This is a genomic window from Sphingopyxis sp. FD7 (assembly GCF_003609835.1).
Taxonomy (GTDB): domain Bacteria; phylum Pseudomonadota; class Alphaproteobacteria; order Sphingomonadales; family Sphingomonadaceae; genus Sphingopyxis.
On sequence record NZ_AP017898.1, the window covers coordinates 2,318,393 to 2,372,666 of the forward strand.

Annotated in this window: 55 protein-coding genes and 1 tRNA gene (2 of these 56 cut by a window edge); 28 read left to right on the forward strand and 28 right to left on the reverse strand. The window is 66.3% G+C overall.

The window, feature by feature from the left end; genetic code table 11:
* The 3 genes from ahpF to SPYCA_RS11005 form a co-directional block, all read right to left on the reverse strand.
* Positions 1-774, reverse strand: the 5' end (the start) of a protein-coding gene (gene ahpF, locus SPYCA_RS10995) for an alkyl hydroperoxide reductase subunit F (RefSeq protein ID WP_172595155.1). The gene continues 783 nt to the left of window position 1, outside the view; 774 of the gene's 1,557 nt are visible here — the first part of the coding sequence; it begins with the start codon at positions 772-774; its stop codon lies beyond the left edge, outside the window.
* A gap of 129 nt (positions 775-903) precedes the next feature.
* Positions 904-1,467 (reverse strand): alkyl hydroperoxide reductase subunit C, encoded by a 564-nt coding sequence (gene ahpC, locus SPYCA_RS11000; protein WP_120220384.1) that lies wholly within the window; start codon positions 1,465-1,467, stop codon positions 904-906.
* A 212-nt stretch (positions 1,468-1,679) separates the two neighbouring features.
* Positions 1,680-1,973 (reverse strand): hypothetical protein, encoded by a 294-nt coding sequence (locus SPYCA_RS11005; protein ID WP_146625128.1) that lies wholly within the window; start codon positions 1,971-1,973, stop codon positions 1,680-1,682.
* 145 nt (positions 1,974-2,118) lie between these two features.
* On the opposite strand from SPYCA_RS11005, the gene purT reads away from it, so the two are divergent.
* The 5 genes from purT (at position 2,119) to SPYCA_RS11030 (ending at position 7,909) form a co-directional block, all read left to right on the forward strand.
* Complete coding sequence (gene purT, locus SPYCA_RS11010; RefSeq protein ID WP_120220388.1) at positions 2,119-3,297, forward strand: formate-dependent phosphoribosylglycinamide formyltransferase; 1,179 nt, start codon at positions 2,119-2,121, stop codon at positions 3,295-3,297.
* Positions 3,294-3,758: an AAC(3)-I family aminoglycoside N-acetyltransferase gene (locus SPYCA_RS11015; protein ID WP_120220390.1), complete on the forward strand. Its 465-nt coding sequence runs from the start codon at positions 3,294-3,296 to the stop codon at positions 3,756-3,758. The genes purT and SPYCA_RS11015 overlap by 4 nt, the downstream gene beginning before the upstream one ends.
* A 58-nt stretch (positions 3,759-3,816) precedes the next feature.
* Positions 3,817-6,627, forward strand: coding sequence for a DNA polymerase I (polA, locus tag SPYCA_RS11020; RefSeq protein ID WP_120220392.1), 2,811 nt, complete (start codon positions 3,817-3,819; stop codon positions 6,625-6,627).
* Positions 6,624-7,115, forward strand: a complete 492-nt coding sequence (locus tag SPYCA_RS11025) for a hypothetical protein (protein ID WP_120220394.1) — start codon at positions 6,624-6,626, stop codon at positions 7,113-7,115. Before polA ends, SPYCA_RS11025 begins: the two co-directional genes overlap by 4 nt.
* 119 nt (positions 7,116-7,234) lie before the next feature.
* On the forward strand, positions 7,235-7,909 hold the full coding sequence (locus SPYCA_RS11030) for a CDP-alcohol phosphatidyltransferase family protein (protein WP_120220396.1): 675 nt from the start codon (positions 7,235-7,237) through the stop codon (positions 7,907-7,909).
* Between the two features lie 5 nt (positions 7,910-7,914).
* Here the strand turns inward: SPYCA_RS11030 and SPYCA_RS11035 are convergent, their stop codons facing one another.
* Positions 7,915-8,808, reverse strand: coding sequence for a prephenate dehydratase (locus SPYCA_RS11035; protein ID WP_120222285.1), 894 nt, complete (start codon positions 8,806-8,808; stop codon positions 7,915-7,917).
* 181 nt (positions 8,809-8,989) lie between these two features.
* Between SPYCA_RS11035 and SPYCA_RS11040 the strand changes: the two genes are divergently transcribed.
* Positions 8,990-9,625 (forward strand): c-type cytochrome, encoded by a 636-nt coding sequence (locus SPYCA_RS11040; protein WP_120220398.1) that lies wholly within the window; start codon positions 8,990-8,992, stop codon positions 9,623-9,625.
* Complete coding sequence (locus SPYCA_RS11045) at positions 9,625-10,056, forward strand: c-type cytochrome (RefSeq protein WP_120220400.1); 432 nt, start codon at positions 9,625-9,627, stop codon at positions 10,054-10,056. The genes SPYCA_RS11040 and SPYCA_RS11045 overlap by 1 nt, the downstream gene beginning before the upstream one ends.
* Before the next feature lie 47 nt (positions 10,057-10,103).
* Here the strand turns inward: SPYCA_RS11045 and SPYCA_RS11050 are convergent, their stop codons facing one another.
* The 4 genes from SPYCA_RS11050 to SPYCA_RS11065 form a co-directional block, all read right to left on the reverse strand.
* Positions 10,104-10,979, reverse strand: a complete 876-nt coding sequence (locus tag SPYCA_RS11050; RefSeq protein WP_120220402.1) for an LOG family protein — start codon at positions 10,977-10,979, stop codon at positions 10,104-10,106.
* 99 nt (positions 10,980-11,078) lie between these two features.
* On the reverse strand, positions 11,079-11,561 hold the full coding sequence (locus SPYCA_RS11055; RefSeq protein ID WP_120222286.1) for an asparaginase domain-containing protein: 483 nt from the start codon (positions 11,559-11,561) through the stop codon (positions 11,079-11,081).
* On the reverse strand, positions 11,558-12,043 hold the full coding sequence (locus SPYCA_RS11060) for a DUF3291 domain-containing protein (protein ID WP_120220404.1): 486 nt from the start codon (positions 12,041-12,043) through the stop codon (positions 11,558-11,560). The genes SPYCA_RS11055 and SPYCA_RS11060 overlap by 4 nt, the downstream gene beginning before the upstream one ends.
* Positions 12,044-12,053: 10 nt before the next feature.
* Entirely contained in the window at positions 12,054-13,655 is a 1,602-nt protein-coding gene (locus tag SPYCA_RS11065; RefSeq protein WP_120222287.1) for a lysine--tRNA ligase, read from the reverse strand.
* Between the two features lie 107 nt (positions 13,656-13,762).
* On the opposite strand from SPYCA_RS11065, the gene SPYCA_RS11070 reads away from it, so the two are divergent.
* Positions 13,763-14,131 carry a PilZ domain-containing protein gene (locus SPYCA_RS11070; RefSeq protein ID WP_120220406.1) on the forward strand — a complete coding sequence of 123 codons (369 nt, stop codon included), beginning with the start codon at positions 13,763-13,765 and terminating at the stop codon, positions 14,129-14,131.
* A gap of 135 nt (positions 14,132-14,266) precedes the next feature.
* Here SPYCA_RS11070 and SPYCA_RS11075 read toward each other — a convergent pair whose 3' ends face one another.
* Positions 14,267-15,739: an ATP-binding protein gene (locus tag SPYCA_RS11075; RefSeq protein WP_120220408.1), complete on the reverse strand. Its 1,473-nt coding sequence runs from the start codon at positions 15,737-15,739 to the stop codon at positions 14,267-14,269.
* A 110-nt stretch (positions 15,740-15,849) separates the two neighbouring features.
* Between SPYCA_RS11075 and SPYCA_RS11080 the strand changes: the two genes are divergently transcribed.
* Positions 15,850-16,110 carry a hypothetical protein gene (locus tag SPYCA_RS11080; protein WP_120222288.1) on the forward strand — a complete coding sequence of 87 codons (261 nt, stop codon included), beginning with the start codon at positions 15,850-15,852 and terminating at the stop codon, positions 16,108-16,110.
* Positions 16,111-16,119: 9 nt separating this feature from the next.
* Here the strand turns inward: SPYCA_RS11080 and SPYCA_RS11085 are convergent, their stop codons facing one another.
* Together SPYCA_RS11085 and SPYCA_RS11090 are read right to left on the reverse strand one after the other, a co-directional pair.
* The gene (locus tag SPYCA_RS11085; protein WP_120220410.1) at positions 16,120-16,941 is read right to left on the reverse strand and encodes a hypothetical protein; all 822 of its coding nucleotides are present in this window, start codon (positions 16,939-16,941) and stop codon (positions 16,120-16,122) included.
* Between the two features lie 133 nt (positions 16,942-17,074).
* Positions 17,075-17,557, reverse strand: coding sequence for an SRPBCC family protein (locus tag SPYCA_RS11090; RefSeq protein ID WP_120220412.1), 483 nt, complete (start codon positions 17,555-17,557; stop codon positions 17,075-17,077).
* Positions 17,558-17,606: 49 nt separating this feature from the next.
* Here SPYCA_RS11090 and SPYCA_RS11095 point away from each other — a divergent pair, with 49 nt between their 5' ends.
* Positions 17,607-17,942 carry an ArsR/SmtB family transcription factor gene (locus SPYCA_RS11095; RefSeq protein WP_120222289.1) on the forward strand — a complete coding sequence of 112 codons (336 nt, stop codon included), beginning with the start codon at positions 17,607-17,609 and terminating at the stop codon, positions 17,940-17,942.
* Between the two features lie 189 nt (positions 17,943-18,131).
* Here the strand turns inward: SPYCA_RS11095 and SPYCA_RS11100 are convergent, their stop codons facing one another.
* From SPYCA_RS11100 to SPYCA_RS11115, 3 genes are all read right to left on the reverse strand, one after another.
* Complete coding sequence (locus SPYCA_RS11100; protein ID WP_120220414.1) at positions 18,132-19,970, reverse strand: M2 family metallopeptidase; 1,839 nt, start codon at positions 19,968-19,970, stop codon at positions 18,132-18,134.
* A gap of 232 nt (positions 19,971-20,202) precedes the next feature.
* A complete protein-coding gene (locus SPYCA_RS11105) occupies positions 20,203-20,967 on the reverse strand; it encodes an alpha/beta fold hydrolase (RefSeq protein ID WP_120220416.1) in 765 nt (254 codons plus the stop codon).
* 712 nt (positions 20,968-21,679) lie between these two features.
* The gene (locus SPYCA_RS11115) at positions 21,680-22,327 is read right to left on the reverse strand and encodes a 2-hydroxychromene-2-carboxylate isomerase (RefSeq protein WP_120222290.1); all 648 of its coding nucleotides are present in this window, start codon (positions 22,325-22,327) and stop codon (positions 21,680-21,682) included.
* A 126-nt stretch (positions 22,328-22,453) separates the two neighbouring features.
* Here SPYCA_RS11115 and SPYCA_RS11120 point away from each other — a divergent pair, with 126 nt between their 5' ends.
* From SPYCA_RS11120 to SPYCA_RS11130, 3 genes are all read left to right on the forward strand, one after another.
* Positions 22,454-22,900: a MarR family winged helix-turn-helix transcriptional regulator gene (locus SPYCA_RS11120; RefSeq protein ID WP_120220420.1), complete on the forward strand. Its 447-nt coding sequence runs from the start codon at positions 22,454-22,456 to the stop codon at positions 22,898-22,900.
* Positions 22,900-23,982: an HlyD family secretion protein gene (locus SPYCA_RS11125; protein WP_120220422.1), complete on the forward strand. Its 1,083-nt coding sequence runs from the start codon at positions 22,900-22,902 to the stop codon at positions 23,980-23,982. Before SPYCA_RS11120 ends, SPYCA_RS11125 begins: the two co-directional genes overlap by 1 nt.
* Before the next feature lie 136 nt (positions 23,983-24,118).
* Complete coding sequence (locus SPYCA_RS11130) at positions 24,119-25,708, forward strand: MDR family MFS transporter (protein ID WP_120220424.1); 1,590 nt, start codon at positions 24,119-24,121, stop codon at positions 25,706-25,708.
* 157 nt (positions 25,709-25,865) lie between these two features.
* Here the strand turns inward: SPYCA_RS11130 and SPYCA_RS11135 are convergent, their stop codons facing one another.
* On the reverse strand, positions 25,866-26,756 hold the full coding sequence (locus SPYCA_RS11135) for a metal-dependent hydrolase (protein WP_120220426.1): 891 nt from the start codon (positions 26,754-26,756) through the stop codon (positions 25,866-25,868).
* 59 nt (positions 26,757-26,815) lie between these two features.
* Between SPYCA_RS11135 and SPYCA_RS11140 the strand changes: the two genes are divergently transcribed.
* Positions 26,816-27,424 (forward strand): TetR/AcrR family transcriptional regulator, encoded by a 609-nt coding sequence (locus SPYCA_RS11140; RefSeq protein WP_120220432.1) that lies wholly within the window; start codon positions 26,816-26,818, stop codon positions 27,422-27,424.
* A gap of 294 nt (positions 27,425-27,718) precedes the next feature.
* On the opposite strand, the gene SPYCA_RS11150 is transcribed toward SPYCA_RS11140, so the two are convergent.
* Complete coding sequence (locus tag SPYCA_RS11150; protein WP_120220434.1) at positions 27,719-28,369, reverse strand: glutathione S-transferase family protein; 651 nt, start codon at positions 28,367-28,369, stop codon at positions 27,719-27,721.
* Positions 28,370-28,537: 168 nt separating this feature from the next.
* On the opposite strand from SPYCA_RS11150, the gene SPYCA_RS11155 reads away from it, so the two are divergent.
* From SPYCA_RS11155 to SPYCA_RS11165, 3 genes are all read left to right on the forward strand, one after another.
* Entirely contained in the window at positions 28,538-30,199 is a 1,662-nt protein-coding gene (locus SPYCA_RS11155) for a CHASE domain-containing protein (RefSeq protein WP_120222291.1), read from the forward strand.
* 51 nt (positions 30,200-30,250) lie between these two features.
* Positions 30,251-31,267: a LacI family DNA-binding transcriptional regulator gene (locus SPYCA_RS11160; protein ID WP_120220436.1), complete on the forward strand. Its 1,017-nt coding sequence runs from the start codon at positions 30,251-30,253 to the stop codon at positions 31,265-31,267.
* A gap of 253 nt (positions 31,268-31,520) precedes the next feature.
* The gene (locus SPYCA_RS11165) at positions 31,521-33,611 is read left to right on the forward strand and encodes a TonB-dependent receptor (RefSeq protein ID WP_232003276.1); all 2,091 of its coding nucleotides are present in this window, start codon (positions 31,521-31,523) and stop codon (positions 33,609-33,611) included.
* Between the two features lie 150 nt (positions 33,612-33,761).
* Here the strand turns inward: SPYCA_RS11165 and SPYCA_RS11170 are convergent, their stop codons facing one another.
* Positions 33,762-34,082, reverse strand: a complete 321-nt coding sequence (locus tag SPYCA_RS11170; RefSeq protein ID WP_120220438.1) for a winged helix-turn-helix transcriptional regulator — start codon at positions 34,080-34,082, stop codon at positions 33,762-33,764.
* 98 nt (positions 34,083-34,180) lie between these two features.
* Here SPYCA_RS11170 and SPYCA_RS11175 point away from each other — a divergent pair, with 98 nt between their 5' ends.
* The 3 genes from SPYCA_RS11175 (at position 34,181) to SPYCA_RS11185 (ending at position 38,447) form a co-directional block, all read left to right on the forward strand.
* Complete coding sequence (locus SPYCA_RS11175; protein WP_120220440.1) at positions 34,181-35,032, forward strand: NAD(P)-dependent oxidoreductase; 852 nt, start codon at positions 34,181-34,183, stop codon at positions 35,030-35,032.
* A 396-nt stretch (positions 35,033-35,428) separates the two neighbouring features.
* Positions 35,429-38,104, forward strand: coding sequence for an aconitate hydratase AcnA (acnA, locus tag SPYCA_RS11180; RefSeq protein ID WP_120220442.1), 2,676 nt, complete (start codon positions 35,429-35,431; stop codon positions 38,102-38,104).
* Positions 38,105-38,177: 73 nt separating this feature from the next.
* Positions 38,178-38,447 (forward strand): CBU_0592 family membrane protein, encoded by a 270-nt coding sequence (locus tag SPYCA_RS11185; protein ID WP_120222293.1) that lies wholly within the window; start codon positions 38,178-38,180, stop codon positions 38,445-38,447.
* On the opposite strand, the gene SPYCA_RS11190 is transcribed toward SPYCA_RS11185, so the two are convergent.
* Positions 38,439-39,431: a pyridoxal-phosphate dependent enzyme gene (locus tag SPYCA_RS11190; RefSeq protein WP_197715343.1), complete on the reverse strand. Its 993-nt coding sequence runs from the start codon at positions 39,429-39,431 to the stop codon at positions 38,439-38,441. The two genes, SPYCA_RS11185 and SPYCA_RS11190, sit on opposite strands and share 9 nt — an antisense overlap.
* 80 nt (positions 39,432-39,511) lie before the next feature.
* Complete coding sequence (locus SPYCA_RS11195; protein WP_120222294.1) at positions 39,512-39,985, reverse strand: Lrp/AsnC family transcriptional regulator; 474 nt, start codon at positions 39,983-39,985, stop codon at positions 39,512-39,514.
* 112 nt (positions 39,986-40,097) lie between these two features.
* Here SPYCA_RS11195 and SPYCA_RS11200 point away from each other — a divergent pair, with 112 nt between their 5' ends.
* Together SPYCA_RS11200 and SPYCA_RS11205 are read left to right on the forward strand one after the other, a co-directional pair.
* Positions 40,098-41,522: a M20/M25/M40 family metallo-hydrolase gene (locus SPYCA_RS11200; protein ID WP_120220445.1), complete on the forward strand. Its 1,425-nt coding sequence runs from the start codon at positions 40,098-40,100 to the stop codon at positions 41,520-41,522.
* 45 nt (positions 41,523-41,567) lie between these two features.
* The gene (locus SPYCA_RS11205; RefSeq protein WP_120220447.1) at positions 41,568-42,191 is read left to right on the forward strand and encodes a glutathione S-transferase family protein; all 624 of its coding nucleotides are present in this window, start codon (positions 41,568-41,570) and stop codon (positions 42,189-42,191) included.
* 33 nt (positions 42,192-42,224) lie between these two features.
* Here the strand turns inward: SPYCA_RS11205 and SPYCA_RS11210 are convergent.
* The 3 genes from SPYCA_RS11210 to SPYCA_RS11220 form a co-directional block, all read right to left on the reverse strand.
* A tRNA-Val gene (locus tag SPYCA_RS11210) sits at positions 42,225-42,300 on the reverse strand.
* Positions 42,301-42,360: 60 nt separating this feature from the next.
* The gene (locus tag SPYCA_RS11215) at positions 42,361-43,332 is read right to left on the reverse strand and encodes a magnesium and cobalt transport protein CorA (RefSeq protein WP_120220449.1); all 972 of its coding nucleotides are present in this window, start codon (positions 43,330-43,332) and stop codon (positions 42,361-42,363) included.
* A gap of 78 nt (positions 43,333-43,410) precedes the next feature.
* The gene (locus tag SPYCA_RS11220) at positions 43,411-44,448 is read right to left on the reverse strand and encodes a winged helix DNA-binding protein (protein ID WP_120220450.1); all 1,038 of its coding nucleotides are present in this window, start codon (positions 44,446-44,448) and stop codon (positions 43,411-43,413) included.
* Between the two features lie 229 nt (positions 44,449-44,677).
* Here SPYCA_RS11220 and SPYCA_RS11225 point away from each other — a divergent pair, with 229 nt between their 5' ends.
* Genes SPYCA_RS11225 through SPYCA_RS11245 form a run of 5 tightly spaced genes read left to right on the forward strand, consistent with a single transcriptional unit; the run spans position 44,678 to position 47,863 of the window.
* Positions 44,678-45,259 carry a thermonuclease family protein gene (locus tag SPYCA_RS11225; RefSeq protein WP_197715344.1) on the forward strand — a complete coding sequence of 194 codons (582 nt, stop codon included), beginning with the start codon at positions 44,678-44,680 and terminating at the stop codon, positions 45,257-45,259.
* A gap of 58 nt (positions 45,260-45,317) precedes the next feature.
* A complete protein-coding gene (crcB, locus tag SPYCA_RS11230; RefSeq protein ID WP_120220452.1) occupies positions 45,318-45,698 on the forward strand; it encodes a fluoride efflux transporter CrcB in 381 nt (126 codons plus the stop codon).
* Positions 45,695-46,909 carry an RluA family pseudouridine synthase gene (locus SPYCA_RS11235; protein WP_120220454.1) on the forward strand — a complete coding sequence of 405 codons (1,215 nt, stop codon included), beginning with the start codon at positions 45,695-45,697 and terminating at the stop codon, positions 46,907-46,909. The genes crcB and SPYCA_RS11235 overlap by 4 nt, the downstream gene beginning before the upstream one ends.
* A gap of 31 nt (positions 46,910-46,940) precedes the next feature.
* Positions 46,941-47,177 carry a hypothetical protein gene (locus SPYCA_RS11240; protein WP_120220456.1) on the forward strand — a complete coding sequence of 79 codons (237 nt, stop codon included), beginning with the start codon at positions 46,941-46,943 and terminating at the stop codon, positions 47,175-47,177.
* Complete coding sequence (locus SPYCA_RS11245; protein WP_120220458.1) at positions 47,174-47,863, forward strand: ATP12 family chaperone protein; 690 nt, start codon at positions 47,174-47,176, stop codon at positions 47,861-47,863. The genes SPYCA_RS11240 and SPYCA_RS11245 overlap by 4 nt, the downstream gene beginning before the upstream one ends.
* A gap of 194 nt (positions 47,864-48,057) precedes the next feature.
* On the opposite strand, the gene SPYCA_RS11250 is transcribed toward SPYCA_RS11245, so the two are convergent.
* From SPYCA_RS11250 to SPYCA_RS11260, 3 genes are read right to left on the reverse strand one after another with little or no spacing between them, the layout of a single operon-like run.
* Positions 48,058-48,861: a crotonase/enoyl-CoA hydratase family protein gene (locus SPYCA_RS11250; protein WP_120220459.1), complete on the reverse strand. Its 804-nt coding sequence runs from the start codon at positions 48,859-48,861 to the stop codon at positions 48,058-48,060.
* A 13-nt stretch (positions 48,862-48,874) separates the two neighbouring features.
* A complete protein-coding gene (locus SPYCA_RS11255; protein ID WP_120220461.1) occupies positions 48,875-49,486 on the reverse strand; it encodes a 2-hydroxychromene-2-carboxylate isomerase in 612 nt (203 codons plus the stop codon).
* A gap of 4 nt (positions 49,487-49,490) precedes the next feature.
* Positions 49,491-51,029: an acyl-CoA synthetase gene (locus SPYCA_RS11260; RefSeq protein WP_120220463.1), complete on the reverse strand. Its 1,539-nt coding sequence runs from the start codon at positions 51,027-51,029 to the stop codon at positions 49,491-49,493.
* Positions 51,030-51,234: 205 nt separating this feature from the next.
* On the opposite strand from SPYCA_RS11260, the gene SPYCA_RS11265 reads away from it, so the two are divergent.
* A complete protein-coding gene (locus tag SPYCA_RS11265; protein ID WP_120220465.1) occupies positions 51,235-52,767 on the forward strand; it encodes a class I adenylate-forming enzyme family protein in 1,533 nt (510 codons plus the stop codon).
* A gap of 146 nt (positions 52,768-52,913) precedes the next feature.
* On the opposite strand, the gene SPYCA_RS11270 is transcribed toward SPYCA_RS11265, so the two are convergent.
* From SPYCA_RS11270 to SPYCA_RS11280, 3 genes are all read right to left on the reverse strand, one after another.
* Positions 52,914-53,156, reverse strand: a complete 243-nt coding sequence (locus SPYCA_RS11270; protein ID WP_120222296.1) for a hypothetical protein — start codon at positions 53,154-53,156, stop codon at positions 52,914-52,916.
* Between the two features lie 37 nt (positions 53,157-53,193).
* Positions 53,194-53,403 (reverse strand): toxin-antitoxin system HicB family antitoxin, encoded by a 210-nt coding sequence (locus tag SPYCA_RS11275; RefSeq protein WP_120220466.1) that lies wholly within the window; start codon positions 53,401-53,403, stop codon positions 53,194-53,196.
* Positions 53,404-53,512: 109 nt separating this feature from the next.
* Positions 53,513-54,274: the 3' portion of an SPFH domain-containing protein gene (locus tag SPYCA_RS11280; protein ID WP_120220468.1), read on the reverse strand. The gene runs 141 nt beyond the window's last position; the window shows 762 of its 903 coding nt (coding positions 142-903); its start codon lies off the right edge, out of view; the stop codon is at positions 53,513-53,515.

Sequence of the window (54,274 nt, forward strand, 5' to 3'; positions counted from 1 at the left end):
GACGAAGTTTTCGATGCCCAGCGTGTCGAGCAGCTGCCCGCCGAAGCGTTCGGCGACGATGCCGGTGCGGATGCCCTTGCGCGCCGCGTAAATCGCCGCCGCGGCGCCGCCGGGGCCGCCGCCGACGACGAGCACGTCGAACGGCTCTTTCGCCGCGATCTTCTCGGCCGCGCGCTGCGTCGCGCCGGTGTCGAGCTTCGCGACGATCTGCGCCAGGTCCATGCGGCCCTGTCCGAAGGGTTCGCCGTTCAGGAACACGGCGGGCACCGCCATTACCTGACGGCGTTCGACCTCGTCCTGAAACAGCGCACCGTCGATCGCGGTGTGGCGGATGTTTGGATTGAGCGCCGCCATGATGTTGAGCGCCTGCACGACATCGGGGCAATTCTGGCACGAGAGCGAAAAGAAGGTTTCAAAGGTGAAATCGCCTTCCAGGGCGCGCACCGCATCGAGCAGTTCGGCGTCTTCCCTGGGCGGGTGGCCGCCGACGTGGAGCAAGGCGAGGATCAGCGAGGTGAACTCATGCCCCATTGGCAGGCCCGCGAACACGGCCTCGGCCTTCCCGTCATCGCCGCGGATCGCGAAGGAGGGGCGGCGTGCATCGTCGCCGTCGAAACGCGCGGTCACGAGGTCCGACTGCGCCGCAACCTCTTCGACAAGGCTGCGCATCTCGGCCGACTTGGGCGAGGCGTCGAGGCTTGCGATCAGCTCGATCGGACGGCGGAGGTTGCCGAGATAGGATTTGAGCTGGGCGGCCGTGTTGGCGTCGAGCATCGGCATGGGGAGAGGCTTTCGGACAGGAGCAAGGGTTCGCCGCGCGGGGGACACGACGAGCGTTATTGGTTTTCTGAGGGTGCAAGGACCGGGCGAGCGCCGCCCGCCCGGTCCTGCCAATCGGTCGGCTTAGATCTTGCCGACGAGTTCGATCGAGGGGGCGAGCGTTTCGGCGCCTTCTTCCCACTTCGCCGGGCAGACCTGGCCGGGGTTGGCGCGGACATGGACCGCGGCCTTGATCTTGCGGACCAGTTCCTCGGCGTTGCGGCCGACGCCTTCGCAGGTGATTTCCATCACCTGGATCACGCCGTCGGGATCGACGACGAAGGTTGCGCGGTCGGCAAGGCCCGAATCTTCGCGCAGCACGCCGAAATTGTTGGCGAGGACGTGGTTCTGGTCGCCCAGCATGTGATAGCTGATCTTGCCGATCGCCGGCGAGCTGTCGTGCCACGCCTTGTGGCTGAAATGCGTGTCGGTCGACACGGCATAGACTTCGACGCCAAGGGCCTTCAGCGTTTCATACTGGTCGGCGAGGTCTTCGAGCTCGGTGGGGCAGACGAAGGTGAAATCGGCCGGATAGAAGAAGAAAACCGCCCATTTGCCCTTCACATCGGCGTCGGTCACGGGGACGAACTTGCCCTGGTGATAGGAGGTGGCGTTGAACGGCTTGATCGAGCTTCCGATGATACCCATGGGAGAGTGTTTCCTTTATTGCTGCTGATTGCTGCACTGCAAAAATACTTGCAGGGGCCAGCTATGCCGAGCGGCCGCCGCACTCAACCCCAATTTTCCGGGCACACTTATCGAAGCAATCGATTAGCGCGATGAATCTTTGATGCATCCATGATTAAAACGTCATCCCGGCGAAGGCCGGGATGACGAGGAGGGGTATGCGGCGTTTCGCCCTAGCGTGGGGCACCCTGCACAGCGGTCATCAGGTCGATCACCTCGGCATCGAAACGGTCGGGCGCGCCGGGGGTGATCTTGCGGAACCGCCGCGCGCAATAGGCAGCGCGTGGACCGAGTTCGCGGACGCCGCGAAAGTTGAGCGCGGTCCCCGCCGCGCCGCCGGCGAGGTCGGGCATATCAGTCATCACCGCGCGCACCGTGAAGACCGCGCCGGGTCGAACCTCGGGCGGATAGCGCGCGTGCCGACTGATGCACAGCGCCAGGTCATCCACTCGCCAATCATCCGTCATTATCGACCCTCCCGCAGCGTTCACCAGGGTGGTTGCGCCCAAGCTATCACAAGTTGGCGCGCGGCGCGACGCCATTTGGCCGCTGGCAAAGTCACGGCACGCCGATTAGGAGCGGACGGTGTTCGGACGGGCAACGGAGCGCAGCATGACCCCCACCGCAAAAATCCTCCTCTTGGGCTCGGGCGAGCTGGGGCGCGAGTTCGTGATTTCGGCGAAGCGGCTCGGCTGCCATGTCGTCGCGTGCGACAGCTATGCGGGCGCGCCCGCGATGCAGGTCGCCGACGAAAATGAGGTGTTCTCGATGCTCGACGGCGACGCGCTGCGCGCCGCGATCGAAAGGCACCGCCCGGACCATATCGTGCCCGAGGTTGAGGCGATCCGCACCGAAATCCTTGCCGAAGTCGAGGCCGAGGGCTTTCATGTCGTCCCCTCGGCGCGCGCGGCGCAACTGACGATGAACCGCGACGCGATCCGCGACCTCGCCGCGCGCGAGCTGGGCCTCAGGACATCGACCTTCGAATATGCCGAGACGCGCGAGGAACTCGCCGCCGCGGCGGCGCGCATCGGCTTTCCGCTGGTCGTCAAGCCCGTCATGTCGTCGTCGGGCAAGGGACAGAGCACGGTCAGGGATGCAGACGGCATCGGCGCCGCATGGGATTATGCCGCCGCCGGGATGCGCGGCGATCGCCTCCGCGTCATCGCCGAGGCGTTCGTCGATTTCGATTATGAGATCACCTTGCTCACCGTGCGGCACAAGGGCGGCGTGACCTTCTGCCCGCCGATCGGGCACCGGCAGGAACGCGGCGACTATCGCGAAAGCTGGCAGCCCGCGGCAATGTCGGGCGCCGCGCTGGCGGCGGCCGAGGATATGGCCACCAGGGTCGTCGATGCGCTCGGCGGTTACGGCATTTTCGGCGTCGAGTTTTTCGTGAAGGGCGACGAGGTCATCTTCTCCGAACTCAGCCCGCGCCCGCACGACACGGGCATGGTGACGCTGATCTCGCAGGATTTGTCGGAGTTCGATCTCCATGCGCGCGCTATCCTCGGCCTGCCGGTCCCCGCGATCGCGGTTCCGCACGCGAGCGCGAGCGCGGTGCTGCTCGCCGACCGCGACGCGCGCGACTTCGCGATCACCGGTCTCGCCGATGCGCTGACGCCGCCCGATGCCGAAACCTCGGTCGACGCGCGCATCTTTGGCAAGCCCGTCACGCGGCCCTGGCGCCGCATGGGCGTGGCGCTGGCGAAGGTCGCGGGCGGGACGACCGACGACGCACGGACGGCGGCCGTGGCGGCGGCGGGGAAGCTGGGGATCGATTACCGATGACCGTCGCGATCCGCCGTCTCGGCTCCGGCGACGTGGCCGCAATGCGCGCCCTCAACGCGCTGTATGCCGACGCCTTCGACGATCCGGCAACCTATCGCCGCGATCGTCCCGACGACGCATGGCTGGCGCGCCAGCTTGCCAAGGATGCGGTCATCCTGCTTGTCGCCGAGATGGACGGCAACATCGTCGGCGGCCTCACCGCCTATGAGCTGCCCAAGCTGGAGGCGGCGCGCAGCGAAATCTATCTTTACGATCTCGCGGTCGATGCCGCGCACCGCCGCCGCGGCATCGCCACCGCGCTGATCGCGGAGCTTCAGCATATCGCCGCCGATACCGGCGCCTGGGCGGTGTTCGTGCAGGCCGACTATGCCGACCCGCCCGCAATCGCCCTCTACACCAAGCTCGGCGTGCGCGAGGAAGTTCTGCATTTCGACCTGCCCCCGCGGCCGCGCGGCGGATAGGAAGAAAGCGGGAACATCGCGCTAGGCCGCTCGCATCGCCGCTGCTACACCCCGCGCCATGTCCGAGAAGAATCATCTCTATCTGGTCGATGGCTCCAGCTACATCTTCCGCGCCTATCACCGCCTACCGCCGCTCACGAACCCAAAGGGCGTGCCCGTCGGCGCGGTCTATGGCTATACGACGATGCTGTGGAAGCTGGCGAAGGATCTGCACGACGCCGACGGGCCGACGCACCTTGCCGTCATCCTCGACCATTCGAGCCAGTCGTTCCGCAACGAAATCTACGATCAGTACAAGGCGAACCGGCCCGAGCCGCCCGAAGATCTGGTCCCGCAATTCCCGCTGATCCGCGACGCGACCCGCGCCTTTTCGCTGCCGTGCATCGAGATGGAAGGGTATGAGGCCGACGACCTGATCGCTTCCTATGCCGAGGCCGCGGTGCGCGAAGGGTGGGACGTCACCATCGTGTCGTCGGACAAGGATCTGATGCAATTGATCCGCGAACCCGCCGATGGCCCGCACGTCGACATGCTCGACACGATGAAGAATGTGCGGATGGGGATCGACGCGGTGAACGAGAAGTTCGGCGTCACCCCCGATCTGGTCGGCGACGTCCTTGCGCTGATGGGCGACAGCGTCGACAATGTCCCCGGCGTGCGCGGCGTCGGGCCAAAGACCGCGACCAAGCTGATCCAGGAATATGGCAATCTGACCGCCGCGCTCGACGGCGCCGAAACGATGAAGCCCGGCAAGCTGCGCGAAAATCTGATCGAACATCGGGCCATGGCCGAATTGTCGCGCATCCTGGTCGATCTGAAGCGCGACTGCCCGCTGCCCGATCCGCTCGACGCGCTGAAGCTTGGCGCAATCCCGCCCGAACCGCTCAAGCGTTTCCTCGACGAGCATGGCTTCCGCTCGCTGTCGGCAAAGCTCGACCTTGGCACGGCGCCCTCCGGCCCGCCGACCCTGCCGCGCGCGGGCGCGGCGCCTGTCGCGCCCGACGCTGCGCCATCGACGCCCACCCTGCCGCCGATGCCGTCGATCGACCGCGCGCTTTATGAAACGGTGACGACGATCGAGGCGCTCGACCGCTGGATCGCCGACGCGCGCGCCGCGCATGTCGTCGCGGTCGATACCGAGACCGCGAGCCTCGACAGCGTCACCGGACGGCTCGTCGGGGTCAGCCTGTCGACCGGGGCGGGCAAGGCCTGTTACATCCCGCTCGGCCACGGCGGCACCGACATGTTCGCCGAAAAGCCCGAACAGATCGCGACGAGTGACGCGCTGGCGCGCCTCGGCGCGCTCTTTGCCGACGATGCGGTGCTGAAGGTCGGGCACAACCTCAAATATGACATCGGCGTGCTGGCGCAGCACGGGATCGCCATCGCGCCCTATGACGACACGCTGCTGATGAGCTTCGCGCTCGACGCGGGCAAGCACCAGCACGGGCTGGACGAGCTGGCGAAGCTGCACCTCGATCATGTCTGCCTGTCGTTCAAGGAGGTGTGCGGCACCGGCAAGTCGCAGATCAGCTTCGCCGAAGTGCCGCTCGATCGCGCGACGCAATATGCCGCCGAGGATGCGGAGGTCGCGTGGCGGCTCTGGAAGCTGCTCAAGCTCCGCCTGCCGATCGAGGGTGGGACGCGCGTTTACGAGATGGTCGACCGCCCCCTGGCCGCCGTCGTCGAGGGCATGGAACGCGCGGGCATCATGGTCGACCGCGACTATCTGGCCAAGCTGTCGGGCGAGTTTGCGAACGAGATGCTGCGCATCGAGGGCGAAATCCACGCCCTCGCGGGCCAGCCCTTCGCGATCGGCAGCCCGAAGCAGCTTGGCGAAATCCTGTTCGACAAGCTGGGTCTCAAGGGCGGGCGCAAGGGCAAGTCGGGCGACTGGTCGACCGACCAGAATGAGCTCGAACGGCTCGAACGCGACGGGGTGCCGATTGCGCGCAAGATTCTGGAATGGCGCCAGCTTTCCAAGCTGAAATCGACCTATACCGACGCCTTGCAGGAACAGATCAACGCCACGACCGGGCGCGTCCACACGAGCTACAGCCTCGTCGGCGCGCAGACGGGGCGGCTGTCGTCGACCGACCCGAACCTTCAGAACATCCCGATCCGCACCGAGGTCGGCCGCCAGATCCGCGACGCCTTCATCGCCGCGCCCGGCCATGTGCTGATCGCCGCCGACTATAGCCAGATCGAGCTGCGGCTCGCGGCGCATATGGCCGATGTGCCCGAACTGAAAGAGGCCTTCGCCCGCGGCGACGACATTCACGCGGCGACCGCGATCGAGCTGTTCGGCGAGGTCAATCGCGACACGCGCGGCAAGGCCAAGACGGTCAATTTCTCGATCCTCTATGGCATTTCGCGCTGGGGCCTTGCCGGCCGCCTCGAAATCACCCCCGACGAGGCGCAGGCGCTCATCAGCCGCTATTTCGAGCGTTTCCCCGGCATTTCGGACTATATCACCGACACGCTCGAAACGGCGCGCGCGCGCGGCTATACCGAGACCTTGTTCGGCCGCAAAACCTGGTTTCCGCGCATCAAGGCGGCGAACCAGAATGAACGCGCGGGCAGCGAGCGCGCCGCGATCAACGCGCCGATCCAGGGCACGAGCGCCGACCTCATAAAACGCGCGATGGCGCGGATGCCGCGCGCGCTGGCCGATGCGGGCCTCGCCGATGTGAAGATGCTGCTCCAGGTCCACGACGAACTGGTGTTCGAGGCGCCCGCGGACAAGGCCGCGGCCGCTGGCGAGATCATCCGCGCGGTGATGATGGGTGCCGCCGAGCCCGCGCTCAAATTGTCGGTCCCGCTGGAAGTCGAGATCGGGACGGGCAAGAGCTGGGGCGACGCACATTGATCGCTGCCCTGCTGTTCATCGCGGCGCTGTCCGCCGATCCCGCTGCGGCGCCAGCGGCGGATCCAACCGCGCGTCCCGCACCGATCGCCGACACCGACCTGCGCGAGTTCGCCGCAATCGCCGGGCGCAAGGTTGCCGGGCGGCCGGTCGGCGGGCCTTATCCGACCGCCGACAAGGTGCTGCTGATCGCGCGCGACGACAAGGGGTATCCGGTGGTCGCCGCCAGCCTGGGCTTTCCCGTGCGCCAGTCGCTCCCCGCCCCGCCCGACGGGACGCTCGCGGTGGTGCGGCTGCACCAGCGATCCGAAACGATCGTCCCCGGCCCGACCGCCGACGATCTGGCGTTCGTTGCGGCCAACAAGCTCCCGCTGTTCGTGATCGGCGAATGGGCCCGGCCCGCGCCGATGTGGGAGGTCGCGTGGGTCGACGGCGCGGTGCGGTTCCGCACCATCGGCGAGGTCGGCGAAATCGGCCCCTGGCGCGACTGACCGCTGCGTGCATGCGGCGCGGCGCAGACGCCGCCCTTTCGCAAGCCCGACTTTCGCTCTATGACGGCTCGATGACATCCGGCTGGCGCTTTTGTGACAGACGGCAGCAAAGGGTCCGCATGAGCAAGTTCGAACCCGTCGCCAAGGCGCCGGTCCGCATCCAGCAGAATATCCTCGCGCGCGGCGAACGCCGCCTGCTCAACTGGCTGTGCGCGCGGTTGCCCGCGTGGGTCACGCCCGACCAGCTCACCGCGCTGGGCTTTGCGGGCGCGGTGCTTGTCGCCGCGGGCTATCTGCTCAGCTGGATCGACAGCGAATGGCTGGGGCTTTCGCTTCTCGGCTATATCGTCAACTGGTTCGGCGATTCGCTCGATGGCAGCCTCGCGCGCTGGCGCGGGATCGAGCGGCCGAACTATGGTTATTTCGTCGACCACAGCGTCGATGCGCTCGCGACATTGCTGATGATCAGCGCGATCGGGATGAGCCCCTATATGCGGCTCGACGTCGCGCTGATGGGGGTGATCGGCTATTTCCTGCTGTCGATTCACACCTTTATTTCGGCCAAGATCCTGGGTGAGTTTCGCCTGTCCTATATGGCGGGCGGGCCGACCGAGCTGCGCCTGATGCTGATGGCGATGACCGCGCTGATGCCGGTGATCGGCGGCGGCGACATCGGCGGCACCAATTTTTCGGCGTTCGACCTGTTCGCGCTGGTCGTGTCAAGCATCCTCGTCACGCTGTTCATTGTCCAGACCTCGACCACTGCGCGGATGCTGCGCCGCCGGGGCGGCTAGCGGGTTCAGGGCCGCGGGCGCGCCTGCGCGTAGGTGCCGAGCAGGCGCAGCGACTTGGTCTGGAAATCGAGCTCCTCGAGCGCGCGGTCGACGCGCTCGTCGCCCGGCGCGCCGACGATGTCGGCGTAAAATTTGGTCGCGGCGAAGCTGCCGCCCGTCTGATAGCTTTCCAGCTTGGTCATGTTGACGCCGTTGGTCGCAAAGCCGCCGAGCGCCTTGTAAAGCGCCGCGGGGATATTCTTCACCTCGAACATGAAGGTCGTCATCACCGGCCCTTCGATCGCCGAAAAATCGCGCAAGGGTTCGCGCGCGAGGACGACAAAGCGCGTCATATTGTGATCGGCGTCCTCCATTCCCGTGCCGTGCAGCGTCAGCCCATACAAGTCTGCCGCATGCGGCGGCGCCAGCGCGGCCAGACCGACCTCGTCGCTGTCGGCGACCCAGGCGGCGGCGCCCGCGGTGTCGCTGTGCGCGACGGGCGCGATATTGTTCGCGCGCAGCCATTTGCGGCACTGGCCGAGCGCCTGTTCGTGGCTCATCGCGCGCGTCACCGGGCCGAGATTGCGGCTCATCAGCCCATAGCGGATGGGCAGGAAATGCTCGCCGACGATCGACAGGCCGGATTCGGGCAGCAGGAAATGAATGTCGGCGACGCGCCCGTGCAGGCTGTTCTCGATCGGGATGATCGCGCGGTCGACCAGGCCTTCGCGCACAGCGTCGATCGCGTCCTCGAACGCATAGCAGGGGAGCGGCAGCGAATTGGGGTCATATTCGCGCGCCGCAAGATCGCTGTTCGCTCCAGGCGCGCCCTGAAACGCCAGCCCGCGCGCAGGGTCGGCAAGCGCCAATGCGCGCATTTTATCGACCAGATGCTGCGCCGAAGCCGAATAACTGCCCATGACTGCCTTCCCACGCTGGAACCGCGGCGCATAGCGGCACCGCCTCAACCGCGCAACCGGCGGCCGCGGCGGCGCGTCGGCCGATTTCATCCCCTTGCGCCGCCGCCGCCGCGCCAGTAAGGGAGCGTCCAAATCACAAAGGCGTCCACCTATGGCCGCCAGCTAACGGGGCTGTTAGAGCATGGACAATCGCAACAATACCATTGCCGGCTGGGTGCTGTTCGCCGGCATTTGCGCGCTGGGCCTGACCATCGGGTCGAGCATGTTGTTCGCGACCCATGCTCCGGAAAAACCCGGATATCCGATCGAAGACGCCGAAGCCGGTGGAGAAGGCGGCGAATCGGCGGTGCCGCTTGCCAACCTGCTTGCGGCCGCCGATCCGGCGAAGGGCGAAGCGGTGTTCGCGAAATGCGCGGCGTGCCACACGATCAACGCGGGCGGCGCCAACGGCATCGGTCCCAATCTTTACGGCGCGCTGGGCAAGGCGCACGGCCATGTGCCCGGCTTTGCCTATTCGGAGGCACTGAAGGGCATTCCCGGCAACTGGGATTTCGCCAGCATGGACGAATGGCTGAAAAGCCCGCGCAAATATGCGCCGGGAACCAAAATGTCGTTCGCGGGCCTCAGCAGCGCCGAAGATCGCGCGAACCTGATCGTTTACATGAACGCGCAGGGATCGAACCTCCCGCTGCCGCCCGTCGAAGAGGTCGCGACCGCTGACGCCGCCGCAGGCGCCACTCCGGCAGCCGAAGGCGCCGCCGCCCCGACGGACGCGGCGGCCGAACCCGCCGCTGCACCGACCGAAGCGGCGAAATAATGCGCGCCGCGCCCGTCCTGCTGGCGGGCGCGCTGCTGCTCGTCGGCTGCGGCAGGAACGACGCCCCTCCCCCCGCCGACGAGGCGACAACAGGCGAACCCGCGACCGAAGCGCCGACAGTCGAACCGACGGCGGCGATGGGCGAACAGATTTTCCGGCGCTGCGTCGCCTGTCACACGGTCGACAAGGGCGGCCGTCACGGCATCGGCCCGAACCTCCACGCCATCGTCGGCGCCCCCGTCGCGGCAAAGCCCGACTTTTCCTATTCGGCCGCGATGAAGGCGAAGGGCGGCGTCTGGGACGAAGCCGCGCTCGACGCCTATCTGGAAGCGCCGATGAAGGACGTCCCCGGTACGCGCATGGCCTTTGCCGGGGTGCCCGACACCGCGGATCGCAAGGCACTGATCCTGTATCTGGAAGCGCAGAAATAGAGAAATAAGCCGTCGCCCCCGCGCAGGCGGGGGCGACGACGTTGTTCTCAACGCTGCTGTTCGATATTCGCGTAGAAGTCGGTGATGATCTTCCACGCTTCGCCCGCGGTCTCGACAAACTGGAAGAGATCGAGGTCGCGCGCGCTGACGACACCCTCCTCGACCAGCGCCTCGAAATTGACGACGCGGTGCCAGAACTCCTTGCCGAACAGGACGATCGGGATCGGCTTGATCTTGCCCGTCTGGATCAGCGTGAGCAGCTCGAACATTTCGTCGAACGTCCCGAATCCGCCCGGAAAGACGCACACGGCACGCGCACGGAGCAGGAAATGCATCTTGCGCAGCGCGAAATAGTGGAACTGGAAACTCAGCGACGGGGTGACATAGCGGTTCGGCGCCTGTTCGTGCGGGAGCACGATGTTGAGCCCGATCGATTCGCGCCCCTCGTCGGCGGCGCCGCGGTTCGCCGCTTCCATGATGGATGGCCCGCCGCCCGAGCAGACGACGAAATGGCGGCAGCCCTTGTCGTCGCACGGATACTGGCTTGCGAGCCGCGCAAGCGCGCGCGCTTCGTCATAATATCTGGCCTTGGCCTTAAGACGCCGGGCGATGTTTCGTGTGACATCGTCGGTCGCCGCGGCTTCGAGCGCATCGGCTTCACCGGGTTCGGGAATACGCGCCGAGCCATAGACCACGAGCGTCGATTCGATCCCGGCTTCGTCAAGCAGCAGTTCGGGTTTCAGCAATTCGAGCTGGAAACGGACGGGACGCAGATCCTCGCGCAGCAGAAAATCATTATCCTGAAAAGCCAGCCGGTAGGCGGGATGCGCCGTTTGCGGCGTGGTGGTCGCCTGCCGGGCGAATTGCGCGTCGTCCTTGGCCTTGTGGAAACGCGAACGATGGGGTTGTTTATCTTCTGCCATTAGCGAGCGGCTATACGCTTCGCATGACTTTGCCAAGTCAGCCACTGCCATACCCGCACCGTCATTCCGGCGAAGGCCGGGATAATGATCAATATATTGTCAGTCCTCCGCCACGAACCGCGCGCCCGCGCGGTCCTTCACCGTCCGCTGAGGATCGAAGATCATCCCGTTCATCGCGACATAGACGCCGGGCGGCAGCGTCTGGACCGCCGCCAGCGCAAAGCCGACGTTGAACTCGGCATCGCTCGCGCGCACCGACGCGGGCTGCATCGCGCCCGTCAGCACGATCGTCTTGCCTTCGATTCCCGCCAGAACGCGCCCGGTGACGACCATCGTGTCGGTGCCGTGCGTCACGAGGATGCGGTCGGCATCGCTCGCGGCGACCGCGGCGCGGATCGTCTCGCGGTCGGCATCGTCGAGTTCAAGGCTGTCCTTGCGCATCAACTGCGTCACGCGGTGCGGCACATGGACATTATTCTCGCGCAGCATGTCGGGGATCGCCGCGGGGCCGATCTGAAACTCGCTCAGCGCGTCGAAATAGACCTTGTCGATCGTCCCGCCGGTGGTGAAGATGTCGATCACGCGCATTCGTCCTGCACCGGCAGCGCCGGCGTGCCGTCGGGCGCCGCGAACGGTTGCTTGAAGGTAAAGGCATCCGCCGTCGGCCCCTTGGCCTCCAGTATCGCGATCCGCGCCATGCCCTCGGCGACGGTCGGACGGTGCCCCGCCGGTACCCACCACAACACCTGATACACGCCGATATGGTCGAACCACTCCTTGCGCCGTTTCATGATCGCAAGATGGTCCGGCTGGCGATAGACAAAGGCGGCGAGCGCATCGAGGTCGCGCCACACCGACATGTTCGCGATGACATGCGGATCGTCGGTAACGGGCACATCGGTCGCGTCATTGCCGTCACCCGTCAGCCGCCAGACAAAGCCGTCGCTCGCCTCGGCAATGGCATTCACCGCGTCGAGCGCATCCATGAAATCGCGGTTGGCGACATGCTCGGGCGGCAGACGAAAGCGCGCGATATTGATCTGGGCGAGTTCATAGGCGGCCATATGCGTCTCCTCAGGTCAGCGCCTCGGCGATCAGCCGCCGCGTATTCTCCACCCCGAACAGCGCGATAAAGCTGCCCATCCGCGGCCCGGCGCTCGATCCCAGCAATGTCTCGTACAGCGCCTTGAACCAGTCGCGCAGATTATCGAAGCCATGCGCCTCGTTCTTGCCAATTTCATAGACGATATTCTGGATGTCGTCGGCCGAGGCGTCGGCGGGCAGCGCGGCCAGCCGTGCATCCAGCTCGCGCAGCGCCGCGACCTCGCCACCCTCAGGCTTGCGGCGCTTCAGCGTCGGCGCGACGAAATCGCGGTTATACGCCATCGCATTGTCGATCAGCCGGTCGAGCTCGGGATAAGTCGCGGCATCGGCGCCCGGGACATATTGGCCGAGGTAACGCCAGATCTGCTCCTTCGACGCATCGGCGCCCATCACGCCGACGAGGTTGAGCAACAGGCCATAGGTCACCGGCAGCACCGTCTCCGGCACATCCTGCCCGCGCGCGACATGGACATGATGCACCGGGTTGCCCAGCTTCTTGTCGGGCTCCTGCGCCGGATAGGCGCCGCGCATCTGCAGATATTCGTCGACCGCCTTCGGCACCACGCCGATATGCAGCTGCTTCGCCGCCTTGGGCTCGCGATAGGCGTAAAAGGCCAGGCTTTCCTCGCTGCCATAGGCCAGCCATTCCTCCATCGACAGGCCATTGCCCTTCGACTTGGAAATCTTCTCGCCCTTCTCGTCGAGGAACATCTCATAGATCAGCCCTTCGGGCTTGCGCCCGCCGAGTGCTTTCGCAATCTTGCCCGACTGCACCCCGCTGTCGGTCAGATCCTTGCCGTACATTTCATAATCGACGCCCAGCGCGACCCAGCGCATCGCCCAGTCGACCTTCCATTGCAGCTTCGCGCCGCCGCCCAGAATGCTGTGCGTGATCGTCTCGCCCTCTTCCTCGAACGACACCAGCCCCGCCTCGGCGTCGACCACCGTGACCGGCACCTGCAACACGATCCCCGACCTGGGGCTGATCGGCAGGATCGGCGAATAGGTCGCGGCGCGCTCGGCGCGCAGCGTCGGCAGCATGATGTCGAGGATATCCTGATTGTGGCGCAGCACATTTTTGAGCGCCTCGTCGAACGCCCCCGACCGATAGCGCTCGGTCGAGCTCACAAACTCGTAATCGAAGCCGAAGCGGTCGAGAAACTCGCGCAGCATCGCATTATTGTGGTGCGCGAAACTCTCATATTTGCCGAAGGGGTCGGGGATCGCGGTCAGCGGCCGCCCCAGATGCTCGCGCAGCATGGCGCCGTTCGGCACATTGTCGGGCACCTTGCGCAGCCCGTCCATATCGTCGCTGAACGCCACCAGCCGCGTCGCAGCGCCGCCGGTCAGCGTTTCATAGGCGCGGCGCACCATCGTCGTGCGCAACACTTCGTTGAACGTGCCGATATGCGGCAGCCCCGACGGGCCATAGCCGGTCTCGAACAGCACGGCTTCGCCGCCGGGCTTGCCGCCCGGATAGCGTTTGACCAGCTTGCGCGCTTCCTCGAACGGCCAGGCCTTGGACGTTTGCGCGGGCTCGCGCAGCGACGGATGAAGATGCAGGTCGGTCATGGCGCCGCCCATAGCGGCAAGCGCATCCGAATCGAAAGGCAAAATTGCCCTGTCGCCCGCGATCATCGTTACCGGATTATTTACCATGACAAGCTTAGGTTCGCCGCATGACCACGCCTCGCCTCTCCACGCCGCGCCGCCACGAGCGCACCCGCGTCGCCATCGACGTCACCGTCAATGGCGTGCTCAACTTCGTCGAAGGCCGCATCACCGACCTGTCGGAGGGCGGCGCGCAAATCGTCGGCGCCTCCATGCCGGCGCGCTCGCGCTGCGAAATCCATTATGGCGGGCAGCTCGTCTACGCCGTCGTGATGTGGTCAGAGGTTGACCGCATGGGCGTGCGCTTCCCCTATGAGCTGACGCATGGCCCGCTTTACAACGCGCTCGAGCGCGCACGCGCCGCGGCGATGATCAACCCCGCGCAGATTTTCCACAGCCAGCGCCCCGTCGCCTTCGGGCGGCGCGGGTTGAGCTGAGGCGCAACCCCTCCCTGTTCATCACAATCGTCATCCCGGCGAAGGCCGGGATCGCGCCGCTTGCGTCATCGTGCCAGGGTGAGATTCCGGCCTTCGCCGGAATGACGAACAAGGGGAGCGCTGCTCACCCTGTCCCTATTCCGCCTCGGTACTAAGCCCCAGCCCCGGAATCCCGATCGACCGCCGCCCGCCGAAATCGGCGCGCACGACGATCACCCCCTGTTTCTCCATATAGTCGATCAGGCGGCGGATGCGCCCCGGCGAGCGGCTGCCATAGGCGCGGCCGAGCGCCTCGTCGTCGGGGCAGGGCGCGCCCTCCATTGCCGCGCGCGCGATCTGCAAAAAGGGCGCGACCATGTCGGGCGGAAGCCGGTCGGCGACCGCAAGCGCGCCCTGCCAGCGCGGCTCGGCGGGGTCGAAAACGCCCCCCTTCGCCAGCGCAAAGCGGCGGCGAAAGGCGGCGACGTCGAGCGGCACTTTTCGCAGCTTCGCCATCCGGCAGCGCACCGAAAAATCCTGAAACAGCATCGCCTCGCCCTGAAAGGCGCTGTCGGGATCGTCCAGCATCGCCTCCAGCGTCGCGATCACCACCGCGTCGGCCTCCTCGGCCTCGGCCGCCGCCTCGACGATGTCGAGCACGGGCGGAGCAGCGGCGTCGGTGTGCAGCGGTTGGCTGGCCGCGATCCGTTCGAGCAGCTCGCCCGCCGCGACGGGCTCGGGTTCGACCGCGACGGCACGCGGCGCGGCGGGCACCTCCTCCTCGGCAAAGAGCATCGAGCGCATATCGTCGCCCGCCGCCACCGGCAGCGGCATCAGGCTGTGCGTCCCCATCCGCGTCGCCGTCCGCGTCGCGCCGATGCGGATCGCCAGCGGGCGGCGCGAGATCGCGGGGCCCAGCCCCAGGAAATGCCCGCGCTCGAGGTCGCGGATCGCCTCCGCCTGCCGCCGCTCCATGCCGAGCAGGTCGGCGGCGCGCGCCATGTCGATGTCGAGGAAGGTGCGCCCCATCAGGAAATTGCTCGCCTCGGCGGCGACATTCTTGGCGAGCTTCGCCAGCCGCTGCGTCGCGATCGCGCCCGCCAGCCCGCGTTTGCGCCCGCGGCACATCAGGTTGGTCATCGCCGACAGGCTCGCGCGGCGGACGGCGTCGGACACGTCGCCCGACGCCGACGGCGCGAACATCTGCGCCTCGTCGACCACCACCAGCGCCGGAAACCAATGTTCGCGCGGGGCGTCGAACAACGCATTGAGGAACGCCGCGGCGCAGGTCATCTGCGCCTCGATGTCGAGCGATTCGAGGCTGAGGACGATCGACGCGCGGTGTTCGCGGATGCGCGCGCCCATCGCCGCAATCTCGCGCTCGTCATAATCGCCGCCGTTGATCACGACATGGCTGAAGGCGTCGGCCAGCGTCACGAAATCGCCCTCGGGATCGATCACGACCTGCTGCACCAGCGCGGCGCTTTCCTCGAGGATGCGCCGCAGAAGGTGCGACTTGCCCGACCCCGAATTGCCCTGGACGAGCAGGCGCGTCGCGAGCAGTTCCTGCACGTCGACGCGCACGTCCTGCCCCGCCGCGTCGGTCCCGATCTCGATACTCGTCTTCACAGCCGCCGCCCTATCGGCGCCCCCGGCCGATGACAACCGGGTGGCGGGCGGGCGACCCGATTTTTACCGCCCGCCTTGCCAAAGCGCGCAAACCGCCCGAAAGCACGCCCATGGATTTCGACGACCAGCTCCGCCGCTATTTCGGCACCGCCGACCTTGCCGCGATCACGCCCGCGGCGCGCGCCGCTGGCGCCGAGCGGATGCGCGTCGATTTCGGGCTGGAAACCAATTCCGGCCGCCGCTTCGCGCTGTGGGCGCTGATGTATATGCTGGGGGACGCCCCCGACCTCGACGTCGCGTTCGAGGATGAAGGCGAACGCGACGCCGCGCGCGATTTCATGGATCTGGCGGACCGCGCGGGCGGGGATTAGACCCGCCCCTCACTTCACCGGGCGACAATCCTTGAGCCACACCAGCGACAGGCCGTAATCGAGCCGGTCGAACGTCCCCGTCAGCTCGGCGTGCTTGCCGGGTTTCAGCTTGAGCGCATAAGGCCCTTGCCCCTTTGCCAGCACGCAGTTCACATTCATCCCCGCCGACGAACGACCGGGCACGATGTCGGTCAGCACGTTCGACACCAGCTTCCATTCGACGCGATAGCTGTCACCGACCGGCCCGACATAGGCGACGGGGCCATAGAGGGTGAAGGATTTATTCTTGTAGCGCAGCGGCACCGCGGCGCTGTTCTTGTCGGCCTCGCCGGTGATGTCCTGCGAAAAGCGCAGCACGCTCATGCGGATCGGCGCGCCGGCTGCGGTCGTCGCCTGCATGCCCTTCGCCGCAAGCGCCTCGCCCGCCTTGCCGCCCTTGAGCTGGTTCAATATGCCGCACATTTCGGCCTTCGCCGCGGCTTCGGGAATGCCCATCGTGGGGCGCAGCTTTGCCTCCATGCGCACATTGCCCGCACCGTCGGCGGCAATCTCGATCGGGAAAGAGCGCGCCTTTCCGGTCTGCGGCTGCTCGATCAGCATCGAGCCGCTTTCCTGCTCCGCGGCCAATATGTCATAACCTTTTGCGGCAACGATGCCGTTCAATTGCCCGACAGCGCTCGCCGGGCTCATCCCCGGAACATTGGTCGTCGCGATAAAGCGCAGCCCCGTCACCGGATTGCCCTTCTTCACGAAACCCTGTTCGCAGGTCGCGGCGTTGGCCGCGGCGGGAAGTCCCGCAGCAAGGGCGATGGTCATGACAAGACGCTTCATGGATCCTCCTTCGTCACGAATCCGGCGCCGCAAGACAGGCCTCCGGTTCCCGGCATGTTGCCGGAAATTGTCGCAAAACCATATCGTTGCAAGCGTTTTTAAGTAACGAACGAAGAAAAGGCGACCACTCGCGCTATTTATACATGCCCGCACGCAAATTGATGCCATATTCAAGCCACGCCTTCAGCGCGCAGAGCATCTGCGCCCAGCCCTGGCAATTGCCATAGGATGCGCGGAGCGCGCCCTGATTCTCGCGCCAGCCCTCTTCGGAAATCTCGACCAGAGTGCGTCCATCGTCGAGGCTTTTGAAACGCATCGTCACGCGCGTGCGATAATCCGCATCCTTGGGGTCGCTGCCCTCGATATTGTGCGCCTCGCCCTCGCTCGCCTGCCATTCGAGGACGATGCGCTCGCGCTCGACAACCTCGATCACATGGACCGGAAAGGCGCCGGGATAGTCGTGGAAATCCCATGTCACCGTCGCGCCCGTTTCCAGCCGCCCCTTCGCGCCGCCGGTGGTGAAATAGGCCGACAGCTTCGCGGGATCGGCGACCGCCTCGAACACCTCGGCCACCGGCTTCGCGATCCGCGCCGCGACCCTGAACTTCAGTTCCATGATTCATTCTCCACTTGAGTCGCAGCTCATTATGTTATATTTTTATAACATGTCAATTCACGACGAATATGATGCGGTTTTCAAGGCGCTGGCGTCGCCCGTGCGGCGGCAGATATTGGACGACTTGCGCGACCAGCCGCTGACCACCGGCGCGCTCTGCACGCATTTCGCCGACATCGACCGCTGCACGGTGATGCAGCATCTCAAAGTGCTGGAGGAGGCCGGGCTGGTGATTGCCGAACGCCGCGGCCGCGAACGCTGGAACCACCTCAACGCGATGCCGATTCAGGACATCCACGACCGCTGGATCGGCCCACACGCCGCCGCGGCATCGGCCCGGCTCGCGCGCTTCAAACAGGCGGTGGAGGCGGGGAAGGGCAACTGACTTCGGGGGAGCAGCCCTCCTCCAACGTCATCCCGGCGAAGGCCGGGATCTCACCGTAGCGCTTATCTGCACCGGCGAGATCCCGGCCTTCGCCGGGATGACGGATGATACGAGGACGAGAATCCTCGCCAGCCCACAAAAAAGGCCGGGGAAACCCCTCCCCGGCCCTTCTTTCATCGCCCGCGGGCCTCACCACCCCTGCGGCTTGCCCTTGTTCTGCTCGTCGAGCCATTTTTTCAGCGGCGCGAAATAATCGGCCATCGCCTTGCCCGACATCTCGCGCGTGCCGGTAAAGGCCTGGAGCGCGTCGGGCCACGGCTTCGACGCCCCCATCTCGAGCATCGCATTCAGTTTCGCCCCGACATCCTTGTTGCCATAGAAGGAACAGCGGTGGAGCGGTCCCTTCCACCCCGCCTGCCTGCACGCCGCCTCATAGAACTGGAATTGCAGGATGCGCGCGAGGAAATAGCGCGTGTAGGGCGTGTTGCCCGGAATATGATATTTCGCCCCCGCGTCAAACGCATCGGCGGGGCGCTCGGTCGGCGGGACGATGCCCTGATAACGGGTGCGCATCTCGGTCCACGCCTTGTTGTAATCGGCGGGCTGGATCGTCCCGTCGAACACGCCCCAGCGCCAGCGGTCGATGAGCAGCCCGAACGGCAGGAAGGCGACCTTGTCCATCGCCTGCCGCAGCAGCAGGCCGATATCCTTGTCGGCGCTCGGCACCTGCGCCTTGTCGAGCAGGCCGATGTCGACCAGATATTGCGGCGTGATCGACAGCGCGACGAAATCGCCGATCGCCTCGTGGAACCCGTCGTTGGCGCCGTTCAGGTACAGGAAGGGCTGCTCGTTATAGGCGCGCTGATAATAATTATGCCCAAGCTCATGGTGAATGGTGACGAAATCGTCGGCATTCACCTTGATGCACATCTTGATGCGGATATCGTCCTTGTTGTCGATGTTCCACGCCGAAGCGTGGCAGACGACTTCGCGGTCGGCGGGCTTGGTGAACATGCTCCGCTTCCAGAAAGTATCGGGCAGCGGCGCCATGCCGAGCGACGAATAGAAGTTTTCGCCGATCTTGACCATGTCGAGCGGCGACTTGCCCTGCGCGGCGAGCAGCTCGCCGATGTCATAGCCCAGGTCGCCCGTCCCCGGCGGCGCGACGAGCGGATAGATATTGCCCCATTCCTGCGCCCACATATTGCCGAGCAGGTCGGCGCGGATCGGCCCCGTCCTGGGCTGCACCGCGTCGCCATATTTCTCGTTGAGTTTCCAGCGGACATAGGTGTGGAGCGCGACATAGAGCGGCTTCATGTCCTGCCAGATTTTCTCGGTCAGCTTGGCGAACTCTTCGGGCGGCATGTCGTATCCCGACCGCCACATCGCGCCGGTGTCGGCAAAGCCCAGCTCCTTCGCGCCCGCGTTCGCGATGGCGACCATGCGGGCATAATCATCCTTCATCGGCGCGCCGACATTGTCGTGCCAGCTCGTCCACATTTCGGCGAGTTCGGCGGGGGTGCGCTCGATATTGCCCATCTCGGCCTCGATGTCCGACCCCGAAATCTCCTTGCCGTTCAGCGTGCCGCGGCCCTTGCCATATTGCGACTGCAGGTCGGTCGCGATCTGATTGAGTTCGGTGGCGGCGCCCGGCGTCGTCGGCGCGGGCAGCACGAGGCCCGTGCGCAGGATGTTGAGCTTGCGCTTCGTTTCGGCGCCGAGGCCGGGAACATCGCTGTATTTCGCGGCCTCCAGCGCATATTTCACCGCCTTTTCGGTGCCGACCGCGTTGATCCGCGCCGCCATCGCGTCGGTGTCCTCGGTGATATAGGTCGCATTGACCCAGTTCACCTGGGCGGCCTCGACGCTATAGTCGAACAGTTCTTTCTCGGCCGCGGCGATAAAGGCTTCGGCGTCGGCGGCGGTGGGGGCGGCGGTGGGGGCGGCAGCAGGCGCCGCCTGTGCAAAGGCGGGAGTCGCCGCCGCGAGCGACAGGGCAAGCGACAGCGTCGAGATCATGGCTTTCATGGGGTGCGTCCTCTGAACATGTTATGGGCGTTCCGGGCCACGAGCTTCGCCGAACGAAAATGGCCTTCGCGCTCCCCGCGAAGGCGGGAGCCCATCACCGGCCGCCGCAAGGCCGAACCGGCGGAAGATGGATCCCCGCCTTCGCGGGGACGCACAAGACTTTCTACGGCCAGCCGAAAGGATCGGGATCTGGAACGCGATGGCGACAGCTTGACGCCCCCTGCGCGCCGGGTCAACCCGTCAGGAACGCCGCGATCGCCTCACCCAGCGCCGCTTCGGTCACGCTCGACATATGCGTCCCCGGAATCGTCGCCAGCCGCGCATCGGGCAGTTCCGCGACCAGTTCCTCGGCCGAACCATTGTCGCGGTCCTGCTCGCCGCACACGACGAGAACCGGCATCGTCAGCGCCGCCAGCGCCTCGGGCGGCGTGTCGGTAAAGCTTTCCAGCAAATGCCCCGCGGCGATGCGGTCGACCTTCATCGTCTTCATGAACTGGATCGACAGCCAGGTGTCGTCGCCGCGCTTCGCGGTCTCATATTCGGCGATCGCGCGCTTGAAAAAGGCGCCGCGCCGCTGCCACCCGGCGAGCCCCGCCAGCCCCATGCCGCCCAAAATCAGCCGCCGCGGCTTCATCCCCGCGACGACCGCGCGCACGCTGGTCCGCGCGCCGAGCGAAAAGCCGCCGAGGTCGAAATCGGCCAGGCCCAGGTGCGCGACCAGATCCTCCAGATCGCGCACCAGCACATCGGGCGGGTAAAAGTCTTCCTCGTGCGGCGCGTCGCTCGACCCGTGGACGCGCAGGTCGGGCATGATGACGCGGTAGCCCTCGCCCGCGATCCGCGCCGCGGTGCCGAACTTGATCCAGTTGACCTCGCCGCTCGAAAACAGCCCGTGGAGCAGCACGACGGGCCGGCCGCCACCTGCTTCCGGTCCCGTCTCGCGCCACGCCAGCCGCACGCCGTCGCGCGCCTCGAAAAATTGGGGTTCGATCGTCATGGCGCCGCCTTACCCGCTCCGCGCGGGCTCACGCAACCGGGCAAGGGGCGCGGGCCGCAGCTGTCGAAGAGCGTCCCGACTTCGCTCGACGCCAACGGGAAGCGGGGATGACCGAAAACGGCCGATTGCGGACATAATATCCTCCCTGCGGCCGAAGGCCGTGGGGAGGGGGACCGCCGCCGCAGGCGGTGGTGGAGGGGCGGCGACGGTAGTGCCAAAGCCCCTCCGTCAGCGCTCCGCGCTGCCACCTCCCCATCGCTGCGCGACAGGGAGGATCGTAAACTTGCAAAGTCCGGAAGCGACCGGTTGCGGACATTCAGCGTCGGTACTTCCAGTGATACCAGCGTTGAAACTGCAACGAGCATGCCCATAGCAAAAGAAGCGCGAACGCGATGAAAATGACATACATCACTACTCCGGCTGCAAAGAGCCAAGAGGAGTCTGATCGCAGGGCATATATCTCAAACACGCGCGAGATTGTTAGCGTCTCTCCAGTCAGGCCGCGACCAATGCGGACGCTCCAACCGACGATCTGAAAAAGCAGGAGTGGGGTCACAGCGATAGCCCAGAACAGCTCTTTCCGGGTCGGAGGCCCTTCCTCCTCAAGTTCGCTTCTTGAATGCCAAACCATAGTTTGATGTTATGCGAGGTGTGTTCGCGAGGGAAGAACGAATAGCCCCTCACCACCCAAAAACCGCCGTCACCCCCAGCCCTAACGCATCCGCAGCCCCTTCTGCTCCATCCGCCATTTCGCCATCTCGATCCGGTCCTGCCCGAAAAAGGGTTCGCCCTCGAACACCAGGGTCGGCACGCCCCAATGGCCCGCGATTTCGAGCGCGACCTGATTGGCCGCGATCTCGTTGTCGAGCGCCGCGGCGTCGTCAACAGCTTCGATTTCCAGCTCGGCGAGGTCGAGTCCGGCGCGCCGCGCCGCGCCCGCCAGATGATCGCCGATATGCCAGTCGACCGCCCCGCCCCAGATAATCTGCCCCACCTCATGCGCAAAGGCGAGCCCCTTGCCGCGCCGCGCCGCCGCCTGCCCCAGCCGGGTGAGGCGATAGATATGCGGTTGCTCGTCGGCGATGGCGCGCGTCCGCACGTCCTGCACGATCGGGTCGGGGCGCGGCGGGCCGAAGGGAATGCCGTGAAACTGCGCCACGCGGATCATGTCACGCATCGTATAGCTCAGCCAGTTGGGATGGTTGCGCTCGAAAAAGTCGGGCTGGCGGATCGCGAGCGGATAGACGGGGCGCAGGTTGATCGTTACGTCGTGGCTCGCGGTCAGCGCACGATAGCGGCCGATCGCAAGATAGCTGTAAGGCGAGCGAAAGGACCAGAAAAGGTCTGCGGTCAAAGTCATCGCCACATCCTGCCTGAAAATCAGCGACATGCAAGCGCTGTAAAGAATTTTTACACCATATTCGAGATGGTTGCCAAGCCGATCTGCGACTTGAGTATAATAGCAATTGCTATTATATGTCATGCCATGACGGAAACGATCGGCTTCATCCTCAACGACACCGCCCGCCTTTACCGCCGCGCCTTCAACGCGCGCGTCCGGGACAGCGGCATCACCGCGCTGCAATGGCGGCTCATCACCTACCTCAAACGCCACGAGGGAATCCGGCAGGGCCCGCTTGCCGAGCTGATCGAGGTCGAGCCGATCACCCTGTCGCGGATGGTCGATCGGCTGGTCGAGGCGGGGCTGGTCGAACGCCGCGCCGACCCGGCCGACCGCCGCGCCTGGCGGCTTTACCTGACCACACGCGCCGCCGACCTGCTCGGCGGTATCCGCTCTGTCGTCGAGGCGCTGAACGACGAGGCGCTCGAAGGACTCAGCCCTGCCGAACGCGACCAGCTCCTCGATCTGGTCGCGCGCGTGCGCGCCAATCTGTCGCGCCGCGTCTGCGCGAAAGAAGCGGAGCCCGTCTGATGGACCAGCTCGCCCCCACGCGCCCACAGGCCAAGGCCGTGCCGTCGCCCAAAGCGGACCCCGCGCCGTCCCCGGCCACAGGAGTCGCAACGAAGGCCGGTTGGCGCACACGCGTCCTGATGTTCGGGCTCCCCCTCGCACTTGTCGCGGGCGGTGTCGGCTGGTGGCTGCTCAGTGCCGGATCGGTGTCGACCGACAACGCCTATGTCCAGATGGACAAGGTGTCGGTCGCCGCCGAGGTCGGCGGGCGCATCATCGAGGTTGCCGTCCGCGACGGGCAGCAGGTCGCCAAGGGGCAATTGCTTTTTCGCATCGACAGCGAACCCTATGCGCTGAGCGTCGCGCAGGCGACCGCGGCGATCGACGCTGCTGAGGTCGAAGTCGGCAATCTCGCCGCGAGCGCCAACACCTCGAACGTCGACATCGCCGCGGCGCGCGAGGAGGTGAAGTTCGCGCAGGTCAATTTCGACCGGCAGGCGGCGCTGATGGAAAAGGGCTTCACGACGCGCGCCGCCTATGATGCGGCGCGCCACGCGCTTGCGCAGGCGCGCGAGCGTGTCCGCCAGGCCGAAGCCGCCGCGGTGGAAGCGCGCGCCAGACTCGCCGCCGGGCCGTCGAGCGGCATCAACCCGGAGGTTCAGGCCGCACGCGTCCAGCGGTCGCAGGCCGAGGTCAACCTGGCGCGCACCACCGTCCGCGCACCGCGCGCCGGTCGCGTCGCGCAGGCCGATCGCTTGCAGGTGGGGCAAACGATGGTCGCCGGGCTTCCCGCGCTCACCATCGTCGATACCGCGCACCCCTGGGTCGAGGCCAATTTCAAGGAAACCGACCTCGCCGACATGCGCGTCGGCCAGCGCGCCGAGATCCGCTTCGACGCCTATCCGGGGCTGACGGTCCGCGGCCATGTGCTGACGATCGGCGCCGGCACGGGCAGCGAATTCTCGGTGCTCCCGGCACAGAACGCCACGGGCAACTGGGTCAAGGTGACGCAGCGCGTCCCCGTGCGCATCGCCTTCGACGAAAAACCGGCACGCGACATGATCGCCGGGCTGTCGGCGGAGGTGACGGTGTTTACGAAGTAAGCAGGATGCCTTGCCCAACCCCGTCATTGCGAGCGAAGCGAAGCAATCTCCAGCCGTCGAGCATAGGCAAGGCCGATGGCTGGAGATTGCTTCGCTTCGCTCGCAATGACGGGTTCGGAATCGTGGACAGAAGATAATGGCGTCGCGCTCCCTCCCCCGTCGCCCCGCCGCCGCGGCGCTGCCCGCCGACGACAGCATCCCGCTCCACGAACGCGTGCGCTACCGCGGCCTGCTCACCGTCGCGGTCATGGGCGCGTCGATCATGCAGATCCTCGACACGACGATCGCCAATGTCGCCATCCCGCATATGCAGTCGGCGCTCGGCGCGACGAGCGAGACGGTGACGTGGGTGCTCACCTCCTATATCCTCGCGAGCGCCATCGCGATGCCGATCACCGGCTGGCTGGCCGACCGCATCGGGCGGCGCGAACTGTTCCTTGCCGCGATCGCCGGCTTCATCGTCGCGTCGATGGCGTGCGGCGCGGCGCAATCGCTCGAACAGATGGTCGTCTTCCGCTTCCTGCAAGGCATATTCGCGGCCTTCATCGCCCCGCTGTCGCAATCGGTGATGCTCGACATCAACCCGCCCGAACGCCACGCGCGCGCCATGTCGATCTGGGGCATGGGGATCATGATCGGGCCGATTATGGGACCGGTGCTCGGCGGCTGGCTGACCGAAAGCGTCAACTGGCGCTGGGTCTTTTACGTCAACCTGCCCGTCGGGCTCGTCACGCTCGCGCTGATGTGGGCGCTGCTGCCCGCGATGCGCAAGCGCGACCGCAAATTCGACCTCTTCGGCTTTTCGATGCTCGCACTGGGGCTCGCCGCGCTGCAACTGATGCTCGACCGCGGCGCGCATCTCGACTGGTTCGACAGCGCCGAGATATGGATCGAGCTCGGCGTCGCGGTCGCGTGCCTGTGGATCTTCTTCGTCCATCTGTTCACCGCGCGCGCGCCGCTGTTCAGCCGCGCGATGCTCGCCGACCGCAACCTCGTCACCGCGATGGGCTTCATGATCGTCATCGGCATCGTCATGTTCGCGTCGATGGCGCTGCTGCCGCCGATGCTGCAGACTCTGTTCGGCTGGCCGGTGATCGACACGGGGCTGGTGCTCGCGGTGCGCGGCATCGGCATCCTCATCAGCATGTGGGTCGCGGGGCAATTGCTGGGCAAGATCGACGCGCGCTGGCTCGTCGGCGCCGGGCTTGCCATCGCGGCATTTTCGCTGTGGCAGATGAGCCACTGGTCGCTCGCCATGGGGATGCAGCCGGTGATTATCAGCGGGCTGGTGCAGGGGCTCGGCATGGGGCTGATCTTCATCCCCTTGAACACCATGGCCTTCGCGACGATCGCGCCGCAGCACCGCACCGACGGGTCGAGCCTGCTCAACCTGCTCCGCAGCCTCGGCGCCTCGGTCGGCATTTCGGTCGTCACGACCTTGCTCGCCGCGAATATCCAGACGAGCCATCAGGATCTCGCCGCGCATGTCACCAGCAGCACGGTCGCGCTTCTCGATCCCTCGACCGCCGACCGTTTCGGCATTGTCGGCGACAGGGCGCTGGCGATGCTCGATGCCGAGATCAACCGGCAGGCGGCGATGGTCGCCTATATCGACGATTTCTGGGCGATGATGTGGGTGACGGCGCTCTCGGTGCCCCTCGTCCTCCTGCTCCGCCCGCCCAGGGTCGGCGCGCCCAAGGCATCGGCCGCCGACATGGGGCATTGAGGGGCGTGCATTTTATCTCAGCCACTCCCCGTTCGTGTCGAGCGAAACTGAGACGGTGCCGATTGAACGTGGCGCAATCTGATCCCCCGCAAAGGCAGGCGCCGGAGTCGGGGAGAGAGAACCGCTCCGGACGGCCCGCCTTCGCAGGAAAGGATATTCAGCCCGCGGCCGCCGCCAGCTCCGGCCGCGACGACTGCGTCGGCATCACCGCGTCGGCATAATCGCTTTCATATTTGCCGATCAGCGCGCGGTCGTCGTGGTTCCACGGGTGGAACCCCGGCATGAAATAGGCGAGCCACGGCAGAAAGCTTTTGCGCAGCACGCCGGGCGAGCCGAGCAGATACCACCAGATGCGCGCCGTGACGCGCCAGCCGGTCAGGCCATCCTGCTTCAGCAGCGCCTTCATGCCCTTCACCCGCCGCGGCCAGAAGCGCGAGGTGACGAGCAGCATCATCAGCGACTTGGCGCGCCAGCGCCGAAAGCGGCTCCAGTCCTTCGTCGCGTGCAGCCAGGTGTCATAGGCGACGCCCTTGTGCTCGATCTCCTCGATCGCGTGCCATTTCCACAGGGCCGCCCATTCGGGTTCGGCGCCCGCATACATCCGGTCCTCGCGCAGCATCACCGCCGCCATCATCGCGGTATAATGTTCGAGCGCGATCGTCGCCATCAGGTTGACGATCGGCGGCCGCGCCTTGATGATTTCCATGACCTCGTCGACGTCGGCTTCGAGTTCGGACAGATCATACCCCGCCTCGGCCGCCTTGCGGTTGAACACCACATGCTCGCGGCTGTGGATCACTTCCTGCTGGGTAAAGGCGCGGATTTCGCGCGCCAGCTTGTCGGGCACGCCGTCGCGATGCGCCTTCACCGCCTCGATGAACATCGCCTCGCCCTTGGGAAAGGTGACCGACAATGCGGTGTGAAAGGCCGAGGCGATCGGATCGCCGTTCAGCCACCAGCGGCCCTGTTTGCCGTCGCGGCCAAAGCGCATGTCGCGCGGGGTGATCGACAGATCGGCGGGGGTCGGCGACCGGGAAAGGCTGGACATATGGCGTTTACCGTCGAAAAGGGGTGATGGGGCTAGTAAATTGGGGTTAACTTACATAAATGTCAATAGTGAAAAAGCGTCTCAGTCCTGAGGAAAGCCGTTCGGCGGCGCTCGAGGCGGCGCGTCATATCCTGATCGAAATGGGGCCGGCGGCGGTGACGCTGAAAGCCGTCGCGGCGCGCATCGACCGGACCCACGCCAATCTGCTGCACCATTTCGGCAGCGCCGCGGGGCTGCAAAAGGCGCTCGCCGCCTATCAGGCCGAAACCGTGTGCGAAACGATCGGCAAGAAAATGGCCGAATCGCCGCCGGGCGAACGCAATGTGCGCGAGATCGTCGACCTCGCCTTCGACGCCTTCAACAGCGGCGGCGCGGGCGCGCTCGCGACATGGATGGCGGCGACGGGCAATGACGACGCGCTCGACCCGATCGTCGAGGCGATCCACCGCCTGATCGACGGCATGGCGCCCGATGCCGACGAAAAACGGCTGATGCACGAAGACACGCTGGCGCTCGTCCTGATGGCACTGGGCGACGCGCAGCTCGGCGGCCCGATGGCCGAAGCCCTCGGCCTGCCGCGCGACACCGCGCGCGTGCTGGCGACCGAACTCATCACAGGGCGCATCGCGAAATTCTGGGCCGAACATGGGGGCAAGGCGGGGGGTTGAGGAGCGGCGGCAGGTCGAAGCCGCGTAGCGCGCCTATGGTTCCAACCCGCCGCGCGCGCCTGCGAAGGCAGGAGCCCATCGCCCGCCGCAGCCTTCACGCGCCACCGGCCGCTTCGAGGGCCAGGCCCGAAGATGGACCCCTGCCTCCGCAGGGGCACGGCGCAAGGGAAGACCCGGACGGCCCCTCACTCCCCCGTCATCCCGGCGAAGGCCGGGATCTCGCCGGCGCGCTGTGATGACAGGACGAGATCCCGGCCTTCGCCGGGATGACAAATAGATAAAGTGATCGCAGCGCTACCCGCCCAAAACCTTCGCCATCATCCGTTCTTCCTTGGCGATCCACGGCGCCATGCTTGGCCGCGACAGTATGGCTTCGCTCCACGCCGCGATCTTCGGATGCTTGGCCGCGTCGACGCACGCGCCGCAGTGGCGGAAATTCATCAGCGGCGACGCGACGGCGAGGTCGGCGAGCGTCAGCCGGTCGCCGACAAGGAATCCCGACGCCGGGATCGCGCCCTCCAGATAGTCGAGCAGCTTCGGCAGTTCCTCCGCCTCGGCCGCCGCGGCGGCGGCCAGGTCGCCTTCGCGGCCGAGAAACTTGGGCGCGACGATGCGGTTGAAGAACATCTTGCCGCTGCACGCCGCGAACACCGTGTCGCCGAACTCCTCCCACCAGATCACCTGCCCGCGCTCGCGGGGGTCGGCGGGGATCAGCGCCGGTTCGGGGTGCTTCGCCTCGACATAATGGATGATCGCGCTCGAATCGGCGAGCAGGAAACCGTCGTCGTCCATCGCGGGCATCTTGCCGAGCGGCGAGGCGGCCTGGAAACCCGGATCGGGATCGCCGAGCCCGACGCCCTTCAGCTCGAAGTCGATCCCCTTTTCGCCCAGATAGCCGAGCAATTTGCGCACGAAGGGCGATACCACCGACCCATAGATAATCATCGCAGATCCTTTCCCGAAACCGGCACGACCATAGGCCAAAGGTTGCGAATCACAACCCGTTAAGCGGCCGCAATGGAACGAAATTGGCTTGCCATCGACGGCGCGGCGTGGGACATCGCGGGACCGGAGGGGGGCGCTGCCGCGGCAGCCAGCAGGCAGGACAGAGACATGCGCCCTTTGTCATGGGCAGACCGGCTGCTCGCGCTTTCGGCCCGCTTTGTCGGGCTCGTCATCCTGATCGCCACGCTCGCCGCCGCGGCGGGCAGCTTCCTTTACAATCGCGCCGAGGAACGCGACCGCGCCGAGCGTGTCGCGATGCAGATCGACACGCGGCTGCGCGATCATGTCGCGCTGCTCGAAGGCGTGCGCGCGCTTTATCAGTCGGACAGCCGGTCGAGCGGACCCGGCATCCGCGCCTATCTGACCGCGCTCCGGCCGCAGGTTCACGCGCCGGGGCTGGAGGGGATCGGCATCGCGGTCGCGATGCGGCAGCGGACTCCCGCCGCGGCGGAAGCCATGCTGCGCGAAAATTACGGCCGCGACATTGCGGTCTGGCCGGTCAGTGAGCAGCCCATTGGCTTTCCGATCGTCCTTCTCGAACCCCCAACCCCGCGCCGCGACAAGGCGCTGGGTTATGACATGTACAGCGAACCCGTGCGCCGCGCCGCGATGCGCCGCGCGTGGCAGACCGGCCAGCCCGCGACGAGCGGCATCGTCCAGCTCGTGCAGGAAGGCGGCGCGACAAGGCGCCAGCCCGGCTTCCTCATCTATGTCCCCGTCTATGCCGACCAGAGGGCGCCCGGCGGCGCTGCGCTTTCCGGCGACGCGCCGCGCGCGGCGACCTTTGCCAGCGCGCCGGGTGCGCGGCCGATCGAGGCCTTTGTCTATGCCCCCTTCCGCATCGAGGATCTGATGACCGCGATCCTTGGGCCGCAGCTCAGCTCCATCGACGGGCTCGAAATCTATGCGGGTGAAGGGCCGTCGGCGCCGCTTGCCTATCGCCACGGGACGATGGGCTGGGATCCGCACGAGCAGGTGCTGCACCTCGCCGACCGCCGGTGGACGCTGCGCATTTCCTACAGCCGCCTGTTTGAACGGCTGGGGCGGCCCTTTGCCATCTTCCTCTTCGGCCTCGCGATCATGCTGCTCGCGATGCAGCTCCACCGGCTCCAGCATCGCCGCGTCGATGCCTTCCGCGCGCTCGCCGACGAACAGGCGCTGCGCGCCGCCGACCGCGAGCTGATGATCGGCGAAATGGCCCACCGCATGAAAAACGCCTTTGCCCGCATCGGCGCGCTCGCGCGCATCACCTTGCGCGAATCGGCGAGCCTCGACGAGTTCGAGGCGAGATTCGACGGCCGGATGCGCGCGCTGTCGGACGCAAAGCAGATGCTCGTCACCGGCGCGGTCGACACCGTCGAACTCGAACGCATCATCCATCGCGAACTCGACCTTGCCGGCGTTTCGCCCGACCGGCTCGCCGCGATCACCGGTCCCGAGGTGCGCCTGGACGACGAGGGCGCGCAGGCCATCTCGCTCGCGATCCACGAGTTCGCGACGAACAGCATCAAATATGGCGCGCTGGCGGGCAAGGGAGTGCTCAGCGTCGGGTGGCACCGCGACGGCGGCGAGGTCGAACTCGACTGGACCGAAAGCGGCCTTCCCGAAACGCCCGATATCGAGAATGAAAGCTTTGGCACCCGTTTCATCCGCACACTGATCGAACGGCAGTTGAAAGGCCGCTGGACACGAACGGCGGGGCCCGGTCGCCTCGCCATCGTCATCCGCTGGCCCGACCGCGGCTCCGCCACGACGCAGCACGCGGATTGACAAGGCCCCGCCCCCCGGCAAGAGACAGGCCGAGGGGAGAATGCCGCCGCCATGACCGCAAAAATGCTGCGCCCGACATCGTTCGACGTCGCCGAGCGCGCGGGCGTGTCGCAATCGACCGTCTCGCGCGCGCTCCGGGGCTCGCCCGGCGTCAACGCCGAAACGCGCGCGCGCGTCGCCGCCGCCGCGCGCGAACTCGGCTATGTCGTCGACCGCCACGCCTCGTCGCTGCGCCTGAAAAGCAGCGAGACGATCGCGCTCGTCACCATCTGCCGCCCCGGCGAGGATCGCAGCGCGATCAACCCCTTCTACTTCGCGCTGCTCGGCAGCATCGCCGCCGCGACCTCGGCGCGCGGCTTCAACCTGCTCGTCAGCTTTCAGGAAAATCCCGACAATTTCCGCGCCGATTTCGTTGCGTCGGGGCTCGCGGACGCGATGATCGTCATCGGCACGACCAGCAACCGCGCTGCATGGGATTATTTTGCCCAGGCGCAGGCCGCGGGCCTCGACTTCGTCTGCTGGGGCAGCCCCGGCAGCCCTTTCCACTGGATGCGCAGCGAAAATGACGAGGGCGGCCAGCTCGCCGCCGAGCATCTGGTGGGGCTCGGCCGCCGCCGCATCGCCTTCGTCGGGCCGCAGCAATCGCCGCAGCGCCAGTTCGACGAGCGCCGCGACGGCTTCACCGCGGCGCTTGGCCTCCACGGCCTCGCCCCGATCCTCGCCGAGCCGCCCGCCGCCGCCGACCGCCATGCGCAGGGCGTCGCCGCCGCGCAGGCGCTGCTCGCCCAGCATCCGGACGTCGACGCGATCTTCGCGGCCAGCGACATGCTCGCGCTCGGCGTGCTGCAGGGGCTCAAGGACGCCGGTCGCCGCGTTCCGCAGGATGTCGCGCTGATCGGCTTCGACGGCATCCGCGCCGGCACCCTTGCCGACCCCGCGCTCACCACGCTCGAACCCGATCTCGACGCCGCGGGCGAAGCGCTCGTCGCCATGGCGCTGGAGGACGACGAGCGCACGCGCAGCGGCACGCGCATCCCCGTGCGCCTCGTCGTGCGCGGCACCGCCTGAATCCGCGAACCGGTGCGGTTCAGAGGCCGATTCGCCTCGAACCCTTCGCCTTCGGACATGTCGAACCCGCCGCGACGCGGTGTGCGCCGGAGCGGATCCTCGCGCCACGGCGCGCCCGCCAATCGACGGGCGGCGCGCGGCCACCCCCGCCGCCGCGCGACAATTTCTTCGCACGATCCCGTGACAGAGTTGCAATTCGCTCGCATTAGCGTTAGCGGCCCCGCGACACTCAGCGAATCCAACAGGGGGCCTTGTGAAGAAACTGCTTTTGCTTACCGCCGCCGCTGCGGCCTTTCCGGCGACGGCACACGCCAGCGAAGCCGAGCGCGAGGACGCGCGCACCATTCTGGTGATCGGCAAGTCGGACGGCTATGTCGCGACCAACTCGGTCACGGCGACCAAGACGGATACGCCGCTGATCGACGTGCCCCAGACGATTTCGGTGGTCACGCGCGAGCGGCTGGACGACCAGGCGTCGCGTTCGATCGCCGACGTCCTGCGCTACGTCCCCGGCACCACCATCGGCCAGGGCGAGGGCAACCGCGACCAGATCACCCTGCGCGGCCAGAACACGACCGCCGACTTCTTTCTCGACGGCGTGCGCGACGACGTCCAGTATTTCCGCAGCCTCTACAACATCGAGCGGGTCGAGATACTCAAGGGCCCCTTCGCGATGATCTTTGGCCGCGGCGGCAGCGGCGGCGTCATCAACCGGGTGCAGAAAACGCCGTCATCCGAAGCGCTGGCGGTCGGCGGCGCGCTCAGCGCCAACAGCTTCGGCGCGTGGGACGTTTCGGCGGACGTCAATGCGCCGATCGGCGGCGGCGCGGCGTTCCGGCTCAACGCCCATTACGAGAGCCTCGACAATCATCGCGATTTCTTCGATGGCGAACGTTATGCGATCAACCCCTATGTCGCGGTCGATCTGGGCCGGTGGAAGCTGGGCCTGTCCTACGAATATGTGAACGACGACCGCGTGACCGATCGCGGGGTGCCGTCGATCGCAACCGCCCCCGGACGGCCGAACCGCCCGATCACCGGGTATCGCGACACATTTTTCGGCGTTCCGGGCGTCAATCGCACGGGGCTGGAGGCGCATATCGTCAAGGCGCGGATCGACGGCGAACTGGCGGAGGCGCTGACATGGTCGACCACGCTCCTTTATGGCGATTATGACAAATATTACACCAACGTCTTTGCCAATGGCGCGGCCACCGGCCCGACCGGCACCGTCGCCCTGTCGAGCTACACCGACCCGACCCGGCGCCAGAACTTCATCGCGCAGAGCAACCTGCTCTGGGACGTCGACGTCGGAGGGATCGAAAACCGGATTCTTTTGGGCATCGAATATGGCGATCAGGATTCGACCAATCAGCGCCGCAACGGCACGCTGTCGAACGCCACGCTCGACCTTGCCAACATCGTCTATCCTACGGTCAGCTTCGGCGCGCTGGTCCGCAACACCGAATCGCGCGTCCAGTTCTTCTCGGCCTATGCGCAGGACCAGATCGCATTCGGCGAGCATGTCGACCTCGTCCTCGGCGTGCGTTACGACCGGTTCGAGATCAAGGGCACCGACCTGATCGGCACGCCGCGCGCCTTCGGCCGCACCGATGAAAAGCTGTCGCCGCGGCTCGGCCTGATCCTGAAGCCGCAGGAAAATGTCTCGATCTACGGCAGCTACAGCCGGTCCTTCCTCCCCCGATCGGGCGATCAGTTCCTGACGCTGGCGCCCGCGTCGGGCTCGTCGCCGGCGCAGGAAGATCTGACGCCCGAACGGATGGTCAATTACGAAATCGGCGCCAAATGGGACATCCGGCCCGATCTCAATCTCACGCTGGCGCTGTTCCGGCTCGACCGCAACAATACGGCCGTGCCGGTCGCGGGCGTGCCGGGATCGCAGTTTCTGACCGACACGCGGACCAGGGGCATCGAACTGGCGCTGACCGGCCGGATCACGCCGAACTGGCAGGTGAGCGGCGGCTATACCTATCAGGATGCGCATCGCAAGAATGACGACAGCATCCGGCTGGGACAGGTGCCCAGGCATCAGATTGCGCTGTGGAACCGCTATGATTTCAACGACAAGGTCGGGATGGGACTGGGCGTGGTCCATCAGTCAAGCCAGTTCGCCGCCATTCGCACCGCGCCGACGGTGACGCGCCTGCCTGCCTTCACGCGCGTCGATGCCGCGCTGTTCGTCAAGGCGAACGAGCGCGTCGAGTTCCAGGTCAATGTCGAAAATCTGCTCGACGAAAGCTATTTCTCCGACGCGCACAACCTCAACAACATCACGCCGGGGGCACCGATCAACGCCCGCTTCACGGCGCGTATCAGATATTGAGCGGAATGCGGGAAGGCGGATGGCCGTCTTCCCGCACTCTTATCGAAATCGCCGCCCGAACCGGCCGGGCGCGCGCAAGCCATGCAGCGAAAATGGCCCGGATAGGCGGCGCTGCGCCGCAACCGGCGTTTTCAACCGCGAAGGTCCGGCTCAATCCTCCGCCGGATAGCTGCTGCCCCACTGCGCCAGCGCATGAACGGCAGCGTTCAGCTCCTCTCCGCGCGGGGTCAGGCTATAGGTGGTGCGGATCACCGGCCCGTCGGATATGTGGCGATCGACCACATGGTCGTGCTCCAGACCTTTCAGCTGTTCGGACAATATCTTTTCACTGATGCCGGGCAATTTGCGGCGCAGCGCGCCAAAACCCATCGGTTCCTCGTGCAGCAACCAGATGATCGTCGATTTCCACTTTCCGCCGATGACGGTCAGGGCGCGACCCAGGCCGCAGCTTTCGGTTGCCGTCTTATGCATCTCCAGGTCCTTACAAAAAGGTAAGTAATTGTTCGCGCTCGTCACTTTTGCGACAGCCTGTCCGATCGACCTTAAACGACGTCGCAAGGAGACACCAGATGACCGACATCAGCGTAATCGGCTTGGGCGAGATGGGCTCGGCGCTCGCCCGCGCCTTTTTGAAGAAGGGCCGTTCGGTGACGGTGTGGAACCGCACCGCCGAAAAAGCCGATGCGCTGGTCCCGCTCGGCGCGATTGCGGCAGGGCGCGTTTCCGACGCCATCGCTGCCAGCCCGACGATCATCGTCTGCGTGTCCGACTATCGCGCGACGCGCGCCATCTTCGATCGCGATGAGGACGCCATGGCGATCGCCGGCAAGCTGATCGTTCAGCTCAGCTCGGGCATCCCGTCGGAGGCGCGGGCGATGGCGTCCTGGGCGGGCGGGCGCGGGGCGCATTATGTCGATGGCGCCATCTTCGCCTGGCCGCGCCAGATCGGCGACGATGCGGTCATCCTCGCATCGGGCGACAGCGTTGCTTTCGACATGGCGCTCGCCCCTTTGTCCTTGCTCGGCGAGGTCGTGCCGATGGGCAGTGAAATCGGTGCGGCGTCGGCGCTGTTCAGCGGGGCGCTTGCCTATCTCGCCGGGCACTGGATCGGCTTCGCCCACGGCGCGCGCATATGCGAAAGCGAAGGTTTGTCTGCCGAAATGCTCGGCGAAACGCTCGCGCGGATAGCACCGGCGCTCGGCGAGGATAATCGGCACATGGGGCGGGTGATCGCCACCGGCCGCTATGCCAACCCGGAAAGCACGTTGCAGACGGCCGGGAACGACATCGCGCGACTTGTCGATCATGCCCATATTGCGGGGCTGCCGGACGCCTTTCCGACCTTTGCAGCCGACCTTTTCGCGCGCGCGATCGCGGCGGGTCTGGGGCCTGAAGAGCATGTCGCGATCGCCAAATTGTAATTACGGAATTACGGCGGGAATTACGGCGACAGGGAATTACGGCGACAGTTTACTTAACCCCTTAATTCGAGAGGTGACGGAATTACGGGCATCTCTCGTCGCCCGGACTCGATCCGGGGTCCATTCCACCGGCGCCGCATGGACCCCGGATCAAGTCCGGGGTGACAAAGCAGCAACGCCCCTTTGTGCCTTCGTGGCTTTGTGTGAGAAAATCATCGCGCCGTGCCTGGTCGAAAGTCCGCCCCGGCGCCAACCAACCCACCCCCTTGCAATTCCCCGCTCCCGGCGTAAGGCGGCGCCAACATAAACCCGCGCGTGCGACTCCCGTTGGCCCCGCTCTCCCGCTTCGCCATCGGACAGTCATTCCCCGCCGCGCCAACATGGGGACTGCATCCTATGACCACCACGGGCAACGACACGCTGGGAACCCGCTCGACGCTGAGCGTCGGCGATAAGCAATATGCGTATTATTCGCTCGACAAGGCCGCGGCAAAGCTGGGCGACGTCTCGCGCCTGCCGTTCAGCATGAAGGTGCTGCTGGAGAATCTGCTGCGGTTCGAGGACGGCGGCTTCACCGTGTCGACCGACGATGTCCAGGCGCTCGTCGACTGGCAGAAGGATCCGCGCTCGGCCCGCGAGATTCAGTATCGCCCCGCGCGCGTGCTGCTTCAGGATTTCACCGGCGTTCCCTGCGTCGTCGACCTGGCGGCCATGCGCGATGCGATCGCCAAGCTCGGCGGCGACACGTCGAAGATCAACCCGCTCGTCCCCGTCCACCTCGTCATCGACCACTCGGTGATGGTCGACGAATTCGGTCACCCCAAGGCCTTCGAGCAGAATGTCGAGATCGAATATTATCGCAACGGCGAACGCTACGACTTCCTGAAATGGGGGTCGAAGTCGCTGTCGAACTTCAAGGCGGTGCCCCCGGGCACCGGCATCTGCCACCAGGTCAACCTCGAACATATCGCGCAGGCGGTGTGGTCGAGCGAGGATGCGTCGGGCGCGCTCGTCGCCTATCCCGACACCTGCGTCGGCACCGACAGCCACACGACGATGATCAACGGCCTCGGCGTGCTCGGCTGGGGCGTCGGCGGGATCGAGGCGGAGGCCGCGATGCTGGGCCAGCCGGTGTCGATGCTGATCCCCGAAGTCGTCGGGTTCAAGCTGACGGGCAAGCTCAAGGAAGGCGTCACTGCGACCGACCTTGTGCTCACCGCGACGCAGATGCTGCGCGCCAAGGGCGTCGTCGGGCGCTTCGTCGAATATTATGGTCCCGGCCTCGCCTCGCTCAGCCTCGCCGACCGTGCGACGCTCGCCAATATGGCGCCCGAATATGGCGCAACGTGCGGCTTTTTCGGCATCGACGACAAGACGCTCGACTATATGCGCCTCACCGGCCGCTCGGACGACAATATCGCGCTGGTCGAAGCCTATGCCAAGGCGCAGGGGCTGTGGCTGTCGGCCGACATGCCCGATCCGGTGTTCACCGACACGCTCGAGCTCGACATGGGCAGCGTCGTTCCGTCGCTTGCGGGGCCGAAGCGGCCGCAGGACAAGGTCGTGCTCACCCAGGTCGACGATGTGTTCAACGCCGACCTCAAGAAAGTCTATGGCAAGGATGCGCCGGTGCGCGTGCCGGTCGCGGGCAAGGAGCATGACATCGGCGACGGCGACGTCGTGATCGCGGCGATCACCAGCTGCACCAACACCTCGAATCCCGGCGTGATGGTCGCCGCGGGGCTGGTCGCCAAGAAAGCGAACGAGCGCGGGCTGAAGCCGAAGCCGTGGGTCAAGACCTCGCTCGCGCCGGGGTCGCAGGTCGTCACCGACTATCTGGTCAAGGCGGGGCTGCAGGACCATCTCGACGCGGTCGGCTACAATCTTGTCGGCTATGGCTGCACCACCTGCATCGGCAATTCGGGGCCGCTCGCCGAACCGATTTCGGCCGCGATCAACGGCAATGACATTGTCGCCGCGTCGGTGCTGTCGGGCAACCGCAACTTCGAGGGGCGCGTGTCGCCCGACGTGCGCGCGAACTTCCTCGCCTCGCCGCCGCTCGTCGTCGCCTATGCGCTCAAGGGCACGGTGACGGAGGATTTCACCACCACCCCGATCGGGCAGGACAAGGACGGCCAGGACGTCTTCCTCGCCGACATCTGGCCGACCAATCAGGAAGTCGCCGACGCGATCGCCGGCGCGGTCGACCGCGACATGTTCCTGGCGCGCTATGCCCATGTCTATCAGGGCGACGAGCATTGGCAGAAGATTTCGGTCGAGGGGTCGGACACCTATCAGTGGCGCGCCGGATCGACCTATGTCGCGAACCCGCCCTATTTCGAGGGGATGACAATGACCCCGGCGCCGGTGTCGGACATTGTGAACGCCAAGCCGCTGGCGATCCTCGGCGACAGCATCACCACCGACCACATCAGCCCCGCGGGGTCGATCAAGGCGGACTCGCCGGCCGGAAAATGGCTCATGGAACATCAGGTTAGCAAGGCCGACTTCAACAGCTACGGCGCCCGCCGCGGCCACCATGAGGTGATGATGCGCGGCACCTTCGCCAACATCCGGATCAGGAATGAAATGGTCCCCGGCATCGAAGGCGGCATGTCGCGTTATGGCGACGAAGTCATGCCGATCTATGACGCCGCGATGCGCCACAAGGCCGACGGCACCCCGCTCGTCGTGATCGCGGGCAAGGAATATGGCACCGGCTCGTCGCGCGACTGGGCGGCAAAGGGCACCAATTTGCTCGGCGTCCGCGCCGTGATCGTCGAAAGCTTCGAGCGTATCCACCGCTCGAACCTTGTCGGCATGGGCGTGCTGCCGCTGCAATTCACCGACGGCCAGACGCGCGAGACGCTGGGCCTGACCGGCGACGACCAGTTCACCATAACCGGCGTCGCCGACCTGAAACCGCGCCAGACGGTGACGGTCGAGGTAACGCGCCCCGACGGCTCGACCTTCGCCTTCGACACGCTCTGCCGCATCGATACGGCGAATGAGGTCGAATATTATATGAACGGCGGCATCCTGCATTATGTGCTGCGCAAGCTCGCGGCCTGACGCCGCCGCCGACTGACGCCGCAAGCGCCCGCCCCCTCGCAGGGGCGGGCGTTTTCATTTGGAGACGAAGCGCATGTCCGTCGTAACGATCGTCATCGAAGTCATCGGCTGGGCTGCCGCGGCGATCATCCTTGCCGCCTATGTCCTGTTGTCGCTCGGCAAGCTCGAGGCGCGCGGTTATGTCTATCAATGGATGAACGTCGCCGGGGCGGCCGGTTTCATCATCAATTCGGGCTATAATGGCGCGATCCCGTCGGCGGCGCTCAACATCGTCTGGGCGGCGATGGGGCTGTTCACGCTGTGGACGGTATGGCGCTCAGGCCAGGACGGGCGTTCAGCATAACCCCTCGGTCACGAAGAGAAGCACGACCGATCGCTTGCCGAGGCCGATCGCACGACGCTTTTCCGCACGGTCGCACGCGGCGACCAGCCCGGCAAGCCCAGCCGCCCCGGAAGGGGTCGTCGCAGGACCGCCGCTGTTTCGGAGGACAGGACACGCATCGCGCAACGCCGCCTCGCCCACCTGAATCGAGTGCGCTGCGTGACGGAGCAGAATCGCGAGCGCGGGCGCCGACGCGGCGCCGCAGGACAGCATGTCGGCGCAGGTTTCGAGCGTGCCTTCGATCTGGACCGGGCCACGGGCCTCAAGTCCGGCAGCGACGCAGGCCGCCGCCGCGGGCTCGACCACCACGGTCATCGCGGGCAGCGCCATTGCCGGCGTCAGCAACTCCGCCATCGCCGCGGCAAAGCCGCCAACACCCGCCTGCACGAACATATGCGAAGGACGCGGCAGGCCTTCGCTTTCGATCTGGACAATGATTTCCTCGGCAACCGTCGCATAGCCCGCCATGACATCACGAACGACCGGATCGTTATGATCCGCCGTCGTATCGGCGATCAACAGGCCCTCGCCACGCGTCGCGGCCGCGGCGGCTTCGCGCACGGCGTCGTCATAGGTGCCCTGCACCCGCATGATTGTTGCGCCCATCGCCGCGATGCGTGCCGCGCGGGCCGCGCTCACATGGTGCGGCAAATAGATGCGTGCGCCGACCCCGGCATCACGCGCCGCCGCCGCGACCGAAAGACCATGGTTGCCGTCGCTCGCGCAAATCAGCCTGCGCTCGACGTCGCCATCGCTCTCCATCCCATCAAGGCGCGCGAGCGCCAGCCGCGCCGCGCGCGTACCGCCCAGCGATTTGAAATTGCCGAGCGCGCGGCGATTCTCAGCCTTCACCAGCACGGCGGCAATGCCGAGCCGGTCGGCAAGCCGCGGCAGCGAGAGGAGCGGGGTGGGTGGCGCGCCGATCGGCGAAGGCAGGCTGTTCATGCCGCCGAACATAAAGCACGAGCGGGCAGGCGCGCCGCAATCGCACCGCTCGCCGCGCGGTGAAACGGCAAAGATTACAGCTATCGCGCCTCGGGGATCGCGATCGCCAAGCCGCGCTTGACGACGCCGAGCGCGACATTGGTGGTGAAACGGCGAACATTGGGGTTCGCCGCGACGAGCCGCGCCATCAGGTCATCATAGCTTTCGGTGTCGGGTGCGGTCAGCACGAGGATGAAATCGGCCTCGCCTGTCACATAATAGACCTGCTGCACCTGCTCCTCGGCATTGAGCCAGCGTTTGAGTTCGGCGAGCAGCTCGGGGCGCTCGCGCTCGACCTGCAACGACACGATAAAGAAAGTCGGGCGACCGAGCTTCCTGGGATCGCACAGCGCAATATCCTTCACGATCACGCCGCGATCGCGCAGGCGCCGGATGCGCCGCTGGATCGCCGACACCGACAGCGCGACATGCTCGGCAAGCTGCTCGGCGGTCTGGCCTGCGTCCTGCTGAAGCAGTGCGAGCAGGCGGCGATCAAAGGCATCCAACGGTTCCATGGCCGCATCATAGCAGCCCGATGCGCCGGGCAACCGCATTTTCGTGACGAAGTTCGCGGCCTGCCCGCGCGCAGCCCGCCTATCCTGGCCGCAGGATCGAAAGGGAGCCACGATGCAGCACGACCGACTGAAACAATATATCAGGGAAAAATGGGACCGGGACGTCATGCCGACGCTCACCGAATATATTGCGATTCCCTGCGTTTCGCCCGCCTTCGACCCTGATTGGGCGGCAAAGGGACATATGCGCGCCGCAGCCGAGATGTTCGCGGACTGGGCAAGGGAACATCTCGCCACAATCAACGGCACCGCAGTCGAACTCCACGAATTGCAGGGGCGTACGCCGCTGCTGTTCATCGACATTCCAGGAACGGGCGACAACACGGCGCCCGTCATCCTCTACGGCCATCTCGACAAACAACCCGAAATGGAAGGCTGGAGCGAAGGCCGGTCGGCGTGGACGCCGGTGCTGGAAGGCGACCGTCTTTATGGCCGCGGCGGCGCCGACGACGGTTATGCGATGTTCAGTGCGATCCTCGCGATCCTGGCGCTCAACGAGCAGCATCTGCCCCGCCCGCGCTGCCTGTTGCTGATCGAGGCGTGCGAGGAATCGAGCAGCGAGGATCTGCCCTTCTATTTCGACCTTCTCGCCGACCGGTTGGGTTCTCCGTCGCTCGTTGTCGCGCTCGATTCCATGTGTGGCGACTATGACCAGTTCTGGACCACCTCGTCGCTGCGGGGGCAGGTGGCGGGGACGCTCAACGTCCGGGTGCTGCAGGCGGCGATCCACTCGGGCGAGGCGTCGGGGATCGTGCCGTCGAGCTTTCGCATCGCGACGCATCTGCTTGCTCGGATCGAGGATCCGGCGACGGGATGCGTCATCGCGCCCGAGTTCATCGCCGACGTCCCGGCCGCGCGACGCGCGGAAGCCGACGCAGCCGCCGGTGCCCTTGGCCGCGCGGTCTACGACGCCATGCCCTTCGTGCCGGGCGCGCAGCCCGTGTCGGACGATGTCGCGGCGCTGTTGCTCCAGCGCGCCTGGCGCGCGCAGCTCGCGGTGCTTGGCGCCGACGGGCTTCCGGCGGTTCGCGACGCCGCATCGGTTATGCTGCCAGCGACCGCGCTGCGGCTCAGCCTCCGCCTGCCGCCGACGCTCGACCCCGAAGCGGCGGGCACCGCGCTCAAGCGGCTGCTCGAAGCCGACCCGCCTTATGGCTGCGACGTGCGATTCGACATCGCCTTCACCTCGCCCGGCTGGCATGCCCCGCCGACCGCCGAATGGCTGGAGCGCGCGCTCGGCGAAGCATCGACGCTCGCCTTCGGTCGCCCAAGCGCCGCGTGGGGCGGCGGCGGCGGTATCCCCTTCCTGACCATGCTCGGCACGCGCTTCCCCGCGGCGCAGTTCGTGGTGACGGGGGTGCTCGGCCCGCAATCGAATGCGCACGGTCCCGATGAGTTTCTGGATATTCCCATGGCCATTGGCGTCACCGCGGCGCTCGCCGCCATCCTCCGCGCCGCGGCGATCCAACAGTCGTGACCGGCCACCGCCCGCCTTCCATGCCCTGACAGAAAGACCCAAGCCATGATCGCCACGCTCCTGTATCAGACGCACTCGCCCTTCGCCCGCAAGGCGCTGGTCTTTGCGCACGAAGCCCGCGTCGTCGCCGACATCGCCGTCATCCACCATGAAACGAGCCCGATGCTGCGCAACGACGAGGTATTCGCGCACAATCCGCTCGGCAAGGTGCCGGTGCTGCTGCGCCCCGGCCTGCCCGCACTCTTCGATTCAACCGTCATCTGCGCCTATCTCGACACGCTCCACGACGGGCCGCCGCTGATCCCCGCCGTATCCGAAGCGCGCTGGCAGGCGCTGCGGCTGGAGGCGCTTGCGCAAGGACTGGCCGATGCGGGAATCGCGATCCGCTGGGAAAATGAGCGGCGCCCCGAAGCGCTGCGCTTTCCCGCGCTGAGCGATGGTTATGTCGCCAAGCTGGAAGCGAGCTTTGCGTGGCTCGAACGCGAAATGGATTTCGGCGCGCCGGTCCATGTCGGGCAGATCGCGCTCGCGACCACGCTCGACTGGCTCGAGTTTCGCGGCCTCCCCTCCTTTCGTGCCCACCCGCGCCTCAGCGACTGGTTCGACGGATTCGCCACGCGCGCGTCGATGCGCGCGACGCCGCTGTCGGGCGACACGATCGACGGATAGCGATGAGCGAGCAGCCGGGCCCGAAGGGAGGAATGGTGGGCGCTGACGGGCTCGAACCGCCGACCCTCTCGGTGTAAACGAGATGCTCTACCAACTGAGCTAAGCGCCCCCGAAGGGAAGCGCGCCCCTGCCACAAGGCGCCGCGGCTGGCAAGCCGCGCGTCGGCGGGTCAAAGCCAGCCGATGCGTTTGAACCGCCAATAAAGCGCGGAGCAGATCGCCGCCATCGCGCCGACGACCAGCGGATAACCGAAGCGCCAGCGCAGTTCGGGCATATGGTCGAAGTTCATCCCGTAGATGCCGGCGATCGCGGTCGGCACCGCGAGGATGGCGGCCCAGGCGGCGAGCTGGCGCGTGATCGCGCCCTGGCGCTGCTGTTCGAGCATCCCGTTGGTTTCGATCACCGACACCGCAATGTCGCGCAGCCCCGCAAGGCGATATTCGGCGCGCTGCACATGATCCCACACATCGCGATAAAAGGGACGCACGACAGGGTCGATCGCGGGCAGTTCGTCGCCATTGGCGAGCCGCGCGGCGACTTCCTTCATCATCCCGACGAGTCGCTGGAAACGGATGATTTCGTGCCTTTGCTTGTAAAGATGGCGAATGTCCGCGGCGCTGAGCGGCGTGTCCATCACGCGATCCTCGACCGCCAGCATCCGATCCTCGATCGCGTCGATCACCGGAAAATAGCCGTCGACGATGAAATCGAGCACGGCATAGAGGACATAATCGGGACCGTGCGCGAGCTTGGCAGGCAGGCTTTCGAGCCGGGTGCGCACGTCGGTGTGCGCGCGCGCCGAGCCGTGGCGAACGCTCACCAGAAAATGCGGGCCAAGGAAGAGGGCGGTTTCGCCCGCATGGATGGCGTCGCCGTCGAGCGTGGCGGTGCGCGCGACGACGAAAAGCTGGTCGCCGTAAACCTCGACCTTCGGCAGCTGGTTCGCCTTCAGTGCGTCTTCGACCGCGAGCGGATGAAGGCCGAACCGCCGTGCGATGCCCGCCAGCTCATCAGGGGTCGGCGCGTAAAGCCCGAGCCAGAAAAAATCGCCCGGATCGCAATCCTCGGGCACCATCTCCTGCGGGCCAAGGTCGCGCACAAGCTTGCCTTCGTGATAGGCACGGGCGGCCATGATCGGCATCGGCGGCGGTCCTCCTCGATCCGACCATAAGCGCTGCCGCGGCCGAGGGGAATCCCCGACGGCATGGTCCCATCCGGCCTATTCGTCGAGTGCCTCGAAATAACGCGAAAGCGCATCATAAGCGCCCTCGGCCAGCGCGATGAAGATGCGGCGACCGTCGTGCGGATCCTGTTCGCGCAGGAATAGTCCGGCGTCGGTCATCGTCTTGATCCAGCGCAGCGCGGTGGTCGCCGGCACCGCGGCGGCGATGCAGAGGCTCGACACCGACACCGGCTGGCGTTCGAGCCGTGCGGCATAAAGGTCGAGCAGCATGTCCCACGCCGGGTCGGCGAACAGGTCGGCGGGGAAATAATGTTCGCGCATCCGCCGCTGGCGCAGCATCCGCCGCACCTGCTTGGCGCGCTGACGGTCGAGCATCCGCTCCTCGGGCATAAAACTGCGCGGCATGGCAGCAAAATCGCGCGCGGGCGAGCGGAGTTGCCCGACAAGATCGCCGACGTCGCCGCCGCGCGACGCGAAGCCCTTGGGGGCGCCGGGCAACCCGCCCTGCTGCGCGGCAAGGTCGCCCAGCATCCGCGCGATGCGCGCCACCTCTTCCTGCAGCCGGTCGATGCGTTCCATCGCATCGTCGCGCGCCACGTCGTTGAATTCGGCGAAGCGCGTGCGCCGCGCGGCCGCGAGCGCCACCAGCTTGTCGGCCGGGTCGGCATCGACGAGCAGTTGCGTATCGATCGAGGCCGGGATCGCCGCCGCCACCCGATCGAGCGCGGCCAGGCTGGTTTCGCAGACGAGCGTGCAGCCGCGCGGCACGATCGCCGCACAGATTTCGGCAAAGGTCGCGGATTCGATCGTTTCCGCCGCCGCGAGCCAGACGATGTCGAGCATCGCGACCTGGCGGATATAGGCCGCAGCGCGCGACGGCGCGAGCGTGCCCGCGAGGCGCACCTCGGCGCGCGACGCCTGCCCGATCCAGTCGCCCGGCGGCCCGACGAGCAGCATCGGCGATGCGATGCCGCGCGGGATCGTCCCGTCCGTCATCGCCGCCGGAAACGCCTCACCATAAGCGGCCCCCTCGTCCGACGGGCCGAACCAAGGCTGCACTCCATGGTCCATCATGACGTCACCCCCTGTATCACCACTCCACCCTGACGTGATCCTGCCGTCATTTTGGTGAGATTCGCATTTTGTTCGCTCCTGTTCGCCGCCAAACCGGACCAAAGCGCGGATCGGGCCGGACAGCGCGAACGTCGGCTGGCCGGATAGCTCCATTCTGGACATGTTTTGTTCTCATCGTCAACCGCTTATTAGGGCTTGCCAGGTCGCCGCGCCGCGATCAGTCGAGACGATGATGATGCGGCATCTCTCTCCTCTTTCCCGACGGGTCTGGCGCAAGCGGCTTCGCGCGGCCGGGGCGGCGCTGCTGCTGGCGGGGCTGGCGTTCGCCGCCTGGTTCACGCGACCGCTGCCTGCCCAATCGGTGCCGCTGGTGCAGGTGATCGACGGCGACAGCCTGATCGTCCGGCTCGACGGGGCGCGTGTGACGATCCGGCTGACGGGGATCGACGCGGTCGAATATCGGCAGCTTTGCACACGCGTCGGCGTCCCCTGGCCGTGCGGACGCGAAGCGCGGCAAGCGCTCGAGCGGCTTGCGGGTCGCGGGCCGCTGCATTGCACGCTGACGGCCAAGGACCGCTATGACCGCACGCTCGCAAGCTGTCGGACCGCTCCCTTTCCGAAAGGCGTCGACCTGGGCGCCGAAATGGTCCGCCAGGGCTGGGCAGTGGCAAGCGACACGGAATATCGCGGCGAAGAGGCGGGCGCCGAAGCCGCGCGGCGCGGCATCTGGCAGGGCGGCTTTACCGCGCCCGCCGACTGGCGCGCCGCACAGGAGCAGCCCGCCACCGCCGCCGCATCGCCCGACGCATGATCCGGGGCATGGCAATGCCACCTTTGCCTCGCCGTCGATTCGGGCTAGGGCGAGCGCCATGAACAGCCTGTTTCCCGTCATGATCGGCGGCGCGATCGGCGCCGGCGCCCGCCATCTGGTCGGCCAGGCGATGCTCGCGCGGCTTGGCCCCGGCTTTCCTTGGTGGACGCTGTCGGTCAATATCGTCGGCAGCCTCGCCATGGGGCTGCTGATCGGCCTCCTTGCGCGCAGCGGTGCGGGCGGCGAGACGGCGCGGCTGTTCGTCGGGGTCGGCATATTGGGCGGGTTCACCACCTTTTCGTCCTTCAGCATGGAGTTCTGGCTGCTTTTCGAGCGCGGACACACCGGGCAGGCGGCCTTTTACGTGCTGGCGTCGGTCATCGGCGCGCTGCTCGCCTGCGGCGCGGGCATCATCGCCGTTCGGCAGCTTCCGGCATGAGCGCGCGCGCAGCCAGCCTCGACAGCGCGATCGTCGGCGAAGAGGACGACGGCATCCGGCTCGACCGCTGGTTCAAGCGCCATCGGCCGGGAACGCCGCACGCGCTGCTCGCACGCTGGGCACGATCGGGGCAGCTCATGCTCGACGGCAGGAAAGCCGATGTGTCGGACAGGATCGCGGCAGGGCAAAAGCTCGTGATGCCGGTCCCGCCCGTCGAGGCCGAGGCGCGCCCGGCGCGCAAGGGCCGCCCACTGACCGACGCCGACGTCGCGCTCGCCGAATCGATGCTGATCCACCGCGACGCGAGCGCCATCGTGCTCAACAAGCTGCCCGGCCTCGCAACGCAGGGGGGCACGAAGACCGAGCACCATGTCGACGGATTGCTCGACGCGCTCAAATATGACGCGCCGGTGCGCCCCAAGCTGGTCCACCGGCTCGACAAGGATACGTCGGGCGCGCTGCTGGTGGCGCGCACACCGCGCGCCGCGGCCTGGTTCGCCAAGAGCTTTTCGAACCGCAGCGCGAAAAAAACCTATTGGGCGATCGTCGTCGGCGTGCCCGACATCGCGCAGGGCGAGATCGACCTGCCGCTCGCCAAGCAGCCGGGGTCGGGCGGCGAGAAGATGCACGTCCACGACAGCGGGCTGGCCTCGAAGACGCGCTACCGGGTCATCGACCGCGCGGGCAATCGCGCCGCCTGGGTCGAATTGCAGCCGCTGACCGGACGCACCCACCAGCTACGCGTCCATATGGCGGCGATCGGCCACCCGATCGTCGGCGACGGCAAATATGGCGGCAAGGGCGCTTTCCTGACCGGGACGATCAGCCGCAAGCTGCACCTGCACAGCCGTCGGCTGCGCATCGACCATCCCGACGGCGGCGCGATCGACGTGAGCGCCGAGGCGCCCGAACATTTCTCCGCGAGCCTCGACGCGCTCGGCTTCGACCCGCTGCTCGGCGAGGTCGGGATCGACGATGTCGCCAAGGGACCACCCAAAAAGGCCGTCGAAAAGGCAGCGGCGAAGGCGCATGCCAAGCAGATCCGCAAGGCGCGGCGCGGCGAACGGCGCGGGCGCACAGCGACGAGCAAGCCGACCGACCATGTCGGCAAACCGAAGCCCAAGGCCAAGGCGAAAAGGACGGCGAAGACAGGCAAGTCCGCCGCGAAAAAGCCGTCGCCGCGCTCCACGCGGCCGCGCGCGCGCAGTTGATGCCCCACCCCGGCGGCGATAGGGAGGGCGCATGACCCCGAACGACGATGCTCTCGCCAAAAAACGCTTTTTCGCGCTGACGATCATGCGCCTGATGGGCGTCGCCTTCATCGCGATCGGTTTCATCCTCATCAGCGGCGGCCTTTCGCTCGCGGGGCAGCCGACCGATCGCTGGATCGGCGCAGCGATCGTGCTGGTCGGCGCGTTTGATTTCGCGGTGATGCCACTATTGCTGGCGCGCCGCTGGCGCTCGCCCAAAGGCTCGTGAAACGCTTCTGGAAAACGGTCGCCGTCGTCCCCGAGGGCGACGGTTGGGGCATCGCGCTCGACGGACGCCCGGTGCGCACGCCGCAGCGCGCGCCGCTGGCGGTGGCGAGCGCCGCGCTCGCCGACGCGATCGCCGACGAATGGCGCGCGGTGGGCGAGACGGTCGACCCCGTCGCGATGCCGATGACCGGGCTGACCAATGCCGCGATCGACCTGGCGGCGCCCGATGTCGCGGCTTTTGCGGCGCCGGTCGCGGCCTATGCGACGACCGACCTGCTTTGTTACCGCGACGCACGCGACGCGGCGTTGCAGGCCGAACAGGCCGCCGCGTGGAACCCGCTGCTGACGTGGGCCGAGGATCGCTATGGCGTCGAATTTGCGCTGGCGCAGGGCGTGCTGCCGGTCGACCAGCCCGCCGCAACCGTCGCGAGGTTGCAGGATGCCGTGCTCGCGCAGGACGCTTGGCGGATCACCGCGCTGACCCCGCTGGTGACGATCGGCGGCTCGCTCGTCGCGGGTCTTGCGTTGCTCGAAAACGCGTTCGACGCCGACGCCCTGTGGCGCGCGGTCAGCCTCGACGAGCTGTATCAGGAACGCCGCTGGGGCGCCGACGATGAAGCGCAAAAGGCGCGCGCGGCGAAGCGACGCGACTGGGACAATGCGGCGCGGTTTTTCAGGTTGCTTTAATCCACCGTGTCATAAATCTGCACCGCCTCCCCGAGCGAAGACGAGGGGAGACGGATGATTCAGATTTCGCGCAATTTGCTCTAAACCACCGTCATTGCGAGCGAAGCGAAACAATCTCCAGCCCTCGACCTCGCATAGGGCGGACAGCTGGGGATTGCCGCGTCGCCTTCGGCTCCTCGCAATGACGAAATCAATCAATCCACAAAATTCGGCCTGCGCTTCTGCATGTGCGCCATCACCGCCTCGATCTGGTTCGGGGTGCGGATGACCTTGACCTGCTCGTCGCTTTCGGCCTGCAATATCTCGGCATCGCTTGCATGGCCCAGCATGTTGCACAGCCGCTTGGCGCCGCGGATCGCATGGGGGTTCTTGTCGGCAATGACTTCGGCCAGCTCCATCGCCCGGGCGAGCGGATCGTCGGACACATGCGTCGCAAAGCCGAGCAGCTTCGCCTCCGACCCGGTGAATTCGCGGTTGGTGTAGATCAGCTCGCGCAGCACATCGTCGGCGACCTGTGTGCGCCACAGCGCCATGCCCGCGACGTCGGGGACGAGCCCCCAGCGCATCTCCATGATCGCGATGCGCGTGTCGGGGTGGACGATGCGGATGTCGGCGGCGGCCATGATCTGGCTGCCCGCGCCAAAGGCGACGCCATGCACCGCGGCGATCACCGGCACCGGCAGTTCGCGCCAGCCCCACGCGGCATATTGGGCGTTGTTGGCGATGCCCCGCGTGCGGTCGGACAGGTTGCCGCCCGCGCTGCTCGCCCCCGGATCGCGATCGCCGCCAAGGCTCGACAGGTCGAGCCCGGCGCAAAAGGCGCGGCCTTCGCCCGACAGGACGACGACACGCAGGCCCGCCGTGGCCTTGAGCTGGTCGATAGCTTGCGCCAGCGCTTCCCACATCGCCGCGTCGAGCGCGTTCATCTTGTCGGCACGGATCAGCCGGACGTCGGCGATGCCGCCCTCCAGCATGGTGATCGAAATCCGGTCTTTCACGCGAGCGTCCTTTTCAACGTTTCAAGGCGGCTTCGACGAGCGGAAGCTGGTCGTTGCCGAAATACATATCGTCGCTGTCGACGAAGATCGTCGGCGAACCATAGCCGCCGCGCGCGATGAGTTCATCGGTGTTCGCGCGCAGCCGCGCCTTCACCGCATCGCTGCCCGCCGCGGCGGCAAGCGCAGCGCCGTCCAGCCCCTCGGCATCGGCGAGAGCCGCGAGCACCGCGGGGTCGTCGAGATTTTCCTGCCGATCGAAATAGCTCGCAAAGGCGCCGCGCGCGAACCGCACGAGCGCGGCCTGATCCGCCTCGAGCGCGCAGCAGAAGCGCATCGCGGCGATGCTCTTCGCCGGATGCCACTGCGACGGAAAGTTCATCGGCACCCCGGCGAGCCGCGCCCAGTCCTTCAGCACCTTCCAGCCATGCTGGAGCCGCCGGTTGTCCACCTGCTCGCGCGCCGCATAGACGGCCGGATTGACCGCATTGAACACGCCGCCGACGAGGATCGGGCGGTACACCGCGCTCGCGCCCGTGCGTTCGAGGACGCCGGGCAGATTGTGGAACGCGAGGCAGGTCCAGGGCGAGGAAAGGTCGAAGAAAAACTCGACGCGCGCGGCGGTCATCGGATCAAGCCTCCGCCCCAGCCTTTTCCTTCCCCCAATATCGGTCGCGCAGCAGGCGCTTGTAGAGCTTGCCGGTGTCGTGGCGCGGCAAGGATTCGAGGAAGTCGATGCGGCGCGGAATCTTCACCCCCGACAATTTTTCGCGCGCATAGGCGATGAGTTCGTCGCGCAGCGCGTCGTCTGCCTCGGCCATGTCGGCGGGCTGGACGACCGCGATCACCTCTTCGCCCATTTCCTCGTGCGGGCCGCCGACCACGGCGACGTCGGCGACCTTGGGATGGGTGACGAGATGATTCTCGATTTCCTGCGGATAGATGTTCACGCCGCCCGAAATGATCATGAAGCTCTTGCGGTCGGTGAGGTAGAGAAAGCCCTCCTCGTCGAGCCGCCCGACGTCGCCGAGCGTCGACCAGCCCTTTGAATTGCGGCTCGACGCGGTTTTTTCGTCGTCGCCATGATATTCAAAGACATTGTCGCTCTCGAAAAAGACCGTGCCTTCCTCGTTCGGGCCAAGCTCGGTTTCATTGTCCTCGCCCATGATATGCACCGTGCCGAGGATCGGTCGCCCGACGCTGCCCTTGTGCGTCAGCCAGTCGGCGCTGGAGATGAAGGTCATGCCATTGCCTTCGGACCCGGCGTAATATTCATACAGGACCGGCCCCCACCAGTCGATCATCGCCTGTTTGACCGGCACCGGGCACGGCGCCGCGGCGTGGATCGCGACCTTCAATGACGAGGTGTCGTAGCGGCGCCGCACCTCGTCCGGCAATTTCAGCATCCGCACGAAATGCGTCGGCACCCACTGGCTGCTGTTGACCCGATATTTTTCGATATGCGCGAGCGCCGCTTCGGGATCGAACTTCTTCATCAGGACGACGGTGCCGCCGAGCCGGTGGATCGTCATCGACCAGCGCAGCGGCGCGGCATGATAGAGCGGCGCGGGCGACAGATAGATGCTGTCCGCATTGATCTGAAACACCGCCGAGGCGAGCATGACGAGGCTGTTCACGGCGTCGATGGCGGGATCGTCGGGCAGCGGCACGCGCACGCCCTTGGGCCGCCCGGTGGTGCCCGACGAATAGAGCATGTCGACCCCCGCGCGCTCGTCCGCCACCCGCGTCGCGGGCATCGCGGCAACGGCGTCCTCCCAGCTTTCATAGCCGGGGATATCGCCGCCCATCGCGAAGCGCTTGATGTCGGTCGTCAGCCGCTGCGCGGCGTCCGCGAGACTGGCCGAAACGATCAGGATCCGCGCGCCCGAATTGTCCAGGATATAGTCGGTTTCGTCCTGCGTCAGCCGCGACGAGATGCAGACGTAACGCAGCCCCGCGCGCTGCGCCCCCCAGGTCAGGCCATAATAATGCGGCGTGTTGTCGAGCATGAAGGCGACGACATCCTCGTGCCCCAGCCCATGCGCGCGGAACAGTTGCGCGGCGCGGTTCGACGCGGCGTCGAGTTCGCCATAGCTGATCGCCTCGCCCGTCTCCGCGACGATGATCGCGGCCTTGTCGGGATTGCTACGCGCGTGGACTGAGGGGTGCATCGGGCATCATCTCCGGGAATCGTTCGTTTCTTTATGTCGAAGATGAGTAGCAAGCTGAAACTTTTGGTCAAGCAAGCTGCAAGGCGTGACAGGTTGCGATACGCCGGCGCGCCTCGATCGCAGGGCAGTTCCCGCCGCACTCCCGGCCAGGCGCGTGAAAGGCGGCGGCATTGCACCGCCTTTCGGCTGTGCTAACGCTTGGGCCATGACCAGTATCGAGATGCTTGACGGCGACTTCGCCACCCTGCCCGACCTTGTCCGCGCCCATGCCGCGGAACGCCCCGATGCCGTAGCGGCGGCCGATGCCGAGCGGCGGCTCAGCTGGTCCGAACTGGATCAATTGACCGACCGAATCGCCGCGCGGTTGCAGCAGGATGGATTCGTCAAAGGCGACCGCACAGCGATTGCGGGCCTGAACAGCGTCGAGCAGATGGCGATCATCCTCGGCACGCTGCGCGCGGGCGGAGTAGCGGGGTTGATCACCAACAGCGCGACGGGCGAACAGATGGCGGCGATGATCGCCGACACCGGCGCGCGTCACCTTTTCCTCGACGCCGCGGCGCAGGCGAGCCTTAAAGGGCAGGACATCGCCGCAAGCGAGGTGATCGCGATGGACGGCAGCGACGCGGGGACGCCGCTGGCCGACTGGATCGCCCCCGCAGCCGCCGCGCCGCACCCCGTCGCGATCGGCCCCGACGACGGGTTCAATATCATCTATTCGTCGGGCACGACGGGCACGCCCAAGGGCATTATTCACAGCCATGCGATGCGCTGGCAGCATATCCAGCGCGGCGCCCCTGCCTATGGCCCGAACGCGGTGACGATCCTGTCGACCCCGCTCTATTCGAACACGACGATGGCGAGCTTCATGCCGACGGTCGGGTCGGGCGGGCGGGTCGTGCTGATGAAAAAGTTTGACGCGCGCGCTTTCCTCGAACTCGCGCAGCGCGAGCGCGCGACCAACTGCATGCTCGTGCCGGTGCAATATCGCCGCATCATGGCGCTCGACGATTTCGACCGCTTCGACCTGTCGAGCTTTGTGATGAAATACTGCACCTCGGCGCCCTTCCCCGCCGCGCTCAAGGCCGATGTGCTGAAACGCTGGCCGGGCGGCCTCGTCGAAATCTATGGCATGACCGAGGGCGGCGCCGCATTCATCCTCGAAGCGCATCAATTTCCCGACAAGCTGCACACCGTCGGCAAGCCCGCGCCCGGCCATATTGCCAAGGTGATCGACGAGGAGGGCAAGGAACTGCCGCCAGGGTCGGTGGGCGAGATCGTCGGCCGCAGCCCCGCGATGATGACCGGATACAACAACCGCCCCGAAGCGACGAAGGCGATGCACTGGTACGACAGCGAGGGAAATCTCTTCTATCGCCACGGCGACATCGGCCGCATCGACGAGGACGGGTTTCTGACGCTGATGGACCGCGCGAAGGACATGATCATTTCGGGCGGGTTCAACATCTTTCCGAGCGACCTTGAGGCGATCCTGCTCGCCGACGAGCGCGTCGTCGAGGCGGCGGTTGTCGGGATGCCGAGCGAGGAATGGGGCGAAACCCCGGTCGCCTTCGTCGTGCTGAAACCCGGCGCCGATGCCGAAAGCGTGCGCGAGACCTGCAACGCCAAGGTCGGCAAGACGCAGCGGCTCAGCGCGATCAGGCAAGTCGACGAACTGCCGCGCAGTCCCATCGGCAAGGTGCTGAAACGCGAACTGCGCGACGCGCATAGCGGGTAGCTGAAGGAGCGGGCCGGTCGAGGTTGCGGCCGGTTTCGGGCGGAAGCGGCCATAAAAAGCCCTCTCCCCTTGGGAGAGGGTTGGGTGAGGGTGTCCAAGGCTATTGGTCGCGCTCGACGCCCGACCCCCACCCCAAAGCCGTCATCTCAACGCCAGCGCCAGCCGCCTTCGGTTCGCGCGCGATAGAGCGGCAGGGGCGCCAGCCCCGCGAGGATGACGGCAAGGGTCAGCGCGACGGGTTGCGCGCGCAGCAACAGCGCAACGCCGGTGATGAGCGCGATATGCGCCGCCAGCATCGCCCAGCCCTGCCACGCGATCGGCAGGCCGGTGCCATAACCGCGCCGCTTCGCGCGGAACCAGGGGCGGTTGTCCAGAAACAGGTGCAGCATGTCGAAACTCCTTTTGTGATTGCGCGCAATCGCCGGATCAGTCCTGCGCATCGGTCTTCGGCGGGCGGCCACGGCGCGGCGGCGTGGGCGGTTTCACCGGCACACCGCGGCGCGCGAGCGCTTCGCGCAGCAGCACCTCGATCTCGGCATTGGCGCTGCGCAGCTCGGCCGCCGCCATCCGCTCGACCGCGGCGTAGAGCGCGGGATCGAGGCGAAGGGCAAAGGCTTTTTTGGCAGAACCGGGCATTATGAAGGAACCTCACTTCCCGTTCGCATCGAGCGACGTCGAGATGCCGGGCGGTCGTGTGCCTATGATGGGTGTCTCGACGTCGCTCGGCACGAACGGGATTCTTGCGTCAGTAAAGCGAGCCGGCGTTGACGACGGGCTGCGTATCGCGTTCGCCGCACAGCACGACCATCAGGTTCGACACCATCGCCGCCTTGCGCTCGTCGTCGAGGTCGACGACCTTTTTGTCCGACAGGTGCTGGAGCGCCATTTCAACCATCGTCACCGCGCCCTCAACCAGCTTCTTGCGCGCGGCGATCACCGCCTCGGCCTGCTGGCGGCGGAGCATCGCCCCCGCAATCTCGGGCGCATAGGCGAGGTGGGTGAGACCGCATTCGTCGACGGTGATGCCCGCGACGGTGAGCCGCTCGATCAGCGCCTTGCGCAGTTCGGCGCCGACCTCTTCATGGTTACCGCGCAGCGTGACCTCCTGATGCTCGATGTCGTCATAGGGGTAGCGCGAGCCGATCGAGCGCACCGCGGCCTCGATCTGCGCCATCACAAACTCCTTGTAATCGTCGACGTCGAACAGCGCCTGCGCGGTGTCGGTGACGCGCCACACGACCTGCGCCGCCATCTCGATCGGGTTGCCGCGCAGGTCGTTGACCTTGATCTTGTCCGAAATGACATTGTTCGCGCGCACCGCGATCTTCTTGCGCGTCAGCCAGGGCAGCACCCAGCGCAGCCCCTCCTGCCGGTCGGTGCCCTTATAGGCGCCGAACAGCTGGATCGCCGCGGCTTCATTGGGGTTGATGAGGTAAAAGCCGCAGAGGATGAGCGTGCCGATCACCGCTGCGGTGGCCGCGACGATCCATTTCCACGCGCTCATCAC

What these genes read in the sequence shown, in the direction of transcription:
- ahpC (WP_120220384.1), bottom strand. Translation starts at nt 1,467, where the DNA reads ATGGGTATCATCGGAAGCTCGATCAAGCCGTTCAACGCCACCTCCTAT.
- SPYCA_RS11005 (WP_146625128.1), bottom strand. Translation starts at nt 1,973, where the DNA reads ATGACGGATGATTGGCGAGTGGATGACCTGGCGCTGTGCATCAGTCGG.
- purT (WP_120220388.1), top strand. Translation starts at nt 2,119, where the DNA reads ATGACCCCCACCGCAAAAATCCTCCTCTTGGGCTCGGGCGAGCTGGGG.
- SPYCA_RS11015 (WP_120220390.1), top strand. Translation starts at nt 3,294, where the DNA reads ATGACCGTCGCGATCCGCCGTCTCGGCTCCGGCGACGTGGCCGCAATG.
- polA (WP_120220392.1), top strand. Translation starts at nt 3,817, where the DNA reads ATGTCCGAGAAGAATCATCTCTATCTGGTCGATGGCTCCAGCTACATC.
- SPYCA_RS11030 (WP_120220396.1), top strand. Translation starts at nt 7,235, where the DNA reads ATGAGCAAGTTCGAACCCGTCGCCAAGGCGCCGGTCCGCATCCAGCAG.
- SPYCA_RS11035 (WP_120222285.1), bottom strand. Translation starts at nt 8,808, where the DNA reads ATGGGCAGTTATTCGGCTTCGGCGCAGCATCTGGTCGATAAAATGCGC.
- SPYCA_RS11040 (WP_120220398.1), top strand. Translation starts at nt 8,990, where the DNA reads ATGGACAATCGCAACAATACCATTGCCGGCTGGGTGCTGTTCGCCGGC.
- SPYCA_RS11045 (WP_120220400.1), top strand. Translation starts at nt 9,625, where the DNA reads ATGCGCGCCGCGCCCGTCCTGCTGGCGGGCGCGCTGCTGCTCGTCGGC.
- SPYCA_RS11050 (WP_120220402.1), bottom strand. Translation starts at nt 10,979, where the DNA reads ATGGCAGAAGATAAACAACCCCATCGTTCGCGTTTCCACAAGGCCAAG.
- SPYCA_RS11060 (WP_120220404.1), bottom strand. Translation starts at nt 12,043, where the DNA reads ATGGCCGCCTATGAACTCGCCCAGATCAATATCGCGCGCTTTCGTCTG.
- SPYCA_RS11065 (WP_120222287.1), bottom strand. Translation starts at nt 13,655, where the DNA reads ATGACCGACCTGCATCTTCATCCGTCGCTGCGCGAGCCCGCGCAAACG.
- SPYCA_RS11070 (WP_120220406.1), top strand. Translation starts at nt 13,763, where the DNA reads ATGACCACGCCTCGCCTCTCCACGCCGCGCCGCCACGAGCGCACCCGC.
- SPYCA_RS11080 (WP_120222288.1), top strand. Translation starts at nt 15,850, where the DNA reads ATGGATTTCGACGACCAGCTCCGCCGCTATTTCGGCACCGCCGACCTT.
- SPYCA_RS11085 (WP_120220410.1), bottom strand. Translation starts at nt 16,941, where the DNA reads ATGAAGCGTCTTGTCATGACCATCGCCCTTGCTGCGGGACTTCCCGCC.
- SPYCA_RS11090 (WP_120220412.1), bottom strand. Translation starts at nt 17,557, where the DNA reads ATGGAACTGAAGTTCAGGGTCGCGGCGCGGATCGCGAAGCCGGTGGCC.
- SPYCA_RS11095 (WP_120222289.1), top strand. Translation starts at nt 17,607, where the DNA reads ATGTCAATTCACGACGAATATGATGCGGTTTTCAAGGCGCTGGCGTCG.
- SPYCA_RS11100 (WP_120220414.1), bottom strand. Translation starts at nt 19,970, where the DNA reads ATGAAAGCCATGATCTCGACGCTGTCGCTTGCCCTGTCGCTCGCGGCG.
- SPYCA_RS11105 (WP_120220416.1), bottom strand. Translation starts at nt 20,967, where the DNA reads ATGACGATCGAACCCCAATTTTTCGAGGCGCGCGACGGCGTGCGGCTG.
- SPYCA_RS11115 (WP_120222290.1), bottom strand. Translation starts at nt 22,327, where the DNA reads ATGACTTTGACCGCAGACCTTTTCTGGTCCTTTCGCTCGCCTTACAGC.
- SPYCA_RS11120 (WP_120220420.1), top strand. Translation starts at nt 22,454, where the DNA reads ATGACGGAAACGATCGGCTTCATCCTCAACGACACCGCCCGCCTTTAC.
- SPYCA_RS11125 (WP_120220422.1), top strand. Translation starts at nt 22,900, where the DNA reads ATGGACCAGCTCGCCCCCACGCGCCCACAGGCCAAGGCCGTGCCGTCG.
- SPYCA_RS11130 (WP_120220424.1), top strand. Translation starts at nt 24,119, where the DNA reads ATGGCGTCGCGCTCCCTCCCCCGTCGCCCCGCCGCCGCGGCGCTGCCC.
- SPYCA_RS11135 (WP_120220426.1), bottom strand. Translation starts at nt 26,756, where the DNA reads ATGTCCAGCCTTTCCCGGTCGCCGACCCCCGCCGATCTGTCGATCACC.
- SPYCA_RS11140 (WP_120220432.1), top strand. Translation starts at nt 26,816, where the DNA reads ATGTCAATAGTGAAAAAGCGTCTCAGTCCTGAGGAAAGCCGTTCGGCG.
- SPYCA_RS11150 (WP_120220434.1), bottom strand. Translation starts at nt 28,369, where the DNA reads ATGATTATCTATGGGTCGGTGGTATCGCCCTTCGTGCGCAAATTGCTC.
- SPYCA_RS11155 (WP_120222291.1), top strand. Translation starts at nt 28,538, where the DNA reads ATGCGCCCTTTGTCATGGGCAGACCGGCTGCTCGCGCTTTCGGCCCGC.
- SPYCA_RS11160 (WP_120220436.1), top strand. Translation starts at nt 30,251, where the DNA reads ATGACCGCAAAAATGCTGCGCCCGACATCGTTCGACGTCGCCGAGCGC.
- SPYCA_RS11170 (WP_120220438.1), bottom strand. Translation starts at nt 34,082, where the DNA reads ATGCATAAGACGGCAACCGAAAGCTGCGGCCTGGGTCGCGCCCTGACC.
- SPYCA_RS11175 (WP_120220440.1), top strand. Translation starts at nt 34,181, where the DNA reads ATGACCGACATCAGCGTAATCGGCTTGGGCGAGATGGGCTCGGCGCTC.
- acnA (WP_120220442.1), top strand. Translation starts at nt 35,429, where the DNA reads ATGACCACCACGGGCAACGACACGCTGGGAACCCGCTCGACGCTGAGC.
- SPYCA_RS11185 (WP_120222293.1), top strand. Translation starts at nt 38,178, where the DNA reads ATGTCCGTCGTAACGATCGTCATCGAAGTCATCGGCTGGGCTGCCGCG.
- SPYCA_RS11190 (WP_197715343.1), bottom strand. Translation starts at nt 39,431, where the DNA reads ATGAACAGCCTGCCTTCGCCGATCGGCGCGCCACCCACCCCGCTCCTC.
- SPYCA_RS11195 (WP_120222294.1), bottom strand. Translation starts at nt 39,985, where the DNA reads ATGGAACCGTTGGATGCCTTTGATCGCCGCCTGCTCGCACTGCTTCAG.
- SPYCA_RS11200 (WP_120220445.1), top strand. Translation starts at nt 40,098, where the DNA reads ATGCAGCACGACCGACTGAAACAATATATCAGGGAAAAATGGGACCGG.
- SPYCA_RS11205 (WP_120220447.1), top strand. Translation starts at nt 41,568, where the DNA reads ATGATCGCCACGCTCCTGTATCAGACGCACTCGCCCTTCGCCCGCAAG.
- SPYCA_RS11215 (WP_120220449.1), bottom strand. Translation starts at nt 43,332, where the DNA reads ATGCCGATCATGGCCGCCCGTGCCTATCACGAAGGCAAGCTTGTGCGC.
- SPYCA_RS11220 (WP_120220450.1), bottom strand. Translation starts at nt 44,448, where the DNA reads ATGATGGACCATGGAGTGCAGCCTTGGTTCGGCCCGTCGGACGAGGGG.
- SPYCA_RS11225 (WP_197715344.1), top strand. Translation starts at nt 44,678, where the DNA reads ATGATGATGCGGCATCTCTCTCCTCTTTCCCGACGGGTCTGGCGCAAG.
- crcB (WP_120220452.1), top strand. Translation starts at nt 45,318, where the DNA reads ATGAACAGCCTGTTTCCCGTCATGATCGGCGGCGCGATCGGCGCCGGC.
- SPYCA_RS11235 (WP_120220454.1), top strand. Translation starts at nt 45,695, where the DNA reads ATGAGCGCGCGCGCAGCCAGCCTCGACAGCGCGATCGTCGGCGAAGAG.
- SPYCA_RS11240 (WP_120220456.1), top strand. Translation starts at nt 46,941, where the DNA reads ATGACCCCGAACGACGATGCTCTCGCCAAAAAACGCTTTTTCGCGCTG.
- SPYCA_RS11255 (WP_120220461.1), bottom strand. Translation starts at nt 49,486, where the DNA reads ATGACCGCCGCGCGCGTCGAGTTTTTCTTCGACCTTTCCTCGCCCTGG.
- SPYCA_RS11260 (WP_120220463.1), bottom strand. Translation starts at nt 51,029, where the DNA reads ATGCACCCCTCAGTCCACGCGCGTAGCAATCCCGACAAGGCCGCGATC.
- SPYCA_RS11265 (WP_120220465.1), top strand. Translation starts at nt 51,235, where the DNA reads ATGACCAGTATCGAGATGCTTGACGGCGACTTCGCCACCCTGCCCGAC.
- SPYCA_RS11270 (WP_120222296.1), bottom strand. Translation starts at nt 53,156, where the DNA reads ATGCTGCACCTGTTTCTGGACAACCGCCCCTGGTTCCGCGCGAAGCGG.
- SPYCA_RS11275 (WP_120220466.1), bottom strand. Translation starts at nt 53,403, where the DNA reads ATGCCCGGTTCTGCCAAAAAAGCCTTTGCCCTTCGCCTCGATCCCGCG.